The sequence below is a fragment of the Streptomyces sp. NPDC004284 genome (genome assembly GCF_042874035.1).
Classification (GTDB): domain Bacteria; phylum Actinomycetota; class Actinomycetes; order Streptomycetales; family Streptomycetaceae; genus Streptomyces.
This window is the reverse complement of record NZ_JBIAMJ010000001.1, coordinates 901,604-958,135: the sequence shown is the minus strand read 5'-3', so window position 1 is coordinate 958,135 and position 56,532 is coordinate 901,604. Positions and strand designations below refer to the sequence as shown.

General features: G+C 71.9%; 48 protein-coding genes (2 of these 48 only partly in view). 18 read left to right on the top strand and 30 right to left on the bottom strand.

Translation table 11 applies throughout. The features are described from left to right. The 6 genes from ACFYUS_RS04400 to ACFYUS_RS04375 all read left to right on the top strand — a co-directional run. Positions 1 to 291, top strand: the 3' portion of a protein-coding gene (locus ACFYUS_RS04400) for a DUF742 domain-containing protein (RefSeq protein ID WP_017235980.1). The gene continues 114 nt to the left of window position 1, outside the view; 291 of the gene's 405 nt are visible here — the last part of the coding sequence; its start codon lies off the left edge, out of view; its stop codon occupies positions 289 to 291. After that, positions 272 to 853: an ATP/GTP-binding protein gene (locus ACFYUS_RS04395; RefSeq protein ID WP_116158662.1), complete on the top strand. Its 582-nt coding sequence runs from the start codon at positions 272 to 274 to the stop codon at positions 851 to 853. The genes ACFYUS_RS04400 and ACFYUS_RS04395 overlap by 20 nt, the downstream gene beginning before the upstream one ends. 355 nt (positions 854 to 1,208) lie before the next feature. Beyond that, on the top strand, positions 1,209 to 4,481 hold the full coding sequence (locus tag ACFYUS_RS04390; RefSeq protein ID WP_388845620.1) for a nitrate- and nitrite sensing domain-containing protein: 3,273 nt from the start codon (positions 1,209 to 1,211) through the stop codon (positions 4,479 to 4,481). Positions 4,482 to 4,488: 7 nt separating this feature from the next. Beyond that, entirely contained in the window at positions 4,489 to 4,902 is a 414-nt protein-coding gene (locus ACFYUS_RS04385) for a roadblock/LC7 domain-containing protein (protein ID WP_026057603.1), read from the top strand. Between the two features lie 92 nt (positions 4,903 to 4,994). Further along, positions 4,995 to 5,528: a DUF742 domain-containing protein gene (locus ACFYUS_RS04380; protein ID WP_388845617.1), complete on the top strand. Its 534-nt coding sequence runs from the start codon at positions 4,995 to 4,997 to the stop codon at positions 5,526 to 5,528. Next, on the top strand, positions 5,509 to 6,090 hold the full coding sequence (locus ACFYUS_RS04375) for an ATP/GTP-binding protein (protein ID WP_073912790.1): 582 nt from the start codon (positions 5,509 to 5,511) through the stop codon (positions 6,088 to 6,090). Before ACFYUS_RS04380 ends, ACFYUS_RS04375 begins: the two co-directional genes overlap by 20 nt. A 150-nt stretch (positions 6,091 to 6,240) precedes the next feature. Here ACFYUS_RS04375 and ACFYUS_RS04370 read toward each other — a convergent pair whose 3' ends face one another. From ACFYUS_RS04370 to ACFYUS_RS04350, 5 genes are all read right to left on the bottom strand, one after another. Next, on the bottom strand, positions 6,241 to 6,435 hold the full coding sequence (locus tag ACFYUS_RS04370; RefSeq protein WP_388845614.1) for an acyl-CoA carboxylase subunit epsilon: 195 nt from the start codon (positions 6,433 to 6,435) through the stop codon (positions 6,241 to 6,243). 14 nt (positions 6,436 to 6,449) lie between these two features. Then, positions 6,450 to 8,033 (bottom strand): acyl-CoA carboxylase subunit beta, encoded by a 1,584-nt coding sequence (locus ACFYUS_RS04365; RefSeq protein ID WP_388845611.1) that lies wholly within the window; start codon positions 8,031 to 8,033, stop codon positions 6,450 to 6,452. Positions 8,034 to 8,187: 154 nt separating this feature from the next. Beyond that, positions 8,188 to 10,509, bottom strand: a complete 2,322-nt coding sequence (locus ACFYUS_RS04360; protein ID WP_388845986.1) for a polysaccharide lyase 8 family protein — start codon at positions 10,507 to 10,509, stop codon at positions 8,188 to 8,190. A 106-nt stretch (positions 10,510 to 10,615) separates the two neighbouring features. Continuing rightward, positions 10,616 to 14,491: an endo-alpha-N-acetylgalactosaminidase family protein gene (locus tag ACFYUS_RS04355; RefSeq protein ID WP_388845608.1), complete on the bottom strand. Its 3,876-nt coding sequence runs from the start codon at positions 14,489 to 14,491 to the stop codon at positions 10,616 to 10,618. 96 nt (positions 14,492 to 14,587) lie between these two features. Further along, the gene (locus ACFYUS_RS04350; RefSeq protein WP_388845606.1) at positions 14,588 to 15,097 is read right to left on the bottom strand and encodes a hypothetical protein; all 510 of its coding nucleotides are present in this window, start codon (positions 15,095 to 15,097) and stop codon (positions 14,588 to 14,590) included. 251 nt (positions 15,098 to 15,348) lie between these two features. Here ACFYUS_RS04350 and ACFYUS_RS04345 point away from each other — a divergent pair, with 251 nt between their 5' ends. Then, positions 15,349 to 15,963 (top strand): YceI family protein, encoded by a 615-nt coding sequence (locus ACFYUS_RS04345; RefSeq protein WP_388845604.1) that lies wholly within the window; start codon positions 15,349 to 15,351, stop codon positions 15,961 to 15,963. A 136-nt stretch (positions 15,964 to 16,099) separates the two neighbouring features. Here the strand turns inward: ACFYUS_RS04345 and ACFYUS_RS04340 are convergent, their stop codons facing one another. Next, positions 16,100 to 17,251 (bottom strand): serine hydrolase domain-containing protein, encoded by a 1,152-nt coding sequence (locus ACFYUS_RS04340; RefSeq protein WP_388845601.1) that lies wholly within the window; start codon positions 17,249 to 17,251, stop codon positions 16,100 to 16,102. A 159-nt stretch (positions 17,252 to 17,410) separates the two neighbouring features. On the opposite strand from ACFYUS_RS04340, the gene dnaN reads away from it, so the two are divergent. Then, on the top strand, positions 17,411 to 18,514 hold the full coding sequence (gene dnaN / locus ACFYUS_RS04335; RefSeq protein WP_388845598.1) for a DNA polymerase III subunit beta: 1,104 nt from the start codon (positions 17,411 to 17,413) through the stop codon (positions 18,512 to 18,514). Positions 18,515 to 18,541: 27 nt separating this feature from the next. On the opposite strand, the gene ACFYUS_RS04330 is transcribed toward dnaN, so the two are convergent. The 9 genes from ACFYUS_RS04330 to ureA all read right to left on the bottom strand — a co-directional run bounded on the left by ACFYUS_RS04330 (position 18,542) and on the right by ureA (position 27,747). Beyond that, positions 18,542 to 19,888 carry a hypothetical protein gene (locus tag ACFYUS_RS04330; protein ID WP_388845596.1) on the bottom strand — a complete coding sequence of 449 codons (1,347 nt, stop codon included), beginning with the start codon at positions 19,886 to 19,888 and terminating at the stop codon, positions 18,542 to 18,544. 42 nt (positions 19,889 to 19,930) lie between these two features. Beyond that, on the bottom strand, positions 19,931 to 21,547 hold the full coding sequence (gene cimA / locus ACFYUS_RS04325) for a citramalate synthase (RefSeq protein ID WP_388845593.1): 1,617 nt from the start codon (positions 21,545 to 21,547) through the stop codon (positions 19,931 to 19,933). Between the two features lie 281 nt (positions 21,548 to 21,828). Further along, complete coding sequence (locus ACFYUS_RS04320) at positions 21,829 to 23,142, bottom strand: MFS transporter (RefSeq protein WP_388845590.1); 1,314 nt, start codon at positions 23,140 to 23,142, stop codon at positions 21,829 to 21,831. Between the two features lie 74 nt (positions 23,143 to 23,216). Further along, positions 23,217 to 23,762: a TetR/AcrR family transcriptional regulator gene (locus ACFYUS_RS04315; protein WP_388845983.1), complete on the bottom strand. Its 546-nt coding sequence runs from the start codon at positions 23,760 to 23,762 to the stop codon at positions 23,217 to 23,219. 96 nt (positions 23,763 to 23,858) lie between these two features. After that, complete coding sequence (locus tag ACFYUS_RS04310) at positions 23,859 to 24,041, bottom strand: hypothetical protein (protein WP_388845587.1); 183 nt, start codon at positions 24,039 to 24,041, stop codon at positions 23,859 to 23,861. Continuing rightward, positions 24,041 to 24,295 (bottom strand): hypothetical protein, encoded by a 255-nt coding sequence (locus ACFYUS_RS04305; RefSeq protein WP_388845585.1) that lies wholly within the window; start codon positions 24,293 to 24,295, stop codon positions 24,041 to 24,043. The genes ACFYUS_RS04310 and ACFYUS_RS04305 overlap by 1 nt, the downstream gene beginning before the upstream one ends. A 45-nt stretch (positions 24,296 to 24,340) precedes the next feature. Next, positions 24,341 to 25,357 carry an agmatine/peptidylarginine deiminase gene (locus ACFYUS_RS04300; protein WP_388845582.1) on the bottom strand — a complete coding sequence of 339 codons (1,017 nt, stop codon included), beginning with the start codon at positions 25,355 to 25,357 and terminating at the stop codon, positions 24,341 to 24,343. A 9-nt stretch (positions 25,358 to 25,366) separates the two neighbouring features. Beyond that, positions 25,367 to 27,049 (bottom strand): urease subunit alpha, encoded by a 1,683-nt coding sequence (locus ACFYUS_RS04295; protein ID WP_388845580.1) that lies wholly within the window; start codon positions 27,047 to 27,049, stop codon positions 25,367 to 25,369. Further along, entirely contained in the window at positions 27,049 to 27,747 is a 699-nt protein-coding gene (ureA, locus tag ACFYUS_RS04290) for an urease subunit gamma (protein ID WP_388845577.1), read from the bottom strand. Before ureA ends, ACFYUS_RS04295 begins: the two co-directional genes overlap by 1 nt. 146 nt (positions 27,748 to 27,893) lie before the next feature. Here ureA and ACFYUS_RS04285 point away from each other — a divergent pair, with 146 nt between their 5' ends. Continuing rightward, the gene (locus ACFYUS_RS04285) at positions 27,894 to 29,318 is read left to right on the top strand and encodes a cytosine permease (protein WP_388845574.1); all 1,425 of its coding nucleotides are present in this window, start codon (positions 27,894 to 27,896) and stop codon (positions 29,316 to 29,318) included. Here the strand turns inward: ACFYUS_RS04285 and ACFYUS_RS04280 are convergent, their stop codons facing one another. The 3 genes from ACFYUS_RS04280 to ACFYUS_RS04270 all read right to left on the bottom strand — a co-directional run bounded on the left by ACFYUS_RS04280 (position 29,319) and on the right by ACFYUS_RS04270 (position 31,928). Further along, on the bottom strand, positions 29,319 to 30,413 hold the full coding sequence (locus ACFYUS_RS04280) for a branched-chain amino acid aminotransferase (protein WP_388845572.1): 1,095 nt from the start codon (positions 30,411 to 30,413) through the stop codon (positions 29,319 to 29,321). Between the two features lie 261 nt (positions 30,414 to 30,674). Continuing rightward, positions 30,675 to 31,715 carry a 3-isopropylmalate dehydrogenase gene (locus ACFYUS_RS04275; protein WP_388845569.1) on the bottom strand — a complete coding sequence of 347 codons (1,041 nt, stop codon included), beginning with the start codon at positions 31,713 to 31,715 and terminating at the stop codon, positions 30,675 to 30,677. Positions 31,716 to 31,796: 81 nt separating this feature from the next. After that, positions 31,797 to 31,928 (bottom strand): hypothetical protein, encoded by a 132-nt coding sequence (locus ACFYUS_RS04270; protein WP_260461862.1) that lies wholly within the window; start codon positions 31,926 to 31,928, stop codon positions 31,797 to 31,799. 383 nt (positions 31,929 to 32,311) lie between these two features. Here ACFYUS_RS04270 and ACFYUS_RS04265 point away from each other — a divergent pair, with 383 nt between their 5' ends. Both ACFYUS_RS04265 and ACFYUS_RS04260 read left to right on the top strand, forming a co-directional pair. Next, complete coding sequence (locus ACFYUS_RS04265; RefSeq protein WP_388845566.1) at positions 32,312 to 32,653, top strand: PadR family transcriptional regulator; 342 nt, start codon at positions 32,312 to 32,314, stop codon at positions 32,651 to 32,653. Continuing rightward, entirely contained in the window at positions 32,650 to 33,384 is a 735-nt protein-coding gene (locus ACFYUS_RS04260) for a hypothetical protein (protein ID WP_388845564.1), read from the top strand. The genes ACFYUS_RS04265 and ACFYUS_RS04260 overlap by 4 nt, the downstream gene beginning before the upstream one ends. A gap of 7 nt (positions 33,385 to 33,391) precedes the next feature. On the opposite strand, the gene ACFYUS_RS04255 is transcribed toward ACFYUS_RS04260, so the two are convergent. Next, positions 33,392 to 33,928: a GNAT family N-acetyltransferase gene (locus tag ACFYUS_RS04255; RefSeq protein ID WP_388845562.1), complete on the bottom strand. Its 537-nt coding sequence runs from the start codon at positions 33,926 to 33,928 to the stop codon at positions 33,392 to 33,394. Between the two features lie 96 nt (positions 33,929 to 34,024). Here ACFYUS_RS04255 and ACFYUS_RS04250 point away from each other — a divergent pair, with 96 nt between their 5' ends. Next, positions 34,025 to 34,900, top strand: a complete 876-nt coding sequence (locus ACFYUS_RS04250; protein WP_388845559.1) for an alpha/beta fold hydrolase — start codon at positions 34,025 to 34,027, stop codon at positions 34,898 to 34,900. Between the two features lie 85 nt (positions 34,901 to 34,985). On the opposite strand, the gene pruA is transcribed toward ACFYUS_RS04250, so the two are convergent. Together pruA and ACFYUS_RS04240 are read right to left on the bottom strand one after the other, a co-directional pair. Beyond that, the gene (gene pruA, locus ACFYUS_RS04245) at positions 34,986 to 36,617 is read right to left on the bottom strand and encodes an L-glutamate gamma-semialdehyde dehydrogenase (RefSeq protein ID WP_388845556.1); all 1,632 of its coding nucleotides are present in this window, start codon (positions 36,615 to 36,617) and stop codon (positions 34,986 to 34,988) included. A 30-nt stretch (positions 36,618 to 36,647) separates the two neighbouring features. Further along, entirely contained in the window at positions 36,648 to 37,574 is a 927-nt protein-coding gene (locus ACFYUS_RS04240) for a proline dehydrogenase family protein (RefSeq protein WP_388845553.1), read from the bottom strand. Between the two features lie 184 nt (positions 37,575 to 37,758). On the opposite strand from ACFYUS_RS04240, the gene ACFYUS_RS04235 reads away from it, so the two are divergent. Then, the gene (locus ACFYUS_RS04235) at positions 37,759 to 38,871 is read left to right on the top strand and encodes a PucR family transcriptional regulator (protein ID WP_388845550.1); all 1,113 of its coding nucleotides are present in this window, start codon (positions 37,759 to 37,761) and stop codon (positions 38,869 to 38,871) included. Between the two features lie 13 nt (positions 38,872 to 38,884). Here ACFYUS_RS04235 and ACFYUS_RS04230 read toward each other — a convergent pair whose 3' ends face one another. After that, a complete protein-coding gene (locus ACFYUS_RS04230) occupies positions 38,885 to 41,911 on the bottom strand; it encodes a CHAT domain-containing protein (RefSeq protein WP_388845548.1) in 3,027 nt (1,008 codons plus the stop codon). 97 nt (positions 41,912 to 42,008) lie between these two features. Between ACFYUS_RS04230 and ACFYUS_RS04225 the strand changes: the two genes are divergently transcribed. Then, positions 42,009 to 42,362: a hypothetical protein gene (locus tag ACFYUS_RS04225; protein ID WP_388845545.1), complete on the top strand. Its 354-nt coding sequence runs from the start codon at positions 42,009 to 42,011 to the stop codon at positions 42,360 to 42,362. Continuing rightward, entirely contained in the window at positions 42,359 to 43,186 is an 828-nt protein-coding gene (locus tag ACFYUS_RS04220; protein WP_388845543.1) for a hypothetical protein, read from the top strand. Before ACFYUS_RS04225 ends, ACFYUS_RS04220 begins: the two co-directional genes overlap by 4 nt. Before the next feature lie 15 nt (positions 43,187 to 43,201). Here the strand turns inward: ACFYUS_RS04220 and ACFYUS_RS04215 are convergent, their stop codons facing one another. The 7 genes from ACFYUS_RS04215 to ACFYUS_RS04185 form a co-directional block, all read right to left on the bottom strand. Then, positions 43,202 to 43,780 carry a TetR/AcrR family transcriptional regulator gene (locus ACFYUS_RS04215; RefSeq protein WP_388845540.1) on the bottom strand — a complete coding sequence of 193 codons (579 nt, stop codon included), beginning with the start codon at positions 43,778 to 43,780 and terminating at the stop codon, positions 43,202 to 43,204. A gap of 76 nt (positions 43,781 to 43,856) precedes the next feature. Then, complete coding sequence (serA, locus tag ACFYUS_RS04210) at positions 43,857 to 45,446, bottom strand: phosphoglycerate dehydrogenase (protein WP_388845537.1); 1,590 nt, start codon at positions 45,444 to 45,446, stop codon at positions 43,857 to 43,859. Between the two features lie 236 nt (positions 45,447 to 45,682). Beyond that, complete coding sequence (ilvC, locus tag ACFYUS_RS04205) at positions 45,683 to 46,684, bottom strand: ketol-acid reductoisomerase (protein WP_383797005.1); 1,002 nt, start codon at positions 46,682 to 46,684, stop codon at positions 45,683 to 45,685. Between the two features lie 119 nt (positions 46,685 to 46,803). After that, on the bottom strand, positions 46,804 to 47,331 hold the full coding sequence (ilvN, locus tag ACFYUS_RS04200) for an acetolactate synthase small subunit (RefSeq protein WP_128978596.1): 528 nt from the start codon (positions 47,329 to 47,331) through the stop codon (positions 46,804 to 46,806). Positions 47,332 to 47,362: 31 nt separating this feature from the next. Next, positions 47,363 to 49,210: an acetolactate synthase large subunit gene (locus tag ACFYUS_RS04195; RefSeq protein ID WP_388845534.1), complete on the bottom strand. Its 1,848-nt coding sequence runs from the start codon at positions 49,208 to 49,210 to the stop codon at positions 47,363 to 47,365. A 214-nt stretch (positions 49,211 to 49,424) separates the two neighbouring features. After that, complete coding sequence (locus ACFYUS_RS04190) at positions 49,425 to 52,307, bottom strand: putative bifunctional diguanylate cyclase/phosphodiesterase (RefSeq protein WP_388845531.1); 2,883 nt, start codon at positions 52,305 to 52,307, stop codon at positions 49,425 to 49,427. Positions 52,308 to 52,889: 582 nt separating this feature from the next. Next, entirely contained in the window at positions 52,890 to 53,855 is a 966-nt protein-coding gene (locus tag ACFYUS_RS04185) for a 2-hydroxyacid dehydrogenase (RefSeq protein ID WP_388845528.1), read from the bottom strand. A gap of 75 nt (positions 53,856 to 53,930) precedes the next feature. On the opposite strand from ACFYUS_RS04185, the gene ACFYUS_RS04180 reads away from it, so the two are divergent. The 3 genes from ACFYUS_RS04180 to ACFYUS_RS04170 all read left to right on the top strand — a co-directional run bounded on the left by ACFYUS_RS04180 (position 53,931) and on the right by ACFYUS_RS04170 (position 56,456). Further along, positions 53,931 to 54,938, top strand: a complete 1,008-nt coding sequence (locus ACFYUS_RS04180) for an aldo/keto reductase (RefSeq protein WP_388845526.1) — start codon at positions 53,931 to 53,933, stop codon at positions 54,936 to 54,938. Between the two features lie 76 nt (positions 54,939 to 55,014). Beyond that, positions 55,015 to 56,145, top strand: a complete 1,131-nt coding sequence (locus ACFYUS_RS04175) for a PQQ-dependent sugar dehydrogenase (RefSeq protein WP_388845523.1) — start codon at positions 55,015 to 55,017, stop codon at positions 56,143 to 56,145. Beyond that, a complete protein-coding gene (locus ACFYUS_RS04170) occupies positions 56,142 to 56,456 on the top strand; it encodes a DUF6191 domain-containing protein (RefSeq protein WP_388845520.1) in 315 nt (104 codons plus the stop codon). The genes ACFYUS_RS04175 and ACFYUS_RS04170 overlap by 4 nt, the downstream gene beginning before the upstream one ends. On the opposite strand, the gene ACFYUS_RS04165 is transcribed toward ACFYUS_RS04170, so the two are convergent. Continuing rightward, positions 56,340 to 56,532, bottom strand: the end of a protein-coding gene (locus ACFYUS_RS04165; RefSeq protein WP_388845517.1) for an AAA family ATPase. It continues 2,864 nt past the right edge of the window; the window shows 193 of its 3,057 coding nt (coding positions 2,865-3,057); the start codon falls outside the window, past its right edge; the stop codon is at positions 56,340 to 56,342. The two genes, ACFYUS_RS04170 and ACFYUS_RS04165, sit on opposite strands and share 117 nt — an antisense overlap.

The window sequence follows — 56,532 nt, the reverse complement described above, 5'->3', positions numbered from 1 at the left end:
CCGCGCTACCAGCTCGCCATCGAGGCGCTGGTCAGCACCACGGCCGACCCGGCTCACCTCGCCACGCTCCTGCCGGAGCACCAGCGGATCTGCCACCTCTGCCGTGAGGTCAAGTCGGTGGCCGAGGTGTCGGCCCTCCTGTCGATGCCGCTCGGTGTCGCCCGGATCCTCGTGGCCGACCTGGCGGAGGCCGGCATGGTGGCGATCCACCAGCCGGGCAACGGAGAGACCGGCGGCACGCCGGACGTGACACTGCTCGAAAGGGTGCTCAGTGGACTTCGCAAGCTCTAGCGGCGGCGCTGCCAGATCGACCACCAGCGCGAAGATCGTGGTGGCGGGCGGCTTCGGCGTGGGCAAGACCACGTTCGTCGGCGCCGTCTCGGAGATCAACCCGCTGCGTACCGAAGCCGTCATGACGTCCGCGTCGGCCGGCATCGACGATCTGACGCACACCGGCGGCAAGACGACGACGACCGTCGCCATGGACTTCGGCCGCATCACCCTGGACCAGGACCTGATCCTGTACCTCTTCGGTACGCCCGGTCAGGACCGCTTCTGGTTCATGTGGGACGACCTGGTCCGCGGCGCCATCGGCGCCGTCGTGCTGGTCGACACCCGCCGCCTCGCCGACTGCTTCCCCGCCGTCGACTACTTCGAGAACAGCGGCCTGCCGTTCGTCATCGCCCTCAACGGCTTCGACGGCAACCAGCCCTACCAGCCGGAAGAGGTCCGCGAGGCCCTCCAGATCGGCCCCGACACCCCCATCATCACCACCGACGCCCGCCACCGCGCGGACGCCAAGAGCGCGCTCATCACACTCGTCGAGCACGCGCTCATGGCGCGGCTCAAGTAGGCGCGGCCCAAGTAGCGCAAGGGGCCAGGGCAGTTGTCATATGCCCCTGCCAGGGGCGGTCTGTGTCCTTCGACACGGCCGCCCTCGCGTTCATAACGTTTCGAAAGAGAATTGGGGCGCCCCGGACACCCGACGCATCCGATCGGTGTCACTGCGCTCACATGAGCCCCGCCATTTGGCGGGGCTCGCTCTTTATGCCCGTTTTAGGTGAGGCCTGGACCACTGAAAGAGGCCCTTTCCCACTGTTTGGAACGGACCCCCTTCACGTGCTGCAATTCATGAACTCCCGAGTAGTACGGCCCTGAACGAAACACCGGCACAACGTAGGTGCCGACGCCGAGAGGTTGTTGGTCGAGTGAGGCGAAGCAAGGAAGGCTCCGCGGAGCAGGAGACGCGGGGCAACTTCACGCCGCCGTCGCGTACAGCGGTGTCGCCCGCGGACGTGCCCGTCACGCCGCTCCCCACCGAGGCGCCCAAGGGAAGCTCCAGCAAGCTTTCGCCCCGCAACTGGCGGGTGCCGACCAGGCTGAACGCGATCCTCCTCATACCCGTGCTGGTCGGCCTCGTCATGGGCGGCTTCCAGGTCAAGGGAGCGATCGACACCTGGCAGGAGGCGCAGGACGCCGAGAAGACGGCGCTCATCGTGCGCGCCGCCTCGGAGTACAGCACCGCCCTCCTCAACGAGCGCGACCTCACCGCCGGCCCCCTGCTCGCCGCGAAGAACCCCGAGGACCGCAAGGCCGACGAGGTCCAGCGGGCGTACGCCGCGACGGACGCCGCCAAGGCGAAGTTCGACCAGGCCGTCCAGAACATGCCGTCGGGCCAGGGCCTGGAGCGCCGCCTGCGGCTGTTCCAGGACGAGGAGCCGAAGCTGGAGACGCTGCGCAAGGCGGCGTACACCCGCTCCCTCGACCCGGTGAACACGCAGCTCGGCTACACGGGCGTGCAGCACTACCTCATGGAGTTCTCCAACGAGCTCGGGCTCGGCACCGGCAACATCACCAGCTACGGCCGCACCGTCTACGCGGTCCAGCTGGCGAAGGCCGCGGAGTCCCTCCAGCGCTCCATCGGCACCCAGCTCCTGGTCCGGCCCAGCCACGACGAGGCCGTCTTCGCCCAGCAGTCCGTGGCGTTCAACTCGTACAACTACCTGGAGCAGATCGCCCTCGGCGAGTACAGCTCCGGCGGTCTGCCCGAGGACGTCGACCTGCTCAAGAAGGTCATGGCCGGCAAGGCCGCCGACGGCGAGAAGAAGATGGCCGCGGCCGGCGTCGAGCTCCCCAAGGGCAAGGACGGCTCCGTCTACTCGGGCGTGGCCTCCCAGATCGGCACCGCCAAGAGTTCCGAGGGCATCGCGGAGCTGAAGGGCAAGGGCATCACGCCCGAGACCTGGATGGCCGTCGCCACCGCCAAGTTCGACGGCTACAGCGAGGTCGAGAAGACCCTCGTCGACAAGGCCGTGACCGAGGCCGCCGACATCTCCGACGGGGCCAAGACGGACGCCTGGGTCAACGGTGGCATCGTCGTCGTCGCCCTGCTCGCCGCCTTCATCCTGGCCGGGATGATGGCCCGCCAGATGAGCCGCTCGATGCGCGAGCTGCGGGCCGCCGCCTTCGGCATCGCCGAGCAGCGCCTGCCGATGCTCGTCGACCAGCTCTCCCGTACGGAGCCGGGCCGGGTCGACACCCGCGTCCAGCCCATCCCGATCGACTCGCAGGACGAGATCGGCGAGGTCGCCCGCGCCTTCGACCAGGTCCACCGCGAGGCCGTCCGGCTCGCCGCCGAGCAGGCCATGCTCCGCGGCAACGTCAACGCGATCTTCACCAACCTCTCGCGCCGCAACCAGTCGCTGATCGAGGGCCAGCTGACCCTCATCACCGACCTGGAGAACAACGAGGCCGACCCGGACCAGCTGGAGAACCTCTTCCGCCTGGACCACCTGGCCACCCGCATGCGCCGCAACGGCGAGAACCTCCTCGTCCTCGCCGGCGAGGAGCCGGGCCGCCGCTGGGACCAGCCGGTCCCGCTGGTCGACGTCCTGCGCGCCGCCTCCTCCGAGGTGGAGCAGTACGAGCGCATCGAGCTGGCGGGCGTGCCGGAGGCCGAGATCCACGGCCAGGCCGTGACCGACCTCGTGCACCTGCTGGCCGAGCTCCTGGAGAACGCCACCACGTTCTCCTCCCCGCAGACCAAGGTCCGCGTCACCGCGACGCGTCTGCCCGACGGCCGCGTGATGGTCGAGATCCACGACAAGGGCATCGGCCTCACCGCCGAGGACTTCGCGGACATCAACCACAAGCTGGCCAACCCGCCGACCGTGGACGCCGCCGTCTCGCAGCGCATGGGCCTCTTCGTGGTCGGCCGCCTCGCCGACCGGCACGGCATCCGGGTCCAGCTCCGCCCCTCGGGCGAGCAGGCCGGTACGACCTCGCTCATCATGCTGCCGGACGCGATCACGCACGGCGGTGGCGGCGAGCAGCCGCTCCAGGACGACTTCACCGTCTCGCAGATCATTCCGCAGCAGCAGCAGCCGCAGCCGAACGCCTTCGAGGCGACGGCGCCGCAGCCGATGCTCACCGCGGCCGACCTCGGCTTCGACGACTCCCGCTACGAGCAGCCGGCCGAGGAGGGGCGCGAGCTCGACCCGGTCAACCGCTCGCTCCAGCGCGAGGGGCGGCGCGCCGCCCTGGAGGCCCAGGCGCAGGGCGACGACCGTCCGCTCTTCCGCGACGAGGCGGAGCCGGCGGAGCGGTACGGCCAGGAGTACGTGTACGACCAGGGCCAGGAGTACGAGCAGCCGCAGGCCCAGGAGTACCCGGCGGAGCAGTACCCGGCGCAGGAGTACGAGCAGCCCCGGCAGGCCCAGGAGTACGGCCAGGAGTACGCGGCCGGCTACCCGCAGCAGGACGGCTACGCGTACCCCCAGCAGGGTTACGAGGCCTACCCGCAGCAGGGCTATGCGGAAGCTTCGTACGAGACCCCGGAAACCGAACACCAGCAGTACGGCAATGCGTTCGATCCCCAGCCCCACCAGGCAGAGTGGACCGATCAGAGCGCTTACCAGGGCGGCTACGGGCAGGACCTCGGAGCGGAATCGGAATCTGCTCCGAGCGCTCCCGAAGAGGCCCCCGACCGCGTAGGCTTCGACCGTCCGGGTCCGACCCAGAGTCACACCCCGGACACCGGACACGTGCTGACCGACGCCGGTCTGCCGCGCCGCGGCAGCGTCGGCCCGCAGACGCAGCAGGTGCCGCCGCAGGCGCCGCAGCAGCAGAAGCCCGCACAGCCGGTGCAGCCGGTGCAGCCGGTGCAGCAGGACGAAGCCGACGGCTCCGACGCATGGCGCTCGACCAACGACGAGCGCTGGCAGCGGGCCGGGAAGCTCAAGGACCCCAAGGCGGGCGGGGTCACCTCGTCCGGTCTCCCCCGCCGGGTCCCGAAGGCCAACCTGGTCGAGGGCACGGCAGAGCAGACCCCGCAGGGCGGCCCCCAGGTCTCCCGCGCACCCGAGGACGTGCGGGGCAGGTTGAGCAACCTGCGCCGGGGCGTCCAGCAGGGACGCAACGCGGGAACGGACACGAACGGATCGGGCCTCGGCCCGGGCAGTACCTACAACCAGGAGCGTTAGTGTGAGCATGAGCCAGGCGGCGCAGAATCTGAACTGGTTGATCACCAACTTCGTGGACAACACCCCCGGGGTGTCCCACACGGTGGTGGTCTCCGCCGACGGACTCCTGCTGGCGATGTCCGAGGGGTTCCCCCGTGACCGCGCCGACCAGCTGGCGGCCGTCGCCTCCGGACTGACCTCGCTGACCGCGGGCGCGTCCCGGATCTTCGAGGGCGGTGCGGTCAACCAGACCGTGGTGGAGATGGAGCGCGGCTTCCTCTTCATCATGTCGATCTCGGACGGCTCCTCGCTGGCCGTGCTCGCCCACCCGGAGGCCGACATCGGTCTCGTGGGCTACGAGATGGCCCTGCTCGTGGACCGCGCGGGCACGGTCCTGACGCCTGACCTCCGGGCGGAACTTCAGGGAAGTCTGCTCAACTAACAGACAGACAGTGCGTTTCGCGCCACCGCACCGTAGGGTGCGGTGGCGCGGGTCCAAGGGACATGGACCGCGAGGCAGTCGGAGGAGGAGACGTGGGTACACCCCCGGGCGGGAGCCCTTACAACGGTTATGACGCGCACCAGGCGCCACTGGGCGACGCCGCGCACAACCGGTACAACTTTCCCTCCGCCCCGAGCAGACAGGGCGTGTCTCAGCCCTACGCGCAGCCTCAGGTCCCGTCGTCGGCCGCGGGATCGCCGGCCGCCGCGGGCGGTTCCGGCGGGCACAACCCGCTGGTGCGTCCGTACGCGATGACCGGCGGCCGGACCCGGCCGCGCTACCAGCTCGCCATCGAGGCGCTGGTCAGTACGACGGCCGATCCCGCCCGGCTGCAGGGGCAGTTGCCCGAGCACCAGCGGATCTGCCGGCTCTGCTTCGAGATCAAGTCGGTCGCGGAGATCTCGGCACTTCTCTCCATTCCCCTCGGCGTCGCCCGAATCCTCGTCGCCGACCTGGCCGAGGCCGGACTCGTCGCCATCCACCAGCCCGGCGGCGACGAGGCCGCCGGCGGTCAGCCAGACGTGACACTGCTCGAAAGGGTGCTCAGTGGACTTCGCAAGCTCTAGCGGCGGCGCGGCCCGTTCAACCACCAGCGCGAAGATCGTGGTGGCGGGCGGCTTCGGCGTGGGCAAGACCACGTTCGTCGGCGCCGTCTCGGAGATCAACCCGCTGCGTACCGAAGCCGTCATGACGTCCGCCTCCGCGGGCATCGACGACCTCACCCACACCGGCGACAAGAAGACGACGACCGTCGCCATGGACTTCGGCCGCATCACCCTGGACCAGGACCTGATCCTGTACCTCTTCGGTACGCCCGGTCAGGACCGCTTCTGGTTCATGTGGGACGACCTGGTCCGCGGCGCCATCGGCGCCGTCGTGCTGGTCGACACCCGCCGCCTCGCCGACTGCTTCCCCGCCGTCGACTACTTCGAGAACAGCGGCCTGCCGTTCGTCATCGCCCTCAACGGCTTCGACGGAGCCCAGCCCTACCAGCCGGAAGAGGTCCGCGAGGCCCTCCAGATCGGCCCCGACACCCCCATCATCACCACCGACGCCCGCCACCGCGCGGACGCCAAGAGCGCGCTCATCACCCTCGTCGAGCACGCGCTCATGGCGCGCCTGCGGTAAGTCCCTGACGGACGCACGGCAAGAGGCCCCGCACCGGAAACGGTGCGGGGCCTCTTGGGTTGCGAAGGGGTGCGAAGAGACGCGAAGGGGTGCGACGCGATGCGAAGAGGCCCCGCACCGTGATCGGTGCGGGGCCTCTCGTACGACGCGTCAGCGCCAGCTGTGGGGCGCGCGGAAGCCGTGCTCGCGCTCCAGGCGGCGCCAGCCGGCCGTGGTGCGGCCGTGCGCGGCGGTCTCGGCGGGCTGGGAGGCCGCGCGGGCGAGCAGCACCGCGGTGATGGCGGCGAGCTCCTCGGGGTCGGCGGTGCCCTTCTCGACGCGGAGAAGGTTGGCGGGGGTGGTCACGTGGATGACTCCTCTTACTGAGGCGGGTTGCCGTGCTTGCGGGACGGCAGGTCGGCGTGCTTGGTGCGGAGCATCGCGAGGGACCTGATGAGCACCTGGCGGGTGTCGGCGGGGTCGATGACGTCGTCGACCAGGCCGCGCTCCGCCGCGTAGTACGGGTGCATCAGCTCGGCCTTGTACTCCTTGACCATGCGGGCCCGCATGGCCTCGGGGTCCTCGGCCTCCGCGATCTGCTTGCGGAAGATGACGTTGGCGGCGCCTTCGGCGCCCATGACCGCGATTTCGTTGGTGGGCCAGGCGTACGTCAGGTCGGCGCCGATGGACTGGGAGTCCATCACGATGTAGGCGCCGCCGTAGGCCTTGCGCAGGATCAGGGAGATCCGGGGCACGGTCGCGTTGCAGTACGCGTACAGGAGCTTCGCGCCGTGCCTGATGATTCCACCGTGCTCCTGGTCGACGCCGGGCAGGAAGCCGGGTACGTCCAGAAGGGTGATGATCGGGATGTTGAAGGCGTCGCACATCTGCACGAAGCGGGCCGCCTTCTCGGAGGCCTCGATGTCGAGGACGCCGGCCAGCGACTGGGGCTGGTTGGCGACGATGCCGACGACCTGGCCGTCGAGCCGGGCCAGGGCGCAGATGATGTTGCGGGCCCAGCGCTCGTGGATCTCCAGGTAGTCGCCCTCGTCGACGAGCTCCTCGATGACCTTGTGCATGTCGTACGGGCGGTTGCCGTCGGCGGGCACGAGGTCGAGGAGGACGTCGGAGCGGCGGTCGGCCGGGTCCTCGGAGGCGACGGTGGGCGGGTTCTCGCGGTTGTTCTGCGGGAGCATCGACAGGAGGTAGCGCACCTCGGCGATGCAGGTCTCCTCGTCGTCGTACGCGAAGTGCGCGACGCCGGAGGTCTCGGCGTGCACGTCGGCGCCGCCGAGGCCGTTCTGGGTGATCTCCTCGCCGGTGACCGCCTTGACGACGTCCGGGCCGGTGATGAACATCTGCGAGGTCTCGCGGACCATGAAGACGAAGTCGGTCAGCGCGGGGCTGTAGGCCGCGCCGCCGGCGCACGGGCCGAGCATCACGGAGATCTGCGGGATGACGCCCGAGGCCTTGGTGTTGCGCTGGAAGATGCCGCCGTAGCCGGCGAGGGCGGAGACGCCCTCCTGGATGCGGGCGCCGGCGCCGTCGTTCAGGGAGACCAGCGGGGCACCGGCCGCGATGGCCATGTCCATGATCTTGTGGATCTTGGTGGCGTGGGCCTCGCCGAGGGCGCCGCCGAAGATCCGGAAGTCGTGTGCGTAGACGAAGACCGTGCGGCCCTCGACCGTGCCCCAGCCGGTGATGACACCGTCGGTGTAGGGCTTCTTGGCCTCCAGGCCGAAGCCCTGCGCGCGGTGCCGGCGCAGCTGCTCGACCTCGTTGAAGGAACCAGCGTCGAGCAGCAGCTCGATGCGCTCGCGGGCGGTCAGCTTGCCCTTGGCGTGCTGGGCCTCGGTGGCCCGCTCACTCGGGCCGCGCATGGCCTGCTCGCGCAGGACGTGCAGCTCGGCCACTCGGCCTCGGGCGTCAGCGGGCTCGCTCGGGATCTGGTCCACAACGGTCATGTACCGACCCTACGAAGTCACACAAGAAAACCCCGCCGTCGACTCCGTACAGTCTCGCGTGTCGAATCCTGGTGGGGCTGCACAGAACCCTCGCCCGTGCAGCCCGAGTCAACAGCCAGACACCCCCCGTGTTTGTAGGGTTCTGACATGGGGACTAGAGGAGCGCCTCGCAACCGTGGGTCGCGCCGCCGGTACCCGGGGTGATCCGCAGCCGCAGCGCGGACCCGGTGGCGAGGACCTCCACGGAGGGGTCGTGGCGGACCACCCGGCGGACCGGAAGGTTCCAGATCAGCTCCAGCGGCTGCCCGGTGCGGAGCGGCTCGGAGACCCTCAGGTCGAGGACCGAGCGGCGGCGGCGGACGAGGACGCTCGCGGGCGCGGTGACCGTGAGGGGTCCCACCGTACCGGGCCGCCAGAGGTTCGCGGCGGTCAGCCCGAGGGAGGGGACGGCGATCGCCTGCCGCTCGGCGGTGTTGTCGAGAACGTGCAGCCAGCCGGGGTCGGCGGCGCGGTCCGCGAGCGTGCGCGGCGTGGCGCCCGGCATCAGGAGGTACGCGTACGAGGCGGCGGCCGGATCGGTGCCGTGGTCCAGCCAGAGGGTCTGGTAACGGCGGGTGCGGCGCTCGGTCGAGCTGGTGGTGTTGATGTCGCTCCAGGCTCCGGTGCGGTCCTCGCGGAGGGTGCGGAGGTTCTCGGCGCCCGCCGGGAAGACCCAGCCGCCGTGGCCCTCCAGATGGGCCCAGCCGTCGCCGGTGGTGAAGGCCTGGGTGCCCTCCTCCCCCAGGAGGCGGTTGTCGACGACCGTCTCGACGGGCACGCCGTCGGTCGCGGTGATCCCGGCCCCCAGGCAGATGACCGCGTCCGCCGCGCAGAACCAGGACTTGCGGGCCTCCAGGGTGGAGCCGAGGCCCTTGAGGTGCTGCCCGACGGCCGCGTACTCGCCGTCGGTGGCCCCGCCGACCCAGCGGACGGCCGGCCGGGACGCGCCCCACTCGCCGCCCGCCCGGTCGGCGAGGCGCTTGGTGGAGACGGTGGTGCCGGGCAGGCGGTACGGGTCGACGGTGGGCCAGAACCAGTCGGTGTACTGGTCGCCGAGGCCCGGGGTCCACCAGGAGAGCATCCCGGCGCCGGTGTGCCAGCCGCGCGGGTTCTCGCCGTTGCCGCACTCGTAGTACGCGATCCGGTTCGAGGCCATCGCGATGTTCGCGGCCCAGCCGGGGCGGCGGTGGACGGCCCGGTCCATGGACGCGAAGAGCCGGTGCCCGGTCGGTTCGGGGGCGGCGGGGACGGGGGACGCGGCCACGGCGTGCAGCCGGGCGAGGTCGGCGACGCCGAACTGGCGGGCGGCGAGGACCGGGGAGACGGTGTCGCGCTCGATCCACCCCTTCACGCGCGCGTGCCACCGGTCGCGCTCGGCGGCGGACGCCCCGCCCGCGAGGAGGGTCATGGCCGCGATGACGCCCTGACCGTGGAAGTGGTCGGAGCGCATGATCCGGCGGTCGTCGTTCTTGAGGTAGCCGCGGCTGACGGCCCGCCCGTTGACGCTGTCCATCATCAGGCCGTCGTAGATGAGGGGCGCGTAGGCCTTCTCGACGCTGTCGAGGACGATCTGCCGGTCGGGGTCGGTGACGGCCCAGCTGGAGCCGGCGAGGAGGGTGAAGAGGCGGCCGAGGCCGTCGAGCATGACCTGTCCGTAGGTACCGGAGTAGGCGACCCAGGTGTGCTGGACGAACGAGCCGTCGGCGTAGAGGCCGTCGCCCTGGGTGACGTACGGGAAGACGGGCGAGAGGGCGTCGCGGGCGAGGGCGATCTTGGCGGGGTTCGCGCCGAGGACCCCGCGCAGGGCGACGGAGCGGCAGAGGTCGACGCGGTTGGCGCCGGTGGAGGTGCCGGAGTAGTTCGTCAGGACCGAGTCGGGCACGAAGTGGTCGACGGCGGCGCAGGCGGCGGCGATGCGCTCGGCGCCGAGGCGGGGGTGGAGCGCGGCCGTGATGTCCATGAGGAGGCGGGGGCTGCCGATCTGCCACTCCCACCAGTTGCCGTAGCGCGGAGCGCCCGCCCGGTAGACCGTGGCGGAGAGGTGGTCGAGGCCGCGCAGCACGTCGGCGAGCAGGGTCTCGTCGCCGGTGAGGCCGGTGCCGGGCTGCGCGTACGCCTGGGTCATGGTCCACAGGCGGCTGTAGCTCTGGGTGATGCCGGCCGGCGGGTCGAAGGGGGCGTCGGGCCAGAGCGAGGCGGGGGTGGTGGCCATGCTCGCGCGGAAGCCACGCGCGAGCGTGCCCGTCTCGGCGAGCCTGCCGGCGTAGGGCTCGGCCCCGGCGTCGAAGCCGGAGCCGAGCTGGAGGTCGAGCCAGCGGAGCCGCAGCGCCTCGAACTCGTCGGCCGGGCCGGCCGCGTGGGCCTGCGGGGCGAGGGCGAGCGTGAGAGCTGCCGCTGTCGTCGTGCTCAGGAAGGTGCGGCGGGACCAGAGGGGCAGGGACACGGGAGCCTCCCGGGGGAAGTGGTGGAGACCGGTCGGCGCCCGGTGTAACACCCTGTTTCCGACGCAATCAATGAGCACGGCAGCAAGCGCTTGCCGGGCGTCAGCTCCCGCAGTGGAAGCGGGCGCTCCCCCAGTCCGCGTGGTCGTTGCCGTTCCCGTCGCCGCCGTCGCCGACCACCAGGTCGACGTAGGAGGCGCCGGTGACGTCGGCGGTGAGCGACCAGGCCGGGTCGGCGGCCTTGAGGACCGGGGACTTCACCTTCTCGGCGCCGTCCGCGAGGACGCTGAACTGGACGCTGCCCCGGGTGGCCTGGACGTCGTCCACCCCGACCTCGGCGGTGAACGAGGCGCACCGGCCGCCGAGGTAGTAGCGGACCTTGGCCGGGGCGTGGGTGCCCAGGCCCTTGGCGTACGTCACTCCGCCGATCCGCAGCGGGGTGCCGTCGCCGGCGCCGGTCTCGCCGTTGGAGAGGTCCCGCTCGACGGGTCCCCAGCCGTTGGCGGCCGAGGTCCAGTCGAGGTCGCCGGCCCAGCTGTCGGCGGTGGGCGGCGGGGGCAGGGTGCGGACGGTGGTGGCGGCGGTGAGCTTCCTGGAGTCGCCGCCCAGGACGTACGCCACGGAGGCGCCCAGCGGGTACGGCTGGTAGGCCGCGTCCACCGGCGGGGTCACCTGCCAGGTGGCGGTGGCCTTCGCGCCCGGGGCGACCGTGCCGAGGGCGACGGGCGCGGCGGGTTCGGCGGTCCAGCCCTCGGGGAGGTCGAGGACGGCCTGGGCGCCGGTGACGTCGGCGGCCTCGTCGTTGCCGAAGGTGGCCGTGACCTGGTTCGGGCGGCCGGGCTCCAGGGTCTCGGGCGCGGTGACGGTGAGCGTGCCGCAGGCGGCGCGCTCGGCGGCCGGGCCGAGGTCGGTGACGGTGAAGCCGTCGAGGACGAAGTCGGCGCCCTCCGGGGCGTCCTCGCGCTTGCGCAGGCCGGTCCAGGTGTCGCCGCAGCCGGCGGTGACGGTCTCGGCGAAGTGCCCGGTGGTCCGCTGCTGTCCGATCGGCGTGCGCCGGGTCTCGACGGCCGGTCCGTTGCCGGTCGTACGGTCGTAGCCGGTGACCCACTCGTACGCGCCCGCGCGGCTGGACTGGTAGTCGTACTCGACGCGGTAGCTGTGGCCGTCCTTCATCGGGACGGTCCAGGGCGCGGTCCGGTAGACGAGTCCGCTGTTCTCGTCGTGGGACTTGAGGCTCTCGCCGCCGCCGATGACGTCGTCGATCGGCTTTCCGTTCCAGCCGGCCTGGGTGTACGGGGCGTGCAGCTGGGCGATGTGGGTGCGCGGGTCGGTGGTGCCGCCCGCGTCGCCCTTGAGGAAGGGGCCCCAGCCCTGGTCGACGGCCTCGAAGTCCTCGTACGCGACCGTCCCCGGCTTCGTCGCCGGGGCGTTGGCGACGATCCGCACGTCGTCGATCCGGGCGGTCGCCGGGCTGCCGCTCGCGGCCTCGATCCGCAGCGGGACGGAGCCGTCGGCGGGTGCGGTGAAGGTGACCTTGGCGCGCTGGAGGCGGGTGCCGTTCCAGTCGGAGGCGGCGACCCGGTCCTCCAGGGAGGAGCGCTCGACGGTGACGGAGGCGCCGCCGGCGGAGAGGGTGGTGGGCCGGGTCTTTCCGGGCTCGACCTCGATGAGGGCGGAGGCGGTGTACCGCTCGCCGGGGGTGAGGCCGGTGATCCGCTGGCGGACCGAGGCGGTGGCGGTGCCGCTGAGCTTCGCGCTGTTGCGGCCCTGGTCGTCGGTGTCGCGGGCGACGGCGCCGGCCTTGGTCCAGGCGCCGAGCTTCGCGTCGTTGAAGCCGGGGTCCCTCACCGGGGTGCCCTGGCCCCACTGCGGGGCGGTCTGCGCGGGGGCGCTGTCGGGGTAGAGGACGTAGGGCTGTCCGGCGACGGCGTCGAGGGTGATCAGTCCGCCGGAGGGGCGCACGGTGCCGGTCTTCACGCGCCCGTTGTCGGTGAGCTTGTACACGGTGTACGCGCGCGTGGATCCGGGCACGGCCCAGCTGCTCTTCCCGCCGGACTTGTTGTAGTGGTAGAGCTTCTTGCCGCCGTCCCAGGGGAGCAGGTAGCTGTCCCCGTCGAGGACCTTGCGGCCGTTGTCGTAGAAGGTGCGGCGGCCGTTCTCGACGGTGCCGCGGACGCCGCCGGTGAAGGTGATGTCGTCGCCGTTCCAGCGGGTGATCCTCTGGTGCTGGAGGTACTTGGCGGGCAGGTCGCGCTGCCAGATGTTGGCGGAGAAGGCGTTCCAGTCGGTCTCGCCGGTCCAGCCCTCGAAGTCGACGAGGGCGGTCTGGCCGAGGACCGGGTGGTTGTTCCAGGTGTCCTTCTCGCTGTTGCGGATGAAGCGGATGATCTTCGAGTTGAAGCCCTTGTTGGTGGCGCCGCCGTAGTCGAGGTCGTTGGCCCAGTGGGACCAGAGGGAGGCCCGCTCGAACGCCTCGGAGAACTCGGTGGCGACGTTCCAGCCCTGCGCCTGGACGGCCTGCATCGTCTTGTCGGCGATCCAGCCGTGCGTGTAGTAGACGTCGATGTAGAGCATCGACAGGTTGGGGTCGGTCTCGTCGCGGAGCTGCTTGAAGCGGCGGGCGAGGTCGCCGCTGTTGATGTCGCGGCGCTGGTCGATGTAGTAGCTCTGGCCCAGCCAGTCCCAGCCGGGCTTCGTCTTGTCGACGAGGGTCTCGCTGAAGTGGTGGGCCTCGGGGTACGACTCGGTGGCGTTCACGTGGACGCCGAAGCCGGCGCCCCACTTCTTGCCTTCCCTGAGGAGGGTGTTGAGGTCGGCGAGGCCGCCGGCGCGCTTGTTGTAGTTGCCGCCGTAGTCGGGGTGGGCCGAGTCGTGGCCCTCGGAGGCGTACCCCTTGAGCAGGGCGAACTGGCCGAGTCCGTCCGTGGAGAGCGAGATCCGCTTGACGTCGTCGAGGGTGCGCAGGAAGGGGTGGGTGGCCTGGGAGGCGAAGTTGAACGGGATGTGGGCGACGACCCGGTCCGGGGTCCGGTCGCTGCCGGGGGCCTTGATCCCGATCGCGCGGAAGGCGACGGCGCCGTCCTGCCAGTCGACGGCTCCGTCGGCGTTGGCGTCGGGGGTGACGACGACCTTCGCCCAGGGCAGGTCGTCGCCGGTCTCGGGCTGCGGGGCGCCGGCGCCGCGGTAGGTCCACTGGCCGGACCAGACGCCGACGCGGGTCTCGGTGCCGCTCCTGCGGGCCTGGTGCCAGAAGCGGGCGCCGTCGCGGGCGGAGGCGCCGGAGGGCTTGTCGTAGCTGGAGTTGGACTCGACGGCGGCGGCGAGCCGTCCGGTGTTGACGATCGCGTAGCTGGCGCCGACCGGGTTCGTCTCGGCGGCGGTGGCGTCGGTGACCTGGGCGAAGACGTCGGCGGTACGGGTGGAGTCCGGGTCCAGCCGGGTGAAGGCGGTCGCGGCGCCGGGGTCCGAGGAGCCGACGGAGACCAGGTCGTGGCCGGGGACGTCGATCGTGCCGACGCGGAAGGTCTCGGTGTCGCGGACGGCGGTCACCTTGAAGGTGGTGGTCCGGCCGTCGACGCTCAGGACGGCGTCGATCTCGACACCGGGCAGGTCGGGGAAGGCGAGGGTGTACGCGGCGGAGTCGGCGGTCAGGACGGGGGCGCCCTCGGCCTGGACGGCGTGGGCGGTGCCGTTGAGCACGACCTGCGTGACCGGGGCCGTACTCCCGAGGAGACGGGCGCCGCTCGCGCGGTCGGTGTACGACAGGACGCGGGGGAAGTCCTCGGCGACGGCGACGGAGAGCTGGTCGGAGCCGATGACGGCGGCGCCTTCGGCGGCCGTGGCGGCGGGGTTCTCGGCGGGCGTGCCCGCGCTGGCCGGTCCGGCCAGCGCGAGCACGGCGGAGGTGGCGGCGGCCAGCGCACAGGCCGTGCGGAGCCGCCGCGCCGCGGAGGGAGCGGAGGGGTATGGGTGCGACATGCGCTCTAGTTGGCCCGGGTGACGGATCACCGTCAACGAGATCGTCCGCGGACGGCCCCGCCAGTCCAACAACCCCCTCCGGTTAGTCCAAGTCGCTCAGCAGCCGCCGCAGTTGTAGAAGGTCACGTCCCAGTGGCTGCCCTCGTCGGCGTAGACGTTGCCCGCGCCGGACTGCCACTGCGGGGCGCCGTCGCCGCGCAGGCCGATGTAGGTGAAGGTGTTCTTGATGTAGCTCCCGATGCAGGTGTACTTGCTGAGGTCGAGCTTGTAGCCGTTCCAGTGCGAGTAGGTGCCGCTCGCGTGGCCGGTCTCGGTGCCTCCGGTGATGTTGAGGGCGCAGCCGCTGGCGCTCTTGAGGGTCTGGGCGCCCTGGGCGGTGGGGAGGTTGAGCTGCTCGAAGGACGTACAGGTGGAGTTGTAGCGGTCCGAGCAGTTGCCGGACGAGGACCAGGTGATCCCGGAGGACCGGAACATCGAGGTCGCGGTGGCGTGGCTGATCTTGGTGACCGCGTGGGCGTCGGTGGCGCTGGAGAGGGCGCCGAATCCGGGGGCGAACAGGGCGCCGAGGACGAGGCCGAGCGCGGTGAGGACGGAGCGGAGCTTCACGGGGTTGCCTCCTGCTGGTGACCGTGACGGGTGGGGACGGCTGTGCAGGTGGTGCCGGTGGCGCGGGCGGAGCCGGTGGATCCGGTCGCGCAGGGAGATGGTGCCGTAGTTCTACGCGCGTCCGCCAGAGGGCGTCGATGGCGTCGTGACGCCTTTCGGATGAACGTCTTCCCTAGCTGTTGAAAGTTGAACGGAATAGGGCTACAGTCGTTCTCGTTGAAGGTTCAACAAACACCGACAAGGAGCACGTCATGGGTCTCTTCGGCCGCAAGAACACCACCGAGTCCGCCGTCGCCACCGCCACCCTCCCGGTCGACCCGGCACTGGCCGCCCTGACCGGCGAGTACACCATCGACCCGGCACACAGCAGCATCGGCTTCACCGTCCGTCACGCGATGGTCACCAACGTCCGCGGCACCTTCGCCGAGCACGAGGGCTCGCTGAAGCTCGACGGCTCCGACCCGGGCTCCTCCACCGCCTCGATCGACGTCAAGATCGCCTCCATCGACACCGGCATCGGCGACCGCGACGGCCACCTGCGCAGCGGTGACTTCTTCGACGCCGAGCAGTTCCCGCTGATGACCTTCCGCTCCACCAGCGCCGAGCAGCTGGGCGGCGACAAGTACCGCGTCACCGGCGACCTGACCATCAAGGACGTCACCAAGCCGCTCTCCATCGACCTGGAGTTCAACGGCACCGCCACGGACGTCTACGGCAACGAGCGCGTCGGCTTCGAGGGCTCCGCCGAGATCCTGCGCTCCGCGTGGGGCCTGACCTGGAACGCGGCCCTGGAGACCGGTGGCGTCATGGTCAGCGACAAGGTCAAGCTGAACTTCGACATCTCCGCCATCAAGAACGCCGCCTGACCCCTTCCGGGAAACCCCTTCCGGACCCCCTTCCCGGAACCCTTCCCGGACCCCCCGTCCGACCCCGGACGCACGAGCGCGCCCGCCCTCCGCATCAGCGGAAGGCGGGCGCTCGGCGTTTCCGGGAGCGGCCGGGTCAGGCGGCCTTGGCCGCCGCCTCGACGACCGTCGGGATCAGGCGGCCGTTCTCGGCCGCGCCCGGGCCCGACATGAATCCGAAGCGGCGGCGGGCGTAGCTGTAGGCGAGGCCGGCCGCGGGGTCGACGAAGGACTGGGAGCCGGGGGCGCCGCTGTGGCCGATGGCGCCGGGGCCGAGAGACGGGTAGCGGGTGGACAGGGGGACGAAGCCGAGGCCGAAGGCGTTGTCCCCGCCGGTCACCAGGTCGGTGCCCCGGGAGTGGATCCGGGCGAACTCGGCCAGGGTCCCGGGGGCGAGGAGCGGCGGGCGGCCGTCGAGCTCGCCCGCGATCGCCGCGTACATCCGGGAGAGGCCGCGCGCGGTGCCGACGCCACCGCCGGAGAGCGGTGCCTTCACCCGCACGGCTCGGGAGTTGCCGTAGGCCGGATTGTCGAACGGCGGGTCGGCGTGGAGGTTGAAGGCGATGGCCATGAGGCTGTCGGGGGCGACCGGGTGCGCCGCGAGGAACTCCTGCTCGGCGGGGGTGGGCTCCAGCGGCAGGGCCGTGCGGAACCGGGGTTCGAGCTCCTCGGGGAGCCCGAGGTAGTAGTCGAGCCCGTACGGGACGCGGACCCGCTCCTCGTAGATCTCCTGGATCGTCCGGCCGGTGGCCCGCAGGACCACCTCTCCGACGAGGGCCCCCACGACCAGGGCGTGGTAGCCGTGGCCGGTGCCCGGCTCCCAGAAGGGGCGCTGCGTCGCGAGACGGGCGGCGATCCGGCGGTCGTCGGCGAGCTCCTCCATCGAGAAGCCGTCGTCCACGCCGATCACGCCCGAGCGGTGGGCGAGCAGCTGCCGGAGGGTGAGCCCGCCCTTGCCCTCGGCGGCGAACTCGGGCCACCAGGAGGCGACCGTGCGGTCCAGGTCCAGGACGCCGTCCTGGACGAGGAGCGCGGCGATCAGGGCCATGGCCCCCTTGGACGAGGAGTAGAGCGCGAGCAGGGAGTCGCCGTCGACGCCGTCACCTCCCCAGAGGTCGACGACGAGCCGGCCGTGGTGGTGGACGGCGAGCTGGGCGCCGCCGTCCCGTGCCTCGTTCGCGGCGATCTCCGCGAACACCTCCCGCACGGACTCGTATCCGGGCTCCACCGTGCCGTGGACTTCGGTCATGGCTCTGCTCCCCCTGTGTATCGCTGTCGCAAACGGACGAAACAACGATCATGGACGCGTTTTCCTTCCCGCTCGCGGGAGTTCACCGGAACCTTCCCCGGGCACGTCCGAAACCGCAGGTAGACGCCGTTGTCAGTGGCGGTCGCTAGCGTCGCCGGCATGGAATTCCGCATCGACAGCGCCGTGTTGACCGACGCCGTGGCCTGGGCCGCGCGCGTCCTGCCCGCCCGCTCCCCCATGCCCGTCCTCGGCGGCCTGCTCCTGGAGGCGGCGGACGGGAGACTGCGCGTCTCGGGCCTCGACCACGAGGCCTCGGCCCGCATCGAGGTCGAGGCCGACACCGCCGTCGACGGCCGGGCGCTGGTCCTCGGGCGGCGTCTGCTCGACATCTGCAAGGTGCTCCCCCGGGGCGTCACCGAGCTCGCCGTGGAGGGCGCCCGCCTCTCGGTGACCTCGGGCGGCGCCCGCTTCGGCCTCTCCCTGCTGCCGCTCGACGACTACCCCGCCGCGCCCGCGCTGCCCGAGGTGCGCGGGCTCGTGGACGGGGACGCCTTCGCGGCGGCGGTCGGCCAGGTCGCCGTGGCCGCGGGCCGCGACGACTCGCTGCCCGTCCTGACCGGGATACGGCTCGCCCTGGACGGCGGCACCATGACGCTGGCCGCCACCGACCGCTACCGGTACGCCGTCCGCACCCTGGAGTGGAAGCCCGAGGCCGGCGCCCCCGCGGAGGGCGCCGACGTGGTCGTCCCGGCCCGCCGTCTCACCGAGATCGCCCGCTCCCTCGCCGGCACGGGCCCCGCCCGCCTCGCCCTCGACTCCGGCTCCCTCGGCTTCGAGAGCGCCGGCACCCGCACCACCACCCGGCTGCTCGACGGCCGCCTCCCCCGCCACGACAAGCTCTTCGCCCTCGGCGAGCACGCCCTCGCGGTCACCCCGCTGGCCCCGCTGACCGAGGCCGTCAAGCGGGTCGCGGTCGTCGCGGAGGGCGACAGCCCGGTCCAGCTGTCCTTCTCCCCCGCCGGCCTCCACCTCCAGGCGGGGTACGAGGACGACGTGGCCTCCCAGCACCTGCCCGCCACCCTCACGGGCTCGGAATCCCTGACGGTCGCCTTCAATCCGGGCTACCTCCTGGACGCCCTCGGCTCCCTGGACGCCCCCGAGGTCCACTTCCACCTCCTGGGCCCGGGCCAGCGCGCCCTCCTCACCGACGGCCCGGAGGCCGCCCACCGCCATCTGCTGATGTCGGTGAAGCCGCTGGTCTGAGCTCCTCGGGAGTACTCCTCAGGGGTACTAGAACCCGCCGCCGCCGTCGAATCCGCCGCCCCCGCCGAAGTCCCCGCCGCCCCCGAAGTCGCCGCCGCCGAAGTCGCCCGAACCGAAGTCCCCGGCGCTGAAGTCGCCGCCCTGGAAGCCCCCGAAGTCCCCGCCGCCGTACTCGGAGGCGTAGGCCGGGGTGGAGAGCATGGAGCCGAGCATGGTGCCCACGAGGAGGCCGGGGAGCATGCCGCCGCCGAAGTAGCCGCCGGCCCAGGGGCCGTAGGCGGGGCCCGCCTCCCAGTAGGGGCGGCGGCCGGTGTCGGTGTCGACGGTGCGGGCCACGGGGTCGAGGCCGTCGTCGAGGCGGGCCGCGTCGGCGGCGCAGACCGGGACCTCGCGGGCGGAGCCGCCGGGCGGGGTCCAGGTGCGGTCCGCGGTGGAGGGGCCGTGGCGGGGGTCGAAGAAGCAGGGCGGCCGCCGGTCGGGGAGCGGACGGGACTCGCGGCGGGCGGCCAGGACGGCGAGGGAGAAACGGCCGTCCTCCAGGGCCTGGGTGACGCCGCGGACCTCGTGCGGCCGGGTGACCGCGCCCATGAGGGACTTGGCGCGGTCGTACGAGTCGAGGGCGCGCTCGTAGTCGCCGCGCATGGCGTCGTCGGCGCCCGCTTCGGCGGGGTGGAAGTCGAGGCGCTCCAGCTCCTCGCCGAAGGCGGTGATGTCCTCGTCGACGACGACCCGCAGCCGGTCGAGGGCGGCGCGCTCCTCGGCCTCCTTGCGGCGCCGGTTGCGGCGGACGACGGCGTAGGCTCCCGCGCCGCCGGCGACGACGACCGCGCCGAGGGCGACGAGCCCGGCGACGGGGACCCCGGAGTCCGTACCGGCGGAGCCCCAGGTGGCGGGGGCGGAGCCGCGCATCGCGGGCAGGGCCTGGTCGACGAAGTTGTTCAGCTCGGTGGCCGCGTCGACGCCGGGCGCGCGGACGGAGGTGACGAGGTTGTCCACGGCGGCCGGGGACATGATCGCCGGGTCGACGCCCGCGTCGAAGCGGTCGCCGAGGCGCACCGCGTACAGGCCGGCGATGCCGGTCTGGGCGCGCAGGTTGTCGATGAGGCCCTGGGGCGGGAACTGCGCGTTCGCGGGGAGCACCGCCACGAAGAGCGGCTTGTCCGCGTCCTTGATCTTCTGCGCGAGGCTCTTCGCGTCGGCCGTGGAGAGCTGGCCGGCGGCGCCCGGGTCGACGTAGACCGGGCCCCGTTTCAGGGCGGCGGCCGCGTCGGACACGCCCGTGGCCCTGGCGCCCGCGAGGGGCGCCAGGACCAGCAGCAGGAGCAGGAGCAGCCCGCCGAGGGCCGATCCCGTCGATATCGCCCTGGTCCTCATGGTTCGAAGCTACCCGAACCGGACCAAAGCGAACATGCGGGGCTATTCGGCGGGATCGATCCCGGCACGCAGCAGGCCGTACGTGAAGGCGTCCTCCAGGGCCTGCCAGGACGCGGCGATGACGTTCTCGCCGACGCCGACCGTGGCCCACTCGCCGTTGCCGTCGCTGGTGGTGATCAGGACGCGGGTCGTGGACTCGGTGCCGTGGCGGCCCTCCAGGATGCGGACCTTGTAGTCGATCAGCTCGAACTTGGCGAGCTGCGGGTAGATCCGCTCCAGGCCGGTCCGGATCGCCCGGTCGAGGGCGTTGACCGGGCCGTTGCCCTCGGCGGTGGCGACGATCCGCTCGCCCTTGGCCCAGAGCTTCACGGTCGCCTCGTTGGCGTGGGTGCCGTCGGGGCGGTCCTCGACGATCGCGCGCCAGGACTCCGTACGGAAGTAGCGGCGGGCCCGGCCCTCGGCCTCCTCGCGGAGCAGCAGTTCGAACGAGGCGTCGGCGGCCTCGTAGGTGTAGCCCTTGAGCTCGCGTTCCTTGACCCGTTCGACGACCCGGCCGACGAGTTCGCGGTCGCCGCCCAGGTCGACGCCGAGCTCCTTGCCCTTGAGCTCGATGGAGGCGCGGCCGGCCATGTCGGAGACCAGCATCCGCATGGTGTTGCCGACCCGTTCGGGGTCGATGTGCTGGTAGAGGTCGGGGTCCACCTTGATCGCGGAGGCGTGCAGGCCGGCCTTGTGGGCGAAGGCGGAGACGCCGACGTACGGCTGGTGGGTGGAGGGGGTGAGGTTGACGACCTCGGCGATGGCGTGCGAGATCCGGGTCATCTCGGCGAGGGCGCCCTCGGGGAGGACCTTCTTGCCGTACTTGAGCTCCAGGGCCGCGACGACGGGGAAGAGGTTGGCGTTGCCGACCCGCTCGCCGTAGCCGTTCGCGGTGCACTGCACGTGGGTGGCGCCCGCGTCGACGGCGGCGAGGGTGTTGGCGACGGCGCAGCCGGTGTCGTCCTGGGCGTGGATGCCCAGGCGGGCGCCGGTGTCGGCGAGGACGGCGGCGACGACGGCCTGGATCTGGGCGGGGAGCATGCCGCCGTTGGTGTCGCAGAGGATGACGACGTCGGCGCCGGCCTCGTGCGCGGCGCGGACCACGGCCTTGGCGTAGTCCGGGTTCGCCTGGTGGCCGTCGAAGAAGTGCTCGCAGTCGACGAAGACGCGGCGGCCCTGGGAGACCAGGTGGGAGACGGTGTCGCGGACCATCTCCAGGTTCTCGTCGAGGGTGGTGCGCAGGGCCAGTTCGACGTGCCGGTCGTGCGACTTGGCGACCAGGGTGATCACCGGAGCGCCGGAGTCGAGGAGCGCCTTGACCTGCGGGTCCTCGGCGGCGTTCCCGCCGGCCCGGCGGGTGGCGCCGAAGGCGACGAGCTGCGCGTTCTTGAACGCGATCTCCTGCCGGGCGCGGGCGAAGAACTCCGTGTCGCGCGGGTTGGCGCCGGGCCAGCCGCCCTCGATGAAGCCCACGCCGAACTCGTCGAGGTGCCGGGCGATGGTCAGCTTGTCCGCGACGGTGAGGTTGATGCCTTCACGCTGCGCGCCGTCGCGCAGGGTCGTGTCGAAGACATGGAAGCTGTCGTCGAGGCGCGAGCTCTCGGCGTTCTCCGTGGTCATGGCTGTGATGGCTCCTGTCGGATGTGGGTCCGGAAGGTATGGATCCACTTGCCCCCATTCTCACGCGTCGCCCGTTTCCGACGTGGGTGGGGCCGGAAAACGAAAAAACCCCTCGCGGGTGCGAGAGGTCTGCGCGCGGGTCTGGGGCACGGTGTCCACTGCCGCGGGGGTGTTCCGCGATTCAGTGGCCACTGCGGACCGGCGCGCCGCTGCCGATAATCATCGTGGTAGCAAGCACGCCGGAAGTCTGGCACAGGTCGTGTTTCCGGGGGACGGCGGTCTCACGATACGGGCAGTTGATCTCGTTTCCGGGCGGCCGGGGCGGCGCCGACGCGGCCCAGGTCGATGGCGCGGGTCTCGCGCATCGTCACGTACACGATCAGCGAGACGGCCGCGCAGCCCGCCACGTACCAGGAGAAGCCCGACTCGACGCCGGCGTTCTTGAACCAGAGCGCCACGTACTCGGCGGTGCCGCCGAAGAGGGCGTTGGCGATCGCGTACGGCAGGGCGACGCCGAGGGCGCGGACCCCGGTCGGGAAGAGCTCGGCCTTCACGCAGGCGTTGATCGAGGTGTAGCCGGTGACGACGACGAGCGCGAGGAGGGAGAGCCCGAGGGCCGGCCAGAAGGAGCCCGCGTGCTTGAGCATCGTCAGGATCGGGACGGTGAGGAGCGTGGAGCCGACCGCGAAGGTGATGAGGAGCGGGCGGCGGCCGATCCGGTCGGAGAGCCGGCCGGCGAGCGGCTGGAGGCAGGCGAAGACGACGAGGGCGCAGAGGGAGACCAGGGTGGCGGTCGGCTTGGGCAGCCCGGCGGAGTTGGACAGGTACTTCGTGAGGTAGGTGGTGTACGTGTAGTACGCCACGGTCCCGCCCATGGTGAGCGCGACGACGAGGAAGGCCTCCCGCTTGTGCGCCCACAGGGCCCTGAGGGTGCCGCGGTCGCCGCTGTCGGCGCCGGAGCCCTCCTCGTACACCTCGGTCTCCAGCATGGTGCGGCGCAGGTAGAAGACGACGGCCGCGCCGAGGGCGCCGACGACGAAGGGGACGCGCCAGCCCCAGGCGTGCAGGGCCTCCTCGGACAGGGTGTGCTGGAGGCCGAGCAGCAGGCCGAGGCCGAGGATCTGCCCGGCGGTCATCGACACGTACTGGAAGCTGGACGCGAAGCCCCGGTGCTCCGGCGCGGAGGCCTCGGTCAGGTAGGTGGCACTGGCCGCGTACTCGCCGCCGACGGAGAGGCCCTGGAGCAGCCGGGCGAGCAGCAGCACGACCGCACCGCCGTACCCGGCGACGGCGTACGTGGGCGCGATCGCGATCAGCACGGCGGAGGCGGACATCAGCGTCACGGTGAGCGTGAGCGCGGCCTTCCGCCCCTTCCGGTCGCCGACCCGGCCGAGGAGCCAGCCGCCGACCGGCCGCATGAAGAAGCCGACGGCGAAGATGCCGGCGGTGTTCATGAGCTTCGCGGTGTCGTCCCCCTCGGGGAAGAAGGCCCCCGCGAAGTAGGGGGCGAAGCTCGCGTACACGAACCAGTCGAACCACTCGACCATGTTGCCCGCGGAACCGACCCAGATCTTCTTCCAGTGCTCTCGTCCCATGGGCAGGACCGTGCCGGAGGAAGCGCGGCACCAACAAGGGCGCAACGCGCAACGATCGGGAGTACTTACGTGCCTTACGGTCGCGCCAGCAGGTCCTGCTCGATGAACTCCCGCACGTGCGCGAGGACCTGTCCCCGCCCCGTGCCCGGGATGCCGACGGCGACGTGCACGCTGAAGCCGTCGAGCAGGGCCCTCATCCGGGTCGCGAACCGGTCCGGGTCGACGGCCCGGAACTCCCCCCGCGAGACCCCCTCGGCGAGGATCGCCACCAGGTCCCGGTGCCAGGCCCCCTCGATGGCGGCCTGCCGGGCGCGGGCGTCGTCATCGGCGTTCTGCGACCGGTTCCACACCTCCAGCCACAGCGTCCAGTGCGGGTCCCGGGGCCCGTCGGGCACGTACACGTCCACGTACCCGTCGAGCCGCTCCCGCGCCGTCCCCGGCCGGGACAGCAGCGCACTGCGCTCGGCCCCGAGGCGCCCCTCGCTCCACTCCAGCGTCTGCAGCAGCAGCTCGTCCTTGGTGCGGAAGTAGTAGAGCAGATGCCCACTGCTCATCCCCACCTGCCGCCCGAGCCCGGCCATGGTGAGCCCGTCGAGCCCGCGCTCGGCGATGGTGTCCATCGCGGCGGCGAGCACGTCCTCGCGGGGCGGTGCGGCCTGGTTGCGCCGGCGGGGGTGGGAGGGGGTCGGGTTGCTGCTCTGACTCACTCGTACGTTCTACAGGATGCGGCCGTCGGCCCCGCGCCCGAAGGCGTGCGGCATGACGTCGGCGAGGTCGGCCCCGGGCACGGCGGCGCGCAGCCGGGCGAGGACGGGTGCCGGTTCCTCGTCGTCGACGCAGCCCGGGGACTCCTGCCGCAGACCGTGGATCACCTCGACCAGGTCGGGGCGGAGCGCCATCAGGCGCGGGAGGTCTCGATCTCGTGGGCCACGTGCGCCATGGACCAGCACACGACCTCGTACGGGATGTGAGGGTGGCCCGACACGGGGTCGACGCACACGGTCGGCTCCCGCGCCGGGTCCTCGTCCGGCACGATCGCGGTCATGACCGTCCGCTGCCCGGCGATGTGGTCCAGCTCCAGGTACCAGGCGTCGTCGGGGACGGAGTACATCGTGGTGATGGCGTAGTCGCCGCCGGGATGCGGTACGGGCATGGCCGCACGCTCTCGTCGAGCGCGCGGCCGTGACCGGCGGTTTTCTCAGACCGCCGGCTGCTGCTGGGTGATGCAGTGGATGCCGCCGCCGCTCGCGAAGATCGTGCGGGCGTCGGTGAGGACGACCTCGCGGTCGGGGAAGAGGCGGCGGAAGATCTCGGCCGCGACCTCGTCGTGGGGGTCGTCGAAGGAGCAGAGGACGACGCCGCCGTTGCAGAGGTAGTGGTTGATGTAGGAGTAGTCGACCCAGTCGCCCTCCTCGTCCTTGAGGACGGTCGGGGCGGGGACCTCGATGACCTCCAGGGGGCGGCCCTGGGCGTCGGTCTGGGCGCGCAGGATCTCGACGTACGTCTTCGAGCGCACGTGGTCGGGGTGGGCCGGGTCCTGCTGGCTGTGGACGAGGACGGTGCCGGGGCGGGCGAAGGCGGCGACGATGTCGACGTGGCCCTGGGTGCCGTAGAGGCCGTAGTCGCCGGCGAGGCCGTGCGGGAGCCAGATGGCCTTGGTCGTGCCGAGCTTGGCGTGTATCTCCTGCTCGACCTGCTCGCGGGTCCACTCGGGGTTGCGGCCGGAGCCGAGCTGGACGGTGTCGGTGAGGAGGACCGTGCCCTCGCCGTCGACGTGGATCGCGCCGCCCTCGTTGACCAGGGGGGACGACTGCACGGGGACTCCCGCCGCGTCCGCGACATGGCGGGCGATCTTGGAGTCGTGCTCCCAGCGGGCCCAGTCCTGGGCACCCCAGCCGTTGAACACCCAGTCCACGGCGGCGAGTTCGGTGCCGTCGGTGACGAAGGTCGGGCCGATGTCCCGCATCCAGGCGTCGTCGAGCTCGCGCTCGACCAGGTCGATGTCCTCGCCGAGGAGCGCGCGGGCCGAGTCGGCGTCGCCGGGGGCGACGACCATCGTGACCGGCTCGAAGCGGCGGACGGTGCGGGCCACCGCCGCCCAGGCCTCGCGGGCCTCGGTGAGCTCCTGCTCGTCGGTGAAGGTGGGGTTGGGGCTGGGCCAGGCCATCCAGGTGCGCTCGTGCGGCGTCCACTCGGCGGGCATGCGGAAGGTCATGGATGAGTCCTAGAGGAAGTAGAGGCGGTTGAGGGAGACGGACTCGGCCGCCTCGGAGCGGATCGGGGAGCCGTCGAGCGAGACGAGGCCGGTCCGGCCGTCGACCTGCACGTCGCCGATGCGGGAGTTGAACCGCAGGTCGGCGGGGCCGATGCCCCGGGTGCCGCGCACGGCGACCCGGCGGCGGCGGGTCGGCATGGCGTCGGCGCCGAGGTCGACGGCGGCCTGCGCGACGAACGCGACGGAGAGGTCGGCGGCCGTGGCGCCGTGCGCGCCGAACAGCGGCCCGAGCACGAGCGGTTCGCAGGTGTCGGTGGCGGCGTTCGGATCGCCCACGACCCCCCACGCGGGGAAGCCGGACTTCAGCACCAGTTGGGGCTTGGCGCCGAAGAACTCGGGCCGCCACAGCACGATGTCGGCGAGCTTGCCGACCTCGATCGAGCCGATCTCGTGCGCGAGGCCGTGGGCGATCGCCGGGTTGAGGGTGAGCTTGGCCATGTAGCGGAGGACGCGCGCGTTGTCGTCGTGCGCGCCGTCGCCCTCCAGCGGGCCCAGCTCGGCCTTCATCTTCCCGGCCATGGCGAAGGTCCGGCGTACGGTCTCGCCGGCCCTTCCCATCCCCTGCGCGTCGGAGGAGGTGATCCCGATCGCGCCGAGGTCGTGCAGGACGTCCTCCGCGCCCATCGTCCCGGCCCGGATCCGGTCGCGCGCCATGGCGGCGTCGCCCGGGAGGTCGGTCTTCAGGTCGTGGACGGAGACGATCATCCCGTAGTGCTCGGCGACCGCGTCCCGGCCGAAGGGCAGGGTGGGGTTGGTGGAGGAGCCGATGACGTTCGGCACGCCCGCCATCTTCAGGACGTTGGGGACGTGTCCGCCGCCGCAGCCCTCGATGTGGAAGGCGTGGATCGTCCGGCCGTCGAGGACGCGCAGGGTGTCCTCGACGGACAGGCACTCGTTCAGGCCGTCCGAGTGCAGTGCGACCTGGACGTCGTGCTCCTCGGCGACCCTCAGGGCGGTGTCGAGGGCGCGGGTGTGGGCGCCCATGTCCTCGTGGACCTTGAAGCCGGACGCCCCGCCCTCGGCGAGGGCCTCCACCAGCGGTGCCGGGTCCGAGGAGGAGCCGCGGGCGAGGAAGCCGATGTTGACCGGCCAGGCGTCGAAGGCGTTGAAGGCGTGCTTGAGCGCCCAGGGCGAGTTGACGCCGACGCCCCAGACGGGGCCGAACTCCTGGCCGATGATCGTGGTGACGCCGCTCGAGAGCGAGGCCTCCATGATGCGGGGCGAGAGCAGGTGGACGTGGGTGTCGACGGCGCCGGCGGTGGCGATGAGGCCCTCGCCGGAGACGATCGAGGTGCCGGTGCCGACGACGACGTCGACGCCGTCGAGGGTGTCGGGGTTGCCGGCCCGCCCGATCGCGTGGATCCGGCCCTCGCGGATGCCGATCGACACCTTGCGGATGCCCTGCACGGCGTCGATGACCAGCACGTTGCTGATGACGACGTCGCAGGTCTCGCGGACGGCCGCGGCCTTGAGGTGGAGGCCGTCGCGGGCGGTCTTGCCGAAGCCGGCCAGGAACTCGTCTCCGGGCTTCTGCGCGTCCGACTCGACGCGGACGACGAGCCCGGAGTCGCCCAGGACGACCCGGTCACCGGCACGGGGGCCGTGGACGGATGCGTACTCGTACGGGTCCATCAGTTCCCCTCCTTCGGGGCGTCGGCACCGAGATATCCGCAGGCCGCCGCACGCCGCAGGGCCTCTTCCTTCGCGCCCGGCGCGTCCAGCGGGCCGTCGACCAGGCCCGCGAAGCCGATGGCGACGCGGGCGCCGCCGATCGGCACGAGCCCGACCTCGGCCTCGCCGCCCGGGTCGAAGCGGAAGGAGGCCCCGGCGGGGATGGCGAGCCGCATGCCGTAGGCGGCGGCCCGGTCGAAGTCGAGGCGCGGGTTGACCTCGAAGAAGTGGAAGTGGGAGGTGACGCTCACGGGGACCGTCGCCGTGTTCCGTACGGTCATCCGGACGGCGGGTTCCTGCTCGGGGTGACCGGGGCCGGGCAGCAGCGCGCCCGGTGCCTCGGCGCCCAGGCCGCCCCCGCCGATCGGGGCGGAGACGACCGCGAGCCGTGAGCCGTCGTCGAAGACGGCCTCGACGTGGACCTCGGTGACCACGTCGGCGACGCCGGGCAGGACGTCGTCGGGGCCGAGGACGGCGCGGGCCGCCTCGATCGCCTCGGCGAGTCGCTTGCCGTCGCGGGCCGCCTCGCAGACGGTGTCCGCGATGAGCGCGGTCGCCTCGGGCACGTTGAGCCGCAGGCCTCGGGCCCGGCGGGCGCGGGCGAGCTCGGCGGCACCGAAGAGAAGCAGCCGGTCGCGTTCCGTGGGGGTCAGTCTCACGCCCCAAACACCTCCTGCAATTGCGACACGTTTGAGCGACACTCTAAATGTTGAGACGCACTCTTCCAAGCATTGACGTCGCCGACAGGCGTAGGTCACATTGAGCGCCGCTCTAAAACCGTCCCGCTCGCCCCGCAGGAGTACCCATGGCGATAGAACAGCGCGGAGTCGACACCATCCCCGAGGCCGAACGCACCAGCGGCCCCCGCGACCTGATGTCGATCCTGCTCGGATCCAACCTCTGTCTGGGGGTGATCGTCTTCGGCTGGCTGCCGGTCTCCTTCGGACTGGGCTTCTGGGCCTCGGTGACCTCCGTCGTCACCGGAACCCTCGTCGGCGTCGCGGTCACCGCCCCGCTCGCGCTCGTGTCGCTCCGCACCGCGACCAACCTCTCCACCTCGTCCGGCGCCTTCTTCGGCGTCCGGGGCCGGCTCGTGGGCTCCGTGGTCGGGCTGCTGCTCTCGCTCGGCTACACCGCGCTGACCCTCTGGATCGGCGGTGACGTGATGGTGGGCACGCTCGCCCGCCTGATCGGCCTGCCGGCCGGCGGCGCGGCCCACGCCACCGCCTACGCGGTCCTGGCCGCCTGCACCGTGGTGGGCGCGGTGTACGGCTACCGGCTGCTGCTCAAGCTGAGCAAGGCGCTCGCGGTCGGCATGACGGTGCTCCTCGCCATCGGCCTGGTCGCCTACGCCGGGGACTTCACGACGGCGGCGGTGCCGGACGTCCCGTACCTGCTCGGCTCCTTCTGGCCGACCTGGCTGCTCTCCGCCGTCGCGGCGGGACTCAGCGGACCGGTCGCCTTCATCACCCTCCTGGGCGACTACACCCGGTACGTCTCCCCCGAGCGGCACAGCCCGAAGACCGTGTGGCGGGCCACCTGCCTGGGCCTGACCGTGGGCCTGCTGATCCCGCAGCTCTTCGGCACCTTCACCGCCCTGGCGGCCCGCGGCGGCCTGGACTACGCGGGCCCGCTCGTCGCGGCGTCCCCCGTCTGGTACCTCGTACCGCTGCTGATCGCCGCCACCGCCGGCTCCGTCGGCAACGCCGGCCTGATGCTGTACTCGATGGGGCTCGACCTCGACGCGATCCTGCCGAAGGCCACGCGCGCGCGTGCCACCCTCGTGGTCGCGGCGGTGGCGACGTTCTTCGTCTTCCTCGGCCACTTCGCCTCGGACGCCCAGTCGGCGATGACCTCGTTCGTGCTGCTGCTCACCGCGATCGGCACCCCGTGGGCGGTGATCACCCTGATCGGGCACGCGCGCTGCGGCGGCGTGTACGACCCGGAGGCGCTCCAGGTCTTCAACAAGCGCTCGCGCGGCGGGATCTACTGGTTCTCGGCGGGCTGGCACCCGCGCGCCACCGTCTCCTGGGCGGTCGGGGCGGCGGTCGGCCTGGCCGCGGTGTCGACGCCGCTCTACGAGGGGCCGCTGCTCGCCCTGACGGGCGGGATCGACTGCAGCTTCGTGTTCTCGGGGATCGTGGGCGGCGCGCTGTACGCCGTACTGACGCCGAACAGGGCTTCCGAGACCGTGACGACGGCCCCGGAAGCCCTGGCGGCGACGGAGTAGTTACTGCTTGCCGAGTTCGTGCATCCAGCCGTGGACGTCCTCGGACTTCCCGGTCTGGACGGCGAGCAGCGCCTCGCGCAGCTTCATCGTGACCTCGCCGGGCTCGCCGCCCGACTGCTGCCACTCGCCCCGGGCGGACTTGACCGTGCCGACCGGGGTGATGACGGCGGCGGTGCCGCAGGCGAAGACCTCGGTGAGGGTGCCGTTCGCGGTGTCGGCCTGCCACTGGTCGATGGAGACGCGGCCCTCCTCGGGCTCGTAGCCGAGGTCCTTGGCGAGCTGGAGGAGGGAGTCGCGGGTGATGCCCTCCAGGATGGAGCCGGTGAGGGTCGGGGTGACGATCTTGTTGCCGTACACGAAGTACAGGTTCATGCCGCCGAGTTCCTCGACCCACTTGTGCTCGACCGCGTCGAGGTAGCAGACCTGGTCGCAGCCCTTGGCCGCCGCCTCGGCCTGCGCGAGGAGGGAGGCCGCGTAGTTGCCGCCGGTCTTGGCGTCGCCCATGCCGCCGGGGACGGCGCGGACGCGGTCCTCGGAGGCCCAGATGGAGACGGGCTTCACGCCGCCGGAGAAGTACGGGCCGGCCGGGGAGGCGATGACGACGAAGAGGTACTCGTTGGCCGGGCGGACGCCGAGGCCGACCTCGGTCGCGATCATGAACGGGCGCAGGTAGAGCGAGGACTCGCCGCCGTGCGCCGGAACCCAGGCCTCGTCGTGCCGGACGAGGACGTCGCAGGCCTCGACGAAGGTCTCGACGGGCAGCTCGGGCATGCCGAGGCGGTGCGCGGAGCGCTGGAAACGGCGTCCGTTGGCGTCGGGGCGGAAGGTGGCGACCGAGCCGTCGGGGCGGCGGTAGGCCTTCAGGCCCTCGAAGATCTCCTGCGCGTAGTGCAGGACGTTCGTGGCGGGGTCCAGGGAGAGCGGACCGTACGGCACGAGCTGGGCGTCGTGCCAGCCGCGGCCCTCGGTCCACCGGATGGTGACCATGTGGTCGGTGAAGTGGCGGCCGAATCCCGGGTTGGCCAGGATCGCCTCGCGCTCCGCGGCGGACAGCGGGCTGGAGGAGGGCTTGAGCTCGATCGTGGGCGTCGTCATGAGTGCGTGTCCTTCACCGGTTGTGATGGGGAGGACCGCGCGCGTACGTCACCGTCGGGGACGGCTGTCCCTGACGAGGCGGCGTCCGGGCATGCCCGTATGCCGCGGCCCCACGTTCGATTATCGCCCGTGGGGACCTGTGCGGAAAACGGGTGGGCGCGGTCCGGGGTTCGGGGGTGGTGGCGCCCCGCGGCCGCGCAGGGGACAGCCGCCGGGCGCTTCTGCGACCCGGCGGCTGCTGCTGATGTCAGTCGGCGCGGGTCAGCTCGCTACTCGCGCGGCGAGCGCGTCGCCGATCTCGTCCGTGGTGCGGACGCTGTCGCCGCGCTCGGTGAGGTCGGCGGCGACGGCCTCCTCGACGCGGGCGGCCTCGGTCTCGTAGCCGAGGTGGCGCAGCAGGAGGGCGACGGAGAGGACGGTGGCCGTGGGGTCGGCCTTGCCCTGGCCCGCGATGTCCGGCGCGGAGCCGTGGACCGGCTCGAACATGGACGGGAACTCGCCGCTCGGGTTGATGTTGCCGGAGGCGGCGACGCCGATGCCGCCGGAGACGGCCGCGGCGAGGTCGGTGATGATGTCGCCGAAGAGGTTGTCGGTGACGATCACGTCGAAGCGGGCCGGGTCGGTGACGAGGAAGATCGTCGCGGCGTCGACGTGCAGGTAGTCGGTCGTGACCTCGGGGAACTCGGCGGCGACCTTGTGGAAGATGTTCGTCCAGAGGTGGCCGGCGAAGGTCAGCACGTTGTTCTTGTGGACCAGCGTCAGCTTCTTGCGCGGGCGGGCCTGGGCGCGGGCGAAGGCGTCCCGGACCACGCGCTCGACACCGAAGGCGGTGTTGACCGAGACCTCGGTGGCGACCTCGTGCTCGGTGCCCTTGCGGATGGTGCCGCCGTTGCCCGTGTACGGGCCCTCGGTGCCCTCGCGGACCACGACGAAGTCGATCTCGGGCTGCCCGGCGAGCGGGGTGGCGACGCCGGGGAGCAGCTTCGAGGGACGCAGGTTCACGTGGTGGTCGAAGGCGAAGCGGAGCTTCAGGAGGAAACCGCGCTCCAGGACGCCGGACGGCACCGACGGGTCGCCGATGGCGCCGAGCAGGATGGCGTCGTGCTTCTTGAGCGAGTCGAGGTCGGCGTCGGTGAGGGTCTCACCGGTGGCGTGGTAGCGCTTGGCGCCGAAGTCGTACTCCTCGGTCTCCAGCTTCACGTCCTGGGGAAGGACGGCCGCGAGGACCTTGAGGCCCTGGGCCACGACCTCCTGGCCGATGCCGTCGCCGGGAATGACTGCGAGATTGATGCTGTGAGACATGTCCGCACCCTACTCTTCGTCCCATCGTCTGACACGTAACGTCCATCATGTGGACGAAGTGCCAGTCCGCGGAGGGACGTCTCAGTGGCCGGTGGAGCCGCCGTTGTCACGGCGGTCGAGGGCGCGCTGGAGGGCGGCGGCGGCGTTCTGGCGGGCCTCGTCGCTGGGACGGTTGGCGGAGTGGCGGACGCGGCGGGCGGTCTGAGTGGCCATGGGGGATCGACTCCTTGAGATCATTGGTGATCCGGATGTGCGGAGATCAGCTTGTGATCGAAGGCGCCGCAAGGGGCGGGGAGCGCCGCCGCAGGGGTTGCCTGCACAGGGCGTCGCGCTCTCGACCGCCATTCGCTTGATGAAGCGAGACGTTCGGCTTCTACAAAGCTAGGGCAGGCCTCCTCATCTGTCTCCACAATTACTCGGACTTCCTACTATCTGAGACGGCGCCTCACCCTCCCGAGTCCGCCGCTCACCGTCGAGGGCGCCGCTCCGTCATCCCCGGCCCCGGTCCGGCGTGCGCCGAGGACGCCGGCGACCGCACGGAACTCGCCGGAGCTACCTAGATTGCATTCCTACCTAGGTAGTGATGTGATGACCGCATGGCCGCAGACCGCAGATCCAGCTGGCTCAAGGGAGTCCTCGACCTCCTCGTCCTCTCCCGCCTGACCAGCGGGGAGAGCTACGGGTACGAGATCGCCAAGGCGCTCGCCGAGGCGGGGCTCGGCGAGATCAAGGGCGGGACGCTCTACCCCGTCCTGAACCGCCTGGAGGAGGCCGGCCTGGTGGAGGCCGAGTTCCGCGCCGCCGAGCGCGGCCCGGGGCGGCGCTACTACCGGCTCACGGCCCTCGGCCGCGAGCGGCTCGCCGCGGAGAGCGGGGCCTGGCTGACCTTCCACCGCGCCGTACAGACCATGCTCAGTCCAGGGGGAACGACACCATGACCACCGACGCCTATTTCGCCGAACTCTCCGCCGCGCTGCGCGCCGCCCAGGTGCCGGAGGAGCAGATCGCCGCGACCGTCGAGGACCTGCGGGCCCACCTCGCGGAGACGGGGGCGGCCCCGGAGGAGGAGTTCGGCCCGGCCGCCGCGTTCGCCGCGCAGCTCGGCGGTCTCGCGCCCGCGCCCGGCGAGCCGGACGAGCGCGCCGAGTCCTGGACGTGGACCGCCGACTTCTTCAACGACCGCCGGATGCTGGCCGTCCACGGCGACCAGGGCTGGGAGGTGGAGTCCCTCGACGCGATCGGCCGGTTCGTCTGCCGCCGGACGCCCGGGTCGGCGCTGCGCTGGGAGTACCGCCGCGAGGTGACCGCCGGGCGCCGGCGCGGCCGCGTCCTCGACGAGCTCACGCCGGAGGGCTGGGAGCTGTGCGGGGAGTGGCTGGTGTACGGCTACTTCAAGCGGCCGCGCGCGGCGACCGCGGGCCCGGCGGGCACGGTGGGGGCGCCGCCGGCCGCTCCGCAGCGGTGGCTGTTCCTGAGCCGCCGGGGCAAGGCGGTGCTCGCGGCCTGGTGCGTCCTGGTCGGCGGCGCGCTGACGGCGTTCTTCGTCGGGGTGCTCGGCACGGGCGGGCTGGCGATCGCGATCGCCCTCACGTCCATGTTCTCGGCCGTCTGGACCTCCTCCCTGGAGACGGCCGCGGGCCGCGCCCGACAGGACGCCGACCGAGGCTGACGGCCCCTCACATCACGTCGCCGTCCCGCCAGTCGAAGACCAGCGGGGCGGCGGGGTCCGGCAGGGCCCGGCCGGCCGCGGGGCACAGGAAGACGTGGCCCTCCTCCTCGGCGAGGTGGACGATCCCCTCGGGCCCGAGCGCTTCGAGGCGCCCCTCCCAGACCCGCCAGCCGCGCGCCCGGTAGAGCGCGGCCCCGTCGTCCGAGGCGCCGAGCGCCCCGAAGCGGTACGCCCCGTCGATCACCCGCTCCAGCTCCTCCATGACCGCCCCGCCGAGCCCCCGGCGCCTGAGGTCCCCCCGTACGGCGACCCCTTCGACGTATCCGACGCGGTGCGAGCGCCCCCGGTGGATCGCGCGCCGCTGCACGACGGCGCCGTGGGCGGCGATGCCCCGCTCGTCCTCGATCCAGGCGTGGACGCCGCCGAGGGTGTGGTCCCAGTCGTCGTCGGAGAAGTCGCCGTCGAAGGCGGTGTCGAGCAGTTCGCGTACGGAGCGGAGCCGGGCGGCTCCGAGTTCATGGGTGGGCGCGATCCTGACATCCATGCCCCCACCCTAACCCTCATCACCCCATTGACAGGTTAATCCCGACCTGATCGAATCTCCTCATAACCAGTGAAGAAGACTTAAGGGGTTAGAACGATGTCCGTGCTGCCGACCCACCACCGCACCGTCACCGTCCGGGGCCACGAGCTCGCCTACCGCGAGGCCGGCCCCGCCGACGCCCCCGTCCTGCTCCTGCTGCACGGCTTCCCCACCAGCTCGCACATGTTCCGCGACCTGATCCCCCTGCTCGCCGACTCCTACCGGCTGATCGCCCCCGACCACCTGGGCTTCGGCCGCAGCGCGACGCCCGCCGGCTTCCCGTACACCTTCGCCGAACTGGCCTCGCTCACCGTCGAGTTCACCGAGGCCCTCGGCCTCGACCGGTTCGCGCTCTACATCCAGGACTACGGCGCCCCCATCGGCCTGCGCCTCGCCCTCGCCCACCCCGAGCGGATCACCGCGATCGTCACCCAGAACGGCAACGCCTACGAGGAGGGCCTCGGCGCCGAGGCCTGGGCGCCCGTCCTCGCCCTCATCGAGGAGCGCACCCCCGAGACCGAGGCCCCGGTCCGCGCCATCCGCTCCCTCGACGGCATCCGCTGGCAGTACGAGACGGGCGTCCCCGCCGAGTACCGCGACCTCCTCAGCCCCGACGCCTGGCACCACGACGCCGCCCTCATGGCCCGCCCGGGCCAGGACGGCATCCAGCTGGACCTGATCGCCGACTACGGCTCCAACTTCGCCCTCTACCCCGCCTTCCAGGAGTACTTCCGCACCTCCCGGGTCCCCCTCCTCGCCGTCTGGGGCGAGGGCGACCAGGTCTTCGTCCCGGCCGGCGCCGAGGCCTTCCGCCGCGACCTCCCGGACGCCGAGATCCACCTCCTGCCCACGGGCCACTTCGCCCTGGAGACCCACGCGCCGCGGATCGCCTCGCTCATCGGCGACTTCCTGAAGCGGCACGTGGGGGAATGACCGGGACATGAGAACCGCCCCCGTCCTCGATTGGGGGAATGAGGAGGGGGGCGGTGTCAGGGGGCCTCTGGGAGGCCGGGGGGCGTCAGCCCATGTGCGGGTAGCCGTACTCGGTCGGCGGGACCAGCGTCTCCTTGATGGCGCGGGTCAGCGTCCAGCGCATCAGGTTCTGCGGGGCGCCGGCCTTGTCGTTGGTGCCGGAGGCGCGGCCGCCGCCGAAGGGCTGCTGGCCGACGACGGCGCCGGTCGACTTGTCGTTGATGTAGAAGTTGCCCGCGGCGAAGCGGAGCTTCTCCATCGTGTACGCGGCGGCCGCGCGGTCGCCGGAGATGACCGAGCCGGTGAGGGCGTAGTCCGAGACCGACTCCATCTGGGTCAGCATCTCGTCGTACTTGTCGTCCTCGTAGACGTGGATCGCGAGGATCGGGCCGAAGTACTCGGCCTTGAAGACCTCGTTCTCCGGGTCGTCGCAGACGATGACGGTCGGGCGGACGAAGTAGCCCACCGAGTCGTCGTAGGTGCCGCCGGCGATGATCGTGCAGCTCGGGTCGGCCGCGGCACGGTCGATCGCCGCCTTGTTCTTGGCGAACGAACGCTCGTCGATGACGGCGCCGATGTAGTTCGACAGGTCGGTGACGTCACCCATCTGGATGCCGTCGATCTCGGCCGCGAACTCCTCCTTGAAGCCGTCGTTCCAGATGGACGCCGGGATGTACGCACGCGAGGACGCGGAGCACTTCTGGCCCTGGAACTCGAAGGAGCCGCGGTTCAGCGCGGTCTTCAGGACGGCGCGGTCGGCGCTGGGGTGGGCGACGACGAAGTCCTTGCCGCCGGTCTCGCCGACGATCCGCGGGTACGAGCGGTACTTCTCGATGTTGTTGCCGACCGTCTTCCACAGGTGCTGGAAGGTCTTGGTCGAGCCGGTGAAGTGGATGCCGGCCAGGTCGCGGTGGTTCAGGGCCACCTCGGAGACGGCGATGCCGTCGCCCGTCACCAGGTTGATGACGCCCTTCGGCAGGCCGGCCTCCTCCAGGAGCTCCATGAGGAGCACGGCGGAGTGGGTCTGCGTCGGGGACGGCTTCCAGACCACCACGTTGCCCATGAGGGCGGGGGCGGTGGGCAGGTTGCCCGCGATGGCCGTGAAGTTGAACGGCGTGATCGCGTAGACGAAGCCCTCCAGCGGGCGGTGGTCCAGACGGTTCCACACGCCGGGGGAGTTCGCCGGCGGCTGCTCGGCGAGGATCTGGCGGGCGTACGCCACGTTGAAGCGCCAGAAGTCGACGAGCTCGCACGGGGTGTCGATCTCGGCCTGCTGGGCGGTCTTCGACTGGCCGAGCATCGTGGACGCGGCCAGCGTCTCGCGCCACGGGCCGGCGAGCAGCTCGGCGGCGCGCAGGATGATCGCGGCACGGTCGTCGAAGGACATCGCGCGCCAGGCCGGGGCCGCGGCCAGGGCCGCGTCGATGGCGTCCTGGGCGTCCTGCTGGGTGGCGCCGCGGAAGGTGCCGATGACGGCCTTGTGGTTGTGCGGCTGGACGACCTTGAACTCCTCGCCGCCGCCGAGGCGCTTCACGCCGCCGATGGTCATCGGCAGCTCACGCGGGTTCTCGGCCAGCTCCTTGAGCTTGACCTCGAGGCGGGCGCGCTCCGGGGAACCGGGGGCGTAGCTGTGCACCGGCTCGTTGACCGGAGCGGGGACCTGGGTGACAGCGTCCATGAGTCTCGATACTCCTTGTGAGAGGTGGGCTCAGCCCTTGGTGAGGATGGAGCGGACGAAGAAGAGGAGGTTGGCCGGCTTCTCCGCGAGGCGGCGCATGAAGTAGCCGTACCAGTCGGTGCCGTACGCGGTGTAGACGCGCATGCGGTGGCCCTCGGCGGCGAGCCGGTTCTGCTCCTCGCTGCGGATGCCGTACAGCATCTGGAACTCGTACTCGTCCAGCTTGCGCCCGGCGCGGCGGGCGAGCTCCTGGCCGATGGAGATCAGGCGCGGGTCGTGCGAGCCGATCATCGGGTAGCCCTCGCCGTCCATCAGGATCTTCATGATCCGGACGTAGGCCTTGTCGATCTCGGGCTTGTCCTGGATGGCGACCTCGGCGGGCTCCTTGTAGGCGCCCTTCACGATCCGGACGCGGGAGCCGTTCGCGGCGAGGCGGCGGGCGTCGGCCTCGGTGCGGAACAGGTAGGCCTGGATGACGCAGCCGGTCTGCGGGAAGTCCTTCCGCAGCTCCTCGTGGATGGCGAACATCGAGTCGAGGGTGGTGTGGTCCTCGGCGTCCAGGGTGACGGTGGTGCCGATCTCGGCGGCGGCCTCGACGACCGGGCGGACGTTCGCGAGGGCCAGCTCGTGGCCGTTCTCCAGGGACTGGCCGAACATCGACAGCTTCACGGACATCTCGGCGCGCTCGCCGAGGCCCAGCTCCTTGAGCCGGCCGATGAGCTCCAGGTAGGCGTCCCGGGCGGCGTACGACTGCTCGACGGTGGTGATGTCCTCACCGACGACGTCGAGGGTGACCTCCAGGCCGCGGCCGCTGAGCTCGGAGACGATCGGGACGACGTCGTCGACCGTCTCGCCGGCGATGAAGCGGGCGACGACCTGCTTGGTCCCGGGGGCGGCCGAAACGAGACGGCGCATCTTGTCGCTGCGCGACGCGGCGAGGATCACGGGACCCAGCACGGGGACCTCCAGAAGGACAGGGTGACGAAAGGTGCCGTACCCGCTTTTTCACAAGAAACCGGGAACAGCACGAAGAACCACCGTGAAACCTACGGATCGCTCCGATCGTCCGCCATCTACAGCTGTCACGCATCCGTGCCGGGCATCTCATACATATGTCTGAGGGGGGTGCGAGAATGGCGCTGTGAAGGGCGATTACCAAGAACTGGTGGACGAGATCTCCGCGCTGCTCGGCGCGCCGGCGACGCTGGAGAACCGCGATTTCGGGCTGATCGCCTTCGGCGCCCACGACAGCGACGACGACACCGCCATGGACCCCGTCCGGACCCGGTCGATCCTGACCCGGAAGTCGACCCCGGCGGTCCGCGCCTGGTTCGAGGGCTTCGGCATCACCCGGGCGACGGGCCCGGTCCGCATCCCGGCCGCTCCGGACGCGGGGGTCTTCCGGGACCGCATCTGCCTCCCCGTACGCCATCGGGGTGTCGTCCTCGGGTACGTCTGGCTGCTCGACGCCGAGCCCGGCCCCACGCCCGCCCAGCTCACGGCCGCGATGGAGGTCGCCACCCGGATCGGCGGCCTCCTCGCCGACGAGGAGCGCGCGGACGCCGACCTCTCGCGCGAGTTCGCCGCGGTCCTGACCGCCGGGCGCGGCTGGCAGAGCGACATGGCCGTCGCGGCGCTCCGGGTGGCGCTCGGCCCCAGCGCGGACGGTCTGCACACCCTCGTCTGCGTGACCCCCTGGCGGGGCGAGGCCCCGTCGATCCGGGCGGTCCCCGGCGCGGCGGCGGTCGCCGTGCTCCCCGAGGGCGAGTCCCTCGCCGTCCTCGTACGGCTGCGCACGGCCGAGGACCTCTCCCCCGCCCACACGGCCGCCGACCGGCTGCGCGCCACCGCCCCGGCTGGCATCGCCGGCCCCCGCCGGGGCCTCGCCGAGCTCCCGGCGGCCTGGCGCGAGGCCAACACCGCGGCCCGCGCCGCCACGGCCCAGCCCACCCTCGGCCCGGTCGCGGAGTGGTCCGGCATCGGCCCCTACCGTCTGCTCGCCGCCCTCTACCACCCCGAGATCGACCCCGCCGTCGCTCCCCTCCTCGCCCCCGCCCACACCGAACTCGCCCGCACCGCCGAGGCGTTCCTCGACAACGCCGGCCAGGCCGGCCGCACGGCCGCCGCCCTCGGGATCCACCGCCAGACCCTCTACTACCGCCTGTCCCGCGTCGAACAGCTCACCGGCCTGGACCTGGACGACGGCGAGGACCGCCTCCTCCTCCACATGTCCCTGAAGTCGGCCCGGCTCTGAGCGGTGCCGTCCGTCACGGGCCGACGTGGACGTACGACGCCCAGTTCACCACCGCCTGCGGATGCCGCGCCCGCGCCGTCCGCAGCGCCGCGTGCAGTGCTGACGCCGGGTCCGGGGCGCTCCGGCGGGACAGGTCCTCGTACACGAGGTCGGCGACGACCGGTGCGAGCGAGTCGTCGATGGACCACAGGGTGCCGAGGACGTCCCGGAAGCCCGCGAGCTGAAGGGCCGCCGCGAAGCTGATCGCCTCGTCGGCCAGGACGACGCCGCCGCGTGAGGTCTCGCAGGCGGACAGGAAGGCGAGTTCCGCGTGCGGCAGCCGGAGGCCGACGATGTCCCGCAGCGTCAGCGGACCGTCGTGCAGGATGAGGGCGGCTCTGGACGGTTCGGCGACGTCCTGTGCGCCGTGGCACGCGAAGTGGGCCCAGGAGCAGTGGGCGAGCGCCTCCAGGACCGTCGGCGTGGTGGCGTCCGGGCCGATGACGAGCCGGGCGTCCGGGTGCCGTCGGTGCACGGCACGGGCCTCCTCCTCGGCGGCGGGGAGGTCGCGCCGGTCCGGTGTGGCGGGGACGGCCACGACGAGGCCCCGGGTGTCCGGCCCGGCCGGCGGCCGGCGGCGCTCGCGGGCGTGGAGCAGGGCCCGCAGCGTCGGGGTGAGGGAGGAGACGACCCGGTCCGGCACCGTGTCACCGCTCCCGTCCTCCTCATGGATCCCGGCGGCGTGCACCGGCAGCAGGGTGAAGATTCCGGTGGGGCACCACCACAGCCGGGGCCCGTCGCCTCCGGGGTCCATCGGCTCCGTGTGGCCCAGTGCGTCGAGGACCGGCTTCGCGACGGCGCCCCACAGCCAGGCCAGGGTCTCCAGGATCGTGTCGTGTGCCGCGAGCGGCGGGTGTCCGGGATCGAGGGCCGTGAGGAACAGCGTGGCCCGCAGGGCCAGTTCGGCATGGCCCAGGTCGAGCCGGAGCGCCCGGACCCCCTCCCCGGTCAGGAGCAGCGCGGCGCAGCCGTGGACGCTCGCGGTGAGGAAGACCACCGGTCCGCGCGCGGCGGCGGCGCACAGGCCGGCGAAGGACGGCGGCTCCAGGAAACCGCCGAGCTGCGGCAGCGCTTTGATCTCCTTGATCACCTTCTCCCGCTCGCGGGCCAGCGCGGCCCGCCGCTCGTCCGCCCGCCAGTGGTCCTGCCGTTCCCAGTCGGCGGTGCGGTACGGGCCGTCCGGCAGCTGCTCCAGCTCGTCGAGGACCTGGCGGAGCCGGTCGGCGAGCCCCGGCGCCCACTTGTGCACCTCCGCGTGATCGGTGCGGGTCTCCAGGGCTTGGGCGATCAGGATGCCGCGGCCCTGTTCCAGGAGTTCCACGGCACGCTCCGCCCGCCCGGCCCGTACGGCGCAGCCCGCCGCGTCCGCGACCAGGCTCGGGAACCGCGCGATCAGGCGTTCCCGGTCGGTGCGCGTCAGGCCCCGCCACGCGGTCAGTTCGAGCTGCTCCAGGGCGTCGGCGTACCACTCGGTGGCGCCGGCGAAGTCCTCGGCGGCGGCCTTGATGCCCGCGACCGCGGCCGCCGCCCGCGCGCGGACCTCCGCCGGTGCCGTGTCGAGCTCGTACGCCTCGCTCAGGAGCTGGAGGGCCAGCTCACGGTCGGCCGGTTTCCCGGCGCCCTCGAAGCGGCGCTCCAGCATCATCCCGAGTTCGGTGAGCGCGTCCGGGCGGTCCGGGTGCGCGTCGGGAAGGGCCCTCAGGGCCTTCTGGAGTGCCTCCACCGCTTCGTCGAGGGCGCCGGGAACGGAAAAATGAGCGGCGTACGCCCCCAGCGACCGGGCGAGCCCCGTCCACAGCATCGACCGGCGGTAGTCACCGGCCCCGCCCGCCGCCACCGCCGCCCGGGACGCCTTCACCGCGGCGGTCAGGTCGCTCGGGTCGTCCTTCTCGGCGAATCGCGCCCTCAGCGCCACGGCCAGCTGGTAGAGGCATCCCGGCCGGTCGGGATTCCCCTCGGGGAGGAGGGACAGGGCGTCCTCCAGGAGCGTGACGGCCATGTCGTGGGGGTCGCCGTCCGGGGCGACGACGCCCGGGTGGTTCCCGACCAGGCCCGCCAGATTCACCAGGCGACTCGGCAGCTGGGCGTGATCGCGAGGAGTGGTCGCCACGGCCCGGGACTGCGCCTCGAACGCCTCCTTGGCGGATTCGGCCCGCCCGGTGCGCGCGTACTGGGCCATCAGCGCCGCACTGAGGTTGGTGAGCACGACGCCGCGCCCGAGCGTGCTCCGGTAGGGGCCGTACGCCGCTTCGCGCAGCACGCGGATCCCGCTTTCGAGCACGTCGAGATCCCCTGTGTGCTGGAACGTCCGGAGCGCGATGTGCCCGAAGCCCGAGCAGTAGTGCCAGCGGTACGGGTCGCCCTCCGGGATCGCCTCGCCTCCCTTCTCGGTGACGTTGAAGGCCCGTTCCAGGGCCCCCTCGCTGCCCGTGTACTCGTAGGCGCGCGTGAAGACGTTCCCGAGCGTGACGAGGGATTCGGCCCACAGCAGATCGCGCCTCGGGTTCACGCGGGCCGCGAACAGGCACAGCGACGCGGCGTCCTCCAGCAGCCGCAGCTCCCCGGTCGCCTCCGCCTCCCTGAGCAGCTCGACGCCTTGGGCGACGTACGCCGCCAGTCTGCTCGCGGAGACCGTGTCGCCTATCCGGTCGCCGTCCTTCTCGTACATGTCCAGCACGGCCTCGGGAACGAGGTGCGGGGCGAATCCGCACACGAGGTGGTAGAGCCACCCGGCGCGCCCCGCGTCCTCACGCGCGATCTCGACCTCCCGCGCGATCGCGTCCTCGCAGCGCCGCCAGTGGAAATCGGCCAGCAGCACCGCGGCATTGACCGCCCGCGCGGTCTCCACCCTCCCCGAGATCGGGGCGTACCAGTCGAACGAGTAGTACAGCCGCTCCGCCAGCCGCTCCGCCTCCGGCTCCCGCAACACCGCCGGATCCCCGCTGTCGTAGTAGTCGCTCAGCCACTGCTCCAAGGCAAGAGCGAGGTCCAGGACGCTCATGATCCCCCTGGTCGTCCTGCGGGCTCCGTGGAAACCCGCACCCTCCCGTAAGAACGATGAGACTATTCCGTCGAGATCCGACCGGGGGGACGAACACGTGGAAAACACCGCCGAGGACGCTCACGCGCTGCAGTGGATCTGCACCGAGCTGGCAGACGTGCGCAGGCGAGCCGGGCGACAGGGCTGGTCCGCCGAACTGGAGCAGAGCCTGGCCGAGTTGAGGAGCGGTACGCGACCGGCGGCGGCCGTCCTGGAGCCGGTCCGCAGCCGCCTCGGCCTCCCCGCCCGGACACGGGGGTTCTTCACGCTCCAGGGCCAGGAGCCGGCACTGCCGCCCGCGGGCTCCTACCGCTGCCCCGGCGGCCGGTGCGGGCGGGTGGCGCCGCCCCGCGAACCCGGCGGCCCGCTGCCCGAATGCGGCGTGTTCGACGAGCCCTTCTCCTTCGGATGAACGGGTTCCTGGCCGAACTGGGAAAGCACCTCGCCCAGCGCTGGGTGAGCCTGCTGGCGCTGCCCGGCCTGCTGTTCACCGCGTTCGCCGCGGTGGCGTCCGTCCTGGGGCAGCGCCACGCCCTCGACCGGCGGCGGCTGGGCCACGCCGCCGGGGAACTCGTGTCCCGGTACGACCAGCGTCCGGTGTCCGCCGTGATCCTGGCCGCGACGATCCTGCTGGCCGGGACCGCGATCGGACTTCTGGCGCGCGGCCTCGGCGCCCTGGTCGAGCGGGTCTGGCTGGTCTCCGGCCCGGAGCGGCTGGTCGGCGGGCTCGTCCGGCGACGCCTCGACCGGTGGCGCCGCGCACATGCCTCCGCCCGCGTCGAGGCCCGTAACGCCGTCGCGCTCACCGAGCCGGCCAGACCCACGTGGATCGGCGACCGGCTGCGCGCCGTGGGGGTCCGGGTCCACGGTCAGTACGGGCTCGACTTCCCCTTCACCTGGCCCCGGTTGTGGCTCCTCCTGCCGGAGACCGGGCGGGCGGACCTGATCGCCGCACGAGGGGCGATGACAAGGGCTTCGACGCAGGGCGGCTGGGGCCTGCTCTATCTGGGCCTGGGGGCCTGGTGGTGGCCCGCCGCCCCGGCCGGCGTCGTGCTGCTGCTCCTCGCTCGGCGGCACGGCCGTGAAGCGGTGGGCAACCTGGCGGACCTCACGGAGTCGGCGGTCGACCTGTACTCCGCGGACCTCGCCCGGCACCTCGGGGTGGACCTGCCGTCCGGGTACGTCACCCCGGCCCTCGGCCGACAGTTGAGCGAGCGCTTCCGCAAGGGGGCGTGAGGCCCGACGCGCAGGTCAGCCCCGCTCCCCCATCAGCACCTTGAGCCCCTCCGTCAGGTCGTCCGCCGTCGGCGCGGTCTCCGGGTCGACCATCCACTGGATCATGACGCCCGTCGCCAGGGCCTGGCAGAGGAGTCCCGCCACCCGGGCCTTCTCCGGGTCGGCCGAGGGGTCGATGCCGAGGAAGCCCTCGGCCATCCCGAGCCGGCCCTCGCGCTGGGGTTCCTTGATGGCCTCGCGGAGCTTCTCGTCGTCGTCGATGCGGGTGACGACCTCGGTCTGGAGCTTCCAGACGGGGCGGCTGGGGCCGGCGGCGGCGATGACCTGTTCCCAGACGGCGTGGAAACGCTCGTACGGGTCGGCCGGCAGGGCCTTCTCGCCCTCGGCCCCGGCAGCGCCGGCCTGCTCCCCCCACTCCTCGGTCAGGGCCAGGAAGGCCTGCTGGAGGAGGGCGTCCTTGGAGCCGTAGTGGTAGCCGATGGAGGCGAGGTTGGTGCCCGAGGCGGCGACGATGTCGCGTGCGGTGGTGCGCCCGTACCCCTTCTCCAGGAGGCAGCGCTTCGCGCCTTCGAGGAGGTCTTCCTTGTGTCCCATGACAGCACTGTACCCGGTCGGTAGACAGTTGTGTAAGACGGGTGTCTACCGACCGGGTACGGGTGCGGCCGAGGTGTCAGATCAGGTTGACCGAGCGGGCCGAGGCGGCGCCGATCTCCGCCGCGATCTCCGCGAGGACCGGGGCCGGCAGCGTGTCGTCCACGGTGAGGACGACGAGCGCCTCGCCGCCCTCCTCCGCGCGGGAGACCTGCATGCCGGCGATGTTCAGACCGGCCTCGCCGAGGATCCGGCCGACGGTGCCGACGACACCCGGGCGGTCCTCGTAGCGGAGCACGACCATGTGGTCGGCGAGCGCCAGGTCCACGTCGTAGTCGCCGACCGCGACGATCTTCTGGAGGTGCTTGGGGCCGGCGAGGGTGCCGGAGACCGAGACCTCCTGGCCGTCCGACAGGGTGCCGCGCACGGTGACCATGTTGCGGTGGTCGGGCGACTCGGAGCTCGTCGTCAGGCGCACCTCGACACCGCGCTCCTGCGCGAACAGCGGGGCGTTGACGTAGGACACGGTCTCGTCGACCACGTCCTCGAACACGCCCTTGAGCGCGGAGAGTTCGAGCACCTTCACGTCGTGCTGGGTGATCTCGCCGTAGACCTCGACGTCGAGACGGGACGCGACCTCGCCCGCGAGGGCGGTGAAGATCCGGCCGAGCTTCTCGGCGAGCGGCAGACCCGGCTTGACGTCCTCGGCGATGACACCGCCCTGGACGTTGACCGCGTCCGGGACCAGCTCGCCCGCGAGCGCCAGGCGCACCGACTTGGCGACCGCGATGCCGGCCTTCTCCTGGGCCTCGTCCGTGGAGGCGCCGAGGTGCGGGGTGCAGACGACCTGGTCGAGCTCGAAGAGCGGGGAGTCCGTGCAGGGCTCCTTCGCGTACACGTCGAGGCCCGCGCCGGCGACCCGGCCCTCCTTGAGCGCCGAGTACAGCGCGGTCTCGTCCACGATCCCGCCGCGCGCGGCGTTGACGATGCGGACGCTCGGCTTGACCTTGTGCAGCGCCTCGTCGCCGATGAGACCGATGGTCTCCGGGGTCTTCGGCAGGTGGACGGTGATGAAGTCGGCGACCTCGAGCAGCTCGTCCAGGGACAGCAGCTTCACGCCCATCTGGGCGGCGCGGGCCGGCTGCACGTAGGGGTCGTACGCGACGATCTTCATGCCGAAGGCGGACATGCGCTGGGCGACCAGGACGCCGATGCGGCCGAGGCCGACGACGCCGAGGGTCTTCTCGCTGAGCTCGACGCCCGTGTACTTCGAGCGCTTCCACTCGCCGTTCTTCAGGGCGGTGTTGGCCTGCGGGATGTTGCGCGCGGTGGCGACGAGCAGACCGCACGCGAGCTCGGCGGCGGTGACGATGTTCGAGGTCGGGGCGTTCACGACCATGACGCCGGCCTTGGTGGCGGCGGAGACGTCGACGTTGTCCAGACCGACGCCGGCACGGGCGACGACCCGGAGCTTGTTCGCGGCGGCGAGGGCCTCGGCGTCGACCTTGGTCGCGGAGCGGACCAGGATCGCGTCCACATGGGCGATGGCGGGGATCAGCTCGGCCCGGTCGGCACCGTTGCAGTGCCGGATCTCGAAGTCCGGGCCCAGGGCGTCCACGGTGGCGGGCGACAGCTCTTCAGCGATGAGTACGACAGGTTTCGAGCTCACGTGAGTCCTCACAGAGGCAGTGCGGACGGCCGTCCCGACGGCCGCAGGCGGTGGAGGGGGCTTGCCGCGTGAAAGCGCACGACGCTGTGGGCCAGACGCGATGTTGTTGAGAAGTGTAGTGGTGCATCGGCGCTGTTCATGCGCCTCGTTGGAAGGATCACCCGTCCGTGGTTGGACGGGGTGTCCAACGATGCGGCGAGGGGCCGGACACAGTGTCCGGCCCCTCGCCCGAAGGCTTACGCCTCCTCGTCGTTCACCCAGCTCATGAGCTTCCGCAGCTCCTTGCCGGTGGTCTCCAGGAGGTGGTTGGCGTCCTGGGTCTTGTACTCGTTGTACTTCTTCAGGCCGCCGTGGTACTCGGCCATCCACTCCTTGGCGAAGGTGCCGTCCTGGATCTCCGCGAGGACCTTCTTCATCTCGGCCTTGGTGGCGTCGGTGATGATCCGCGGGCCGGTGACGTAGTCGCCCCACTCGGCGGTCTCGGAGACCGACCAGCGCATCTTCTCCAGGCCGCCCTCGTACATGAGGTCGACGATGAGCTTCAGCTCGTGCAGGCACTCGAAGTAGGCGATCTCCGGCTGGTAGCCGGCCTCGGTCAGGGTCTCGAAGCCCGCCTTGACCAGGGCCGCGGTGCCACCGCAGAGGACGGCCTGCTCACCGAACAGGTCGGTCTCGGTCTCCTCGGTGAAGGTCGTCTTGATGACGCCGGCGCGGGTGCCGCCGATGCCCTTGGCGTACGAGAGCGCCAGGTCGAAGGCCTTGCCCGTGGCGTCCTGCTCGACGGCGGCGATGCACGGAACGCCGCGGCCCTCCTCGTACTGACGGCGGACCAGGTGGCCCGGGCCCTTCGGGGCGACCAGGGCGACGTCGATGCCCTCGGGCACCTTGATGAAGCCGTAGCGGACGTTCAGACCGTGGCCGAAGAAGAGCGCGTCGCCCTCCTTCAGGTGGTCCTTGATGGACTCCTCGTAGACCTGGGCCTGGATCGGGTCCGGCGTCAGGATCATGATGAGGTCGGCCTCTTCCGCCGCCTGGGCGACGGAGACGACGCGCAGGCCCTGCTCCTCGGCCTTGGCCTTGGACTTCGAGCCCTCCTGGAGACCGACGCGGACGTCGACACCGGAGTCACGGAGCGACAGCGCGTGGGCGTGGCCCTGGCTGCCGTAGCCGATCACCGCGACCTTGCGGCCCTGGATGATGGACAGGTCGGCGTCGTCGTCGTAGAACAGCTCGGCCACTGGGTATCTCCTTGAAGTGCTGGTGTTGCGTCCCACCGTACGGCGGGGAGCGGGAGGAAAGTTTTCGGGTCTCGTCAATCGGACCGCGGGACGGACCCGCGGTCGACCGTCGACGACCCTCAGGCGCTGCGGTCGAGGGCCCGCAGGGACCGGTCCGTGATGGACCGGGCGCCACGCCCTATGGCGATCGTGCCGGACTGCACGAGCTCCTTGATGCCGAACTGCTCCAGCATCTTGAGCATCGCTTCGAGCTTGTCACTCGAACCGGTGGCCTCGATGGTGACCGCCTCGGGCGAGACGTCCACGGTCTTGGCGCGGAACAGCTGCACGATCTCGACGATCTGGGAGCGGGTCTCGTTGTCGGCGCGGACCTTCACCAGGACGAGCTCGCGCTGGATCGCAGCGCTGGGCTCGAGTTCGACGATCTTCAGGACGTTGACCAGCTTGTTGAGCTGCTTTGTCACCTGCTCCAGGGGCAGGTCCTCGACACTCACGACGATGGTGATGCGGGAGATGTCGGGGTGTTCGGTGACACCGACCGCGAGCGAGTCGATGTTGAATCCGCGGCGGGAGAACAGGGCGGCGATCCGGGCGAGGATGCCGGGCGTGTTCTCGACGAGAACGGAGAGCGTGTGCTTGGTGGACATGTCTGGGTCTCTTCCTCTTCGCTCTGCGCGCTCAGTCGTCTTCGCCGTCGCCGAAGTCGGGGCGGACGCCCCGCGCGGCCATGACCTCGTCGTTCGAGGTTCCGGCGGCGACCATCGGCCAGACCTGGGCGTCCTCGTGGACGATGAAGTCGATCACGACCGGGCGGTCGTTGATGGCGTTGGCCTCGGCGATGACCTTGTCCAGGTCGGCCGGGTCCTCACAGCGCAGGGCGACACAGCCCATGGCCTCGGAGAGCTTGACGAAGTCGGGGACGCGGGTGCCCTTGTTCGCCTGGACGTCGTCCGGGCCGGAGTGCAGGACGGTGTTCGAGTAGCGCTGGTTGTAGAAGAGCGTCTGCCACTGCCGGACCATGCCCAGGGCGCCGTTGTTGATGATGGCGACCTTGATCGGGATGTTGTTCAGGGCGCAGGTCGTGAGCTCCTGGTTGGTCATCTGGAAGCAGCCGTCGCCGTCGATGGCCCAGACGGTGCGGTCCGGCATGCCGGCCTTGGCGCCCATCGCGGCGGGGACCGCGTAGCCCATCGTCCCGGCGCCGCCGGAGTTCAGCCAGGTGGCCGGCTGCTCGTAGTCGATGAAGTGGGCGGCCCACATCTGGTGCTGGCCGACGCCCGCGGCGAAGATCGTGCCCTCGGGGGCGAGCCGGCCGACGCGCTGGATGACCTGCTGCGGCGAGAGGCTGCCGTCCTCCGGCAGGTCGTAGCCGAGCGGGTAGGTCTCGCGCCAGCGGCTCAGGTCGCTCCACCAGGCGGTGTAGTCGCCCTTGTTGCCCTCGCTGTGCTCGGCCTGGACGGCCTGGACCAGGTCGGCGATGACCTCGCGGGCGTCACCGACGATCGGGACGTCGGCGGCGCGGTTCTTGCCGATCTCGGCCGGGTCGATGTCCGCGTGGACGATCTTGGCGTACGGGGCGAAGCTGTCGAGCTTGCCGGTGACGCGGTCGTCGAAGCGGGCGCCGAGGGCGACGATCAGGTCGGCCTTCTGGAGGGCGGTGACGGCGGTGACGGCACCGTGCATGCCCGGCATGCCGACGTGCAGCGGGTGGCTGTCGGGGAACGCGCCGAGCGCCATCAGGGTCGTGGTGACCGGGGCGCCGGTGAGCTCGGCGAGGATCTTCAGCTCGGCGGTGGCGCCGGCCTTGATGACGCCGCCGCCGACGTACAGGACGGGCCGCTTGGCGGCGCTGATCAGCTTGGCGGCCTCGCGGATCTGCTTGGCGTGCGGCTTGGTGACCGGGCGGTAGCCGGGCAGGTCGGTCTGCGGCGGCCAGCTGAAGGTGGTCTTCGCCTGGAGCGCGTCCTTGGCGATGTCGACCAGGACCGGGCCCGGGCGGCCGGTGGAGGCGATGTGGAAGGCCTCGGCGATCGTCCGCGGGATGTCCTCGGCCTTGGTGACGAGGAAGTTGTGCTTGGTGATCGGCATCGTGATGCCGCAGATGTCCGCCTCCTGGAAGGCGTCCGTGCCGATCGCCTTGGAGGCGACCTGACCGGTGATCGCGACGAGCGGGACCGAGTCCATGTGCGCGTCGGCGATCGGGGTGACGAGGTTGGTCGCACCGGGGCCCGAGGTCGCCATGCAGACGCCGACCTTGCCGGTGGCCTGGGCGTAACCGGTGGCGGCGTGGCCCGCCCCCTGCTCGTGGCGGACGAGGATGTGGCGCACCCGCTTCGAGTCCATCATCGGGTCGTAGGCGGGGAGGATCGCGCCGCCGGGGATGCCGAAGACGGTGTCGGCGCCCACTTCCTCGAGAGAACGGATGAGGGACTGCGCACCCGTCACGTGCTCGACTGTGGTGGGCTGCGCGCCGTTACGGGGCCGCGGCTGCGGATGGTGCCCGGTGGCCTGCTCGGTCATCAGCATCTCTTCTCGAGGCAGAGGGTTTTTGCGAGGGTTTGGGACGTTTTTGGGGTGAGCCGGTGCAACAAAAAACCCCTCGTGCCGTGAGGCAAGCGAGGGGAGCGCGTCGGGTGCTTTCTCAGCGGACCTGGGAGGCCCTGCTTCAGCCGACGCGCTTTCCAAGTACGAGAATTCGGGTGCGCATGGCACTGACCCTCCCTCTCCGCCCTCGTCACTGTCAAGTGGGTGGGACGGACGTCTCAGAATGTGATCCGATCGGGGGACGGTCCCCGACACGGACGGGGACCGCTCCGGGCAGCGGGTACTCGTCCCGTACGAGGGCCCTGCGCAGCCGGTACTCGTCGAGCGGGCCCGAGAAGGCCATGCCCTGGGCGTGGCTGCAGCCCATCGCGCGCAGGGCGATGACCTGCTCCGGGACGTCGACGCCCTCGGCGAGGGTCTGCAGGCCGAGCTCGCCGGCGATGCGGAGCACTCCGCTGGTGATCTTACGGAGGCGGGCCGATTCGACCACGCCTTCGACGAGCCCCCGGTCCAGCTTCAGTATGTCGACGGGAAGCCTGCGCAGGGCGTTGATCGCCATGTGCCCGCTGCCGAATCCGTCGAGCGCGATCCGCACCCCGAGGCGGCGCAGGGCGACCAGGCGCTGTTCCAGCTCGTCGAGCGAGGTCCGGGGGTCGCTGTCGGCGAGCTCGACGATCAGCGAGCCGGAGGGCAGCCCGTAGCGGGTGAGCAGCGATTCGACCGAGCCGAGCGGCAGTGAGCGGTCCAGGAGACGGCCGGCGGAGAGCCGGACGGCCACGGGCGTGCGGTGGCCGATTCCCGCCCGCTCGGCGGCCTGCTCGACGGCCTCTTCGAGGAGCCAGCGGCCGAGCTCGGCGGTGCGCTCGCCGTCGTCGGTGACCCGGAGGTACTCGGCGGGGGTGAAGAGGATGCCCTGGGAGGAGCGCCAGCGGGCCTGGGCGCTGACGGCGGAGATCCGGCCGGTGGCGAGGTCGACGACGGGCTGGTGGAGCAGGGCGAACTCGCCGTCGTGGAGGGCGGTGCGCAGCCGGGCGGCCAGTTCGGTGCGGCGGACCACCTCGGCCTGCATCTGCGGGGCGTAGAGCTCGACGCGGTCCTTGCCGGCGGCCTTGGCCCGGTACATGGCCAGGTCGGCGTTGCGCAGGAGGTCGCCGGCCTCGATGCCGGGCTCGGCGAAGGCGACGCCGATGGAGGCGGCGACCCGCACCTCGTTGCCGCCGTCGACGCGGTAGGGCTGGGAGAGCGTGAGCCGGAGCCGGTCGGCGATCTCCTGGACCTGGTTCCGGCGGGCCGTGCGGTCGCGGCCGCCGTCGCCGAGGATGAGGGCGGCGAACTCGTCGCCGCCGAGCCGGGCGGCGGTGTCCCCGGCCCGTACGGAGTCGTGGAGGCGGCGGGCGGCCTGGACGAGGAGGTCGTCGCCCGCCTGGTGGCCGAGGCGGTCGTTGACCGCCTTGAAGCCGTCGAGGTCGATGAAGAGCACGGCGGTGCCGGGGTCGGAGGAGCGGCGGCCGCCGAGCGCCTGCCGGACCCGCCGGGTGAAGAGGGCGCGGTTGGGCAGGTCGGTGAGCGGGTCGTGCTCGGCGTTGTGCTGCAACTGGGCCTGGAGGCGGACGCGTTCGGTGACGTCCCGGCTGTTGAAGATCAGGCCGCCCTGGTGGCGGTTGACGGTCGACTCGACGTTGAGCCACTCTCCCCCGCTCCCGTCTTCTCCCCCAGCCTCCGGCCGGGAGGTGCCCCCGGAGCGGGAGGCGCCCCCCCGGCCCGAGCGGAAGCGGCATTCGATCCGGGTGGTGGGCTCCTCGGTGGGCGAGACGGCCAGGAAGCGCCGTAGCTCGTGGACGACGGAGCCGAGGTCCTCGGGGTGGATGAGGGAGGAGAGCTCGGAGCCGACGAGCTCCTCGGCCTCGCGTCCGTAGACCCCGGTGGCGGCCGGGCTGACGTAGCGCAGCGTCCCGGTGGGCGCGGCGATCATGATGACGTCGCTGGAGCCCTGCACGAGCGACCTGAAGTGGTTCTCCTTCTGGGCCAGTTCGTGGGTGAGGGCGATGTTGTCCAGGAGCATGATGCCCTGGCGCACGACGAGGGCGAGCACCACCGTGCAGCCGGTGAGGACGACGACGCGGTCGACCCGGCGGCCCTCGACGACGTTGTACAGGATGCCGAGGGTGCAGACGGCCGCGGCGAGGTACGGGGTGAGGGCCGCGAGCGAGCCGGCGACGGGGCGGCTGTGGAGCGAGGGGCCGCGCGCGGCGTCCGGCGGGCGGCGCACGCCCCAGGGCGCGTACGCGAGGAGCAGCGAGCCGGCGAACCAGCCGGCGTCGAGCAGTTGTCCGGAGGCGTAGCTCGCGCGGAGCAGCGGCGAGGTGAAGAGGGCGTCGCACAGCACGGTCAGGGCGAGTGCGGCGATCGCGGTGTTGGTCGCGGAGCGGTTGGCCTGCGAGCGCCGGAAGTGCAGGACGAGGACCATGCTGACGAGCACGATGTCGAGCAGCGGGTACGCGAGCGACAGTGCGGCCTGGGTGACGGACTCGCCCTCGACGTGCGCGGTGCGGGCGAGGGCGAGGCTCCAGGAGAGCGTGAGCAGGGAGCCGCCGATGAGCCAGGCGTCGAGCCCGAGGCAGACCCAGCCGGCCCGGGTGACGGGCTTCTTGGCGAGGACGAGGAGGCCGACGATGGCGGGGGGCGCGAAGAGTAAGAAGCAGAGGTCGGCGGCGGAGGAGTCGGGCACCTCGGTGCGGAGCACGACCTCGTACCAGCCCCACACGGCGTTCCCCGCGGCCGCCATGAAGGAGGAGAAGGCGAAGAGCAGCCAGGCGGGGCGGGCGCTGCCGCGGTGGCCCCGGCCGTAGAGGAAGCAGGAGACCGCGGCGGTGAGGGCGGCGGCGCTGAGCCCGAAGTCGCCCATGAAGAGCGCCAGTCGGGGGGAGCCCCAGCCGAGCGAGGCGCCGGTGGTGTAGCCCGCGCAGACGAGCCCGAGGGCGAGCTGGGCGACGGCCCCGCCGAGGCGGGGACGGTCGGGGTCCGGGTGGCCGGAGCCGCCGACGGGGCGTCGCGTGATGACCGCCCCGGGCGCGCTCACCGGGTCCTCCGGCGCCGGTCCGCCGCACCCGGCCGCGTCATGCGGCCGCGCCACCGGCTCGTCCCCCTGCCCGGGGGCGTGCCCGTCACAGTCGTGCGGCCGCCCGGAGTCCGCCCCGGCCCGCACGACCGGCCGCCGCGCGTCACCACAGGCCTCGCAGGGCTCGCGGTCCGGTGCGTCCGCGTGCCCGGGGGCGGGCTGGTGGGGCAGCCCGCCGCCACCGGCTCCGGGCGTGGTGTCCGGTGGGGCGGTGGGGCGGGGTGGGCGGTGTGGTGCCGCTTGGTCCGGTACCGAGTGTCCGAGGGCGGTGGGGCGGGGTGGAAGGCTTGCCGGCGGCGGTGTCGCCGCGTCGGATCGTCGGTCCTTCGGCCGTGTTCCACCCGTCGCCCCCCTCGGAATCTGATGTCCCGTCACTTCGCTCCCCAGCGTCAGCCCGTTCTCGACGCAGTCCCCCGCCACGGGACGATACACCAGGACCGTCACTCAGGGACAGGGCCGCAGTACTCTCCGTGACGACCAGGGGGCTTGTGCGCGGCGCGTGTCGGGGGCGCGTGTCACCCGCCCGGCCGAGCGGGCCCCCGGTCAATCGGTGGTGAGGAGGACGTTGGCCGGTTCCTCGCCCGCCGCGAACCTCCGCAGCTGTCCCGCGATCAGCCGCTTCGCCCTCGGCATGAAGGCGGAAGTGGAACCTCCCACATGGGGACTGATCAGGACACCGGGAGCGTGCCACAAAGGGTGTCCGGCCGGCAGCGGTTCGGGGTCGGTGACGTCGAGCGCCGCCGTGATCCTGCCGCTCTCGACCTCCTTGAGCAGCGCGGTCGTGTCGACGACCGGGCCCCGGGCGACGTTCACGAGGAGTGCCCCGTCCTTCATCCGCCCCAGGAAGCCGGCGTCGGCGAGGTGCGTGGTCTCCGGCGTGAGCGGAGTGGACAGGACGACCACGTCCGCCTCCGGGAGCAGCGCCGGCAGGTCAGCCAGGGCGTGCACCGGGCCGCGTTCCGTGGTGCGTGCGGAGCGTGCGACGCGCGCGACCCGCGCGCACTCGAAGGGCGCGAGCCGGCCCTCGATGGCGGCGCCGATCGATCCGTACCCGACGATCAGGACGGACTTGTCGGCGAGCGCCGGGTAGAAGCCCGCCCGCCACTCCTCGGCGTCCTGGCCGCGCACGAATCCGGGGATGCCGCGCAGCGAGGCGAGGATCAGGGCGAGGGTGAGCTCGGCGGTGCTGGCCTCGTGGACGCCCTTCGCGTTGCAGAGGGCGACCCCCGGCCGCAGCGAGCCGATGCCCGGCGTGACGTGGTCGATGCCGGCGGACAGGGTCTGCACGACGCGGAGGGAGGTCATCGCGGCCAGCGGCCGCACGGCGATCTCCGAGCCCTTCATGTACGGGACGACGTAGAAGGCGCAGTGCGCCGGATCGGCGGGGAACTCGGGACCGCCGTCCCAGAAGCGGTAGTTCAGGCCGGACGCGCCCGGTTCGGGGAGTCCCTCGATCTCGTCCGCCGGAATAGGAAGCCACACGTCAGCGGTCGTGTCTTCGAATCTCATGACCGGGAGGCTATGCGAAGAATCCCGCGCTCCATTGGTTACTTTGGGGGGCGGCACAGGGAGGGGTACCGGCAGGTGGAGCGCAGGACTATCGGGGCGACGGCGCTCGACGTGGGTGCGATCGGCCTGGGGTGCATGCCGATGAGCTGGGCGTACAGCCGTTCGGAACAGCGGGGGGACCGCTCGCTGCGGACCGTGCACGCGGCGCTCGACGCCGGGGTGAGCCTGCTCGACACCGCCGACATGTACGGACCGTTCACCAACGAGCTGTTGGTGGGGCGGGTGTTGAAGGAGCGGCGGTCCGAGGCCTTCGTCTCGACGAAGTGCGGACTGCTCGTCGGCGACGGCGGCGAGCGGCGGCACGTGGTCGCCAACGGCAGGCCGGGGTACGTGCGCCGGGCCTGCGACGCCTCGCTGCGCAGGCTCCAGACCGATGTCATCGACCTCTACCAGCTCCACCGGGCGGACCCCGAGGTGCCGGTCGAGGAGACCTGGGGCGCCATGGCCGAGCTGGTGTCCGCGGGCAAGGTGCGGGCGCTCGGCCTCTGCGCCGTGGGGGCGCGCCCGGTCCGGCGCGGGGCCGATCTGTACGAGGGGACGATCCGCCAACTGGACCGGATCCAGCAGGTCTTCCCGGTGGCGGCGGTGGAGGCGGAGCTGTCGGTGTGGTCCCAGGAGGCGCTGGTACGGCTCCTCCCCTGGTGCGCGGCGCGGGGCGTCGGCTTCCTGGCGGCCATGCCGCTGGGGAACGGCTTCCTCACCGGCACGCTGACCCCGGGCGGCGGCTTCGAGCCGGACGACCCGCGGGCCCGGCACCCCCGGTTCACGGCCGAGATGATGGCGGCGAACCAGCCGATCGTCGCGGGCCTGCGCCGGGTGGCCGCCCGGCACGGGGAGGACGTCACCCCGGCGCAGGTGGCGCTCGCGTGGACGCTCGGCCTCGGGCGGCACGTCGTGCCGGTGCCGGGGGCGAAGCGGGAGCGGTGGGCCGTCGAGAACGCCCGCGCCGCCGCGCTGCGCCTCACGGCGGAGGACCTGGCGGAGATCGCCGCGCTCCCGGCGCCCCGGGGGTCCTGGGACTGAGCGCCGTACGGGGCGGGCGGGATGTCGACGGGGTATCAAGGGAGGTACCGCTCGACTCGTCGAAGGGCATCGGACCGTGAGCCGTCCTGTCGTGGTGAAGGCCCTGTGGGGCGCCGCCGTGCTCGCCCTGGTGGCCGGGTGTTCCTCGGGAGGTTCCGGGGAGGGCCCGCGCACGGCCCCGCCGGCATCGGCCTCCCCCTCCGCCTCCCCCTCCGCCTCCGCCTCTCCCTCCCCCGCCGGCCGGGTCTCGGTCACGGGCACCCTCACCGAGGGGCTGAAGTCGCCCTGGGGCCTCGCGGAGCTGCCCGGCGGGGACCTGCTCGTCTCCTCGCGGGACGAGCGGACGATCACCCGGGTCGACGGGCGGACCGGCGCGAAGACCCCGCTCGGCGAGGTGCCGGGGGTGGTGCCGGGCGGTGAGGGCGGGCTCCTGGGGCTCGCGGTGCGGGACGGCTGGGTGTACGCGTACATGACCACCGCCTCGGACAACCGCATCGTGCGCATGCGGTACGGCGGCGGGGAGGGCGACCGGCTCGGCCCGCCGGAGCCGGTGCGCACCGGCATCCCGAAGGGGTTCGTGCACAACGGCGGCCGGATCGCGTTCGGGCCGGACGGGATGCTGTACGCGGGGACGGGCGAGACGGGCCGGACCGGACTCGCCCAGGACCGGTCCTCGCTCGGCGGGAAGATCCTGCGGATGACACCGGAGGGAAAGCCGGCACCGGGCAACCCCTTCCCGGACTCGGTGGTCTATTCGTACGGGCACCGCAATGTGCAGGGGCTCGCCTGGGACCCGGCGGGGCGGCTGTGGGCGTCCGAGTTCGGGCAGGACACCTGGGACGAGCTGAACCTGATCGAGCCGGGGCGGAACTACGGCTGGCCGAAGGCCGAGGGCCGGGCCGGGAAGCCGGGCCTCGTGGACCCGGTGGCCCAGTGGCCGACCTCGGAGGCCTCCCCCAGCGGCATCGCGTACGCCCGGGGCGCGATCTGGATGGCCGCGCTCCGGGGCGAGCGGCTGTGGCGGGTCCCGCTCTCGGGAGCGGAACGATCCGGGGAGCCCGAGGCGTTCCTGAGGGGTGAGTACGGCCGCCTGCGCACGGTCCTCGCGGCGGGCGGGGGCCGGCTCTGGCTGGTGACCAGCGAGACCGACACCCGGGGCACGCCCGGGCCCGGGGACGACCGGATCCTCCGACTGGAGGTGCGGTGAAGGAGGCGGTGACCGTGTTCGGCGGACTGGACGAGTTCTTCGCGCCGTCGCGCAGGCACATCGAGGAGGAGCGCCGCAGGGAGGCCCTGACCAGGGAGGATCCGGGGGATGCCGACCCGGCCCGTGGTCCGGTGGACCTGTCCTCGGGCCGGGTGACGATACGGGTCCCCCGGGCCCGGCCCGACGCCCCCGGCTCAGAGGGGCGTGTCGAGGAGGTGCAGGCGGTGGGCCAGGGCGGCGGCCTCGCCGCGGCCGGCGACGCCGAGCTTGGCGAGGATGTTGGAGACGTGGACGCTGGCCGTCTTCGGTGAGATGAACAGCTCCTCGGCTATCTGACGGTTGGTGCGGCCGGCCGCGACCAGGCGCAGCACGTCCTGCTCCCGGGGC

Coding starts and splice junctions, on each gene's coding strand:
- ACFYUS_RS04270 (WP_260461862.1), bottom strand. CDS start 31,928: ATGGCCACTCAGACCGCCCGCCGCGTCCGCCACTCCGCCAACCGTCCC.
- ACFYUS_RS04265 (WP_388845566.1), top strand. CDS start 32,312: ATGGCCGCAGACCGCAGATCCAGCTGGCTCAAGGGAGTCCTCGACCTC.
- ACFYUS_RS04345 (WP_388845604.1), top strand. CDS start 15,349: ATGGGTCTCTTCGGCCGCAAGAACACCACCGAGTCCGCCGTCGCCACC.
- ACFYUS_RS04275 (WP_388845569.1), bottom strand. CDS start 31,715: ATGTCTCACAGCATCAATCTCGCAGTCATTCCCGGCGACGGCATCGGC.
- ACFYUS_RS04310 (WP_388845587.1), bottom strand. CDS start 24,041: ATGGCGCTCCGCCCCGACCTGGTCGAGGTGATCCACGGTCTGCGGCAG.
- cimA (WP_388845593.1), bottom strand. CDS start 21,547: ATGACCACGGAGAACGCCGAGAGCTCGCGCCTCGACGACAGCTTCCAT.
- ACFYUS_RS04300 (WP_388845582.1), bottom strand. CDS start 25,357: ATGACCTTCCGCATGCCCGCCGAGTGGACGCCGCACGAGCGCACCTGG.
- ACFYUS_RS04215 (WP_388845540.1), bottom strand. CDS start 43,780: ATGGGACACAAGGAAGACCTCCTCGAAGGCGCGAAGCGCTGCCTCCTG.
- ACFYUS_RS04220 (WP_388845543.1), top strand. CDS start 42,359: ATGAACGGGTTCCTGGCCGAACTGGGAAAGCACCTCGCCCAGCGCTGG.
- ACFYUS_RS04255 (WP_388845562.1), bottom strand. CDS start 33,928: ATGGATGTCAGGATCGCGCCCACCCATGAACTCGGAGCCGCCCGGCTC.
- ACFYUS_RS04195 (WP_388845534.1), bottom strand. CDS start 49,210: ATGCTGATGACCGAGCAGGCCACCGGGCACCATCCGCAGCCGCGGCCC.
- pruA (WP_388845556.1), bottom strand. CDS start 36,617: ATGGACGCTGTCACCCAGGTCCCCGCTCCGGTCAACGAGCCGGTGCAC.
- ACFYUS_RS04365 (WP_388845611.1), bottom strand. CDS start 8,033: ATGACCGTTGTGGACCAGATCCCGAGCGAGCCCGCTGACGCCCGAGGC.
- ACFYUS_RS04305 (WP_388845585.1), bottom strand. CDS start 24,295: ATGCCCGTACCGCATCCCGGCGGCGACTACGCCATCACCACGATGTAC.
- ACFYUS_RS04340 (WP_388845601.1), bottom strand. CDS start 17,251: ATGACCGAAGTCCACGGCACGGTGGAGCCCGGATACGAGTCCGTGCGG.
- ACFYUS_RS04185 (WP_388845528.1), bottom strand. CDS start 53,855: ATGAGATTCGAAGACACGACCGCTGACGTGTGGCTTCCTATTCCGGCG.
- ACFYUS_RS04260 (WP_388845564.1), top strand. CDS start 32,650: ATGACCACCGACGCCTATTTCGCCGAACTCTCCGCCGCGCTGCGCGCC.
- ACFYUS_RS04330 (WP_388845596.1), bottom strand. CDS start 19,888: ATGAGGACCAGGGCGATATCGACGGGATCGGCCCTCGGCGGGCTGCTC.
- ACFYUS_RS04295 (WP_388845580.1), bottom strand. CDS start 27,049: ATGGACCCGTACGAGTACGCATCCGTCCACGGCCCCCGTGCCGGTGAC.
- ACFYUS_RS04230 (WP_388845548.1), bottom strand. CDS start 41,911: ATGAGCGTCCTGGACCTCGCTCTTGCCTTGGAGCAGTGGCTGAGCGAC.
- ACFYUS_RS04280 (WP_388845572.1), bottom strand. CDS start 30,413: ATGACGACGCCCACGATCGAGCTCAAGCCCTCCTCCAGCCCGCTGTCC.
- ACFYUS_RS04285 (WP_388845574.1), top strand. CDS start 27,894: ATGGCGATAGAACAGCGCGGAGTCGACACCATCCCCGAGGCCGAACGC.
- ilvN (WP_128978596.1), bottom strand. CDS start 47,331: ATGTCCACCAAGCACACGCTCTCCGTTCTCGTCGAGAACACGCCCGGC.
- ACFYUS_RS04355 (WP_388845608.1), bottom strand. CDS start 14,491: ATGTCGCACCCATACCCCTCCGCTCCCTCCGCGGCGCGGCGGCTCCGC.
- ACFYUS_RS04320 (WP_388845590.1), bottom strand. CDS start 23,142: ATGGGACGAGAGCACTGGAAGAAGATCTGGGTCGGTTCCGCGGGCAAC.
- dnaN (WP_388845598.1), top strand. CDS start 17,411: ATGGAATTCCGCATCGACAGCGCCGTGTTGACCGACGCCGTGGCCTGG.
- ACFYUS_RS04315 (WP_388845983.1), bottom strand. CDS start 23,762: ATGGACACCATCGCCGAGCGCGGGCTCGACGGGCTCACCATGGCCGGG.
- ACFYUS_RS04385 (WP_026057603.1), top strand. CDS start 4,489: ATGAGCCAGGCGGCGCAGAATCTGAACTGGTTGATCACCAACTTCGTG.
- ACFYUS_RS04250 (WP_388845559.1), top strand. CDS start 34,025: ATGTCCGTGCTGCCGACCCACCACCGCACCGTCACCGTCCGGGGCCAC.